Here is a 56,686-nt window from a genome sequence, read left to right as displayed (position 1 = left end):
ATGTCATGGATGTCCCTGATTGTGTCGATCATCGCCGCCAGGGAGACGATGCTGTCGGCGATTGCCGAGGCTATGTCCGGAGGCGCGTCTTCGCCGGCGAGGTGCGGGACCTCAAGCGGTTCGATGTGGGTCTTGACCTCGACATCGGACCCAAGTTCGTCCCGGATCGCCGCCTCGAACTTCGACGCGAAACCGTGGCCCGCTAGCAGCTCATACTGCCATCCAACTCGATGTCGAGCCCGATGGACATGCCAGACAGAGACTTCCAACTTCCCAAAGATCTCTGCGCCGCCTGACCGAAGCCGCAGTTGGTCGACGCGCACGACGCCCCGCCACCTTCAGCAATGCGCCGGCTGGCCTCGACCAGCACGAGCGTCGCCACGATGAACAGCACAACCATTTCGGCAAGCGCAGCCAGGCTTTCGAGCTTGCCGTGGCCGTATTGATGCTCAGCATCCGCGGGCTTGTGCGCAGCCCGGACAGCGAAGTAGGTGACAATGGTGACGCCGGTGTCGACAAACGGGTCACCCGCTTCTTGGCCGAGAAGGATTGCTGGTCTTGCGGACCGTTCCTCGCGGCTGCATTCCTCGCCTCGCCAAACGCCATCTGCCACTGCGCGGCGGTTGAGACCTCGCGGCGCGAACGCTATCCGGGCAAGATCACATCAAGCCCGATCGAGTTTGTTCGACGCGATGATGGTGCTCGAGCGCTCACGGCGATGAGCGCATGCAGATGGGTGCGTTTGCTTGCCTCATTGCACCTTGTTCAGCAGCAGCACGCGGCCATCCCAGTTCGAATACCCCGATGCATCGGAACGATGCACAAGATTGCTGGCCCGGAATTCGTCGGCCAGAGTGTCACGGGGCGCGTTGATATCGGGACGGACCCAGGTCACAGTGAAGAGCGAGAGCGGCCGACCAAGCTGCTCGTCTACGACTGAGCCGACCCACAGCGGCGAGGACTTTACGCCGTCAATCTGTAGGTCGGCCGGCCACAGCCGCAGCACGAGGCGCGACGCGCCCGGCGCGACACCGCTCTCTTGCACAAGGGTCAGGCTAGGCACGCGCCCGCTGGCGAGGCGTGGCACAACAGGTAGCTCCGCGGGAGGCGCACTGGTAGTGAGCCAGCCTAGCACGCTCCGCGAGACCCACGACATAGGAGGGCGCCAGCCCTTCGCCAACAGATCCCGCTCGATGGAAGATAGGTCACCGGCCCATTGGACGGTCAACGGCTCTTCGATCTCGCCCGTAAGATCAATGCGCTGAGAAGGAAGCTGCTGCCAGCCAGTCGACCGCCAGTCGTCGGCCGTCATCGTCGGAGTCGTGATTTTGCGGGCATAACGCTCAGTGTCCAGGGCGTGATGCCGAAAGACGTTCAAGCCTCCGCCGAGAGCAAGCGCCAGGCAGGCAACCACGGTCATTCCGGTGACCCCAATGGGCTGAACTTCCTCCCTGCGGAAGTAGAAGAAGGCGAGGATCGCCAGCCAGGCCGTGCCGAACGCGAATCCTCCCATCACGTCCGAAAACCAGTGAGCTCCGAGATAGAGGCGCGAAAACCCGATCAACAGCACGAAGGAAAGCGCGGTGAAGGCCGCTGGAAGGCGCCACTTCGGTCGGAGATTGAGTCCAGTCAAAAAGGCAAGAGAGCCGTAGAGAGCGAGATTGACCGTGCTGTGGCCGCTTGGAAAGGAGAAGGCGCTCCAGCCAGTGTAGAACAGCTCAGTCGGCCGGGCGCGATGGAGCGTGACCTTGATCACCGTGTTCAGCGCCGATGCCCCGCCAATCGCCACCAGCCAATAGGCAGCTGTGCGCCAGGCACGCTTCCAGACGAGCCACAGAAGCACGGCCGCGGTCACTGCAATCACGACGACGGTGTCGCCCAGTTCGGTGAGAACGAGCATCACGGCATCGCCCGGCCCGGTGCGAAGTTCTTCCAGCGCCTGGTAGATCGCGGTGTCCGCGCGCACCAGCGGATCGCCGCTCACGACATCTTCGAGAATCCCGAAGAATATCCAGGCGGAGCCGATCACCAGCAGGGCGAGTAGCGCCAGGCCCCTTGCGTCCGGCCGCGCCGGATCGAGAAGATCGAGCACGAAACGACTCCAGCGGGATTGGCTAGCCGCCGCCCGAGCCCGAAGCCATCCCGATACGCTCGACACCAGCGGCGGCCCCCGACGCAATGCGAACCGCACGAGATGGATCATCGCCCAGATCACGACGACGATAAGGACGACCAGAATGGCGAGCGGCTTGGCCGCCGCGCCGAAAATACCAAAGGCTGCGCCGACGAACACGGCGGGCAAGATGTGCGAGGGCGCCCACACAAGCGCGGACAGGATGTTGGCGGCATAGAACCGCCCCACAGGCATCTGCAACATGCCCGCAATCAAGGGAATGAAGGCCCGCACGCCCGGCGTGAAACGGGCGATGAAGACGCTTTTATCGCCATGGCGCTCGAAGAATGTCTCGCTGCGCGTGACGAGTTCCGCATGGCGATTGAGCGGCCATCGCTCGAGGAGTTCGCGGTGGTAGCGATGACCAACCCAGAACGAGAGGCCGTCCCCGATGATCGCGCCCGCGGCTGCCGCGCCAAGCAGCGGCCATAGCTTCACGACTCCGGTCGGGACAAGCGCGCTGATCGCCAGAATGGCGGCCGTGCCTGGAATGAAGACGCCGATGACCGGGATGGATTCCGACAGGGCAAGCAGGAGAACGACTGCATAGGAAAGATGTGGATGGGCTGCGATGAATGCCGTGACGGCAGTGAAGAAGGACGCCAACTCCACGGCCCTACAGGATGCCGATGATCAACTGATCGACGCGTGTCCCTTCCCGATAGAGCGGGCGGACTAGCATGGCTGCAACGATGCCCGTCATGGCTCCGCCGAGAACGTCGCTGACGTAATGCGTTCCGATATAGACCCGGGAAATCGCCACCAGCACTGCAGCGGCAAGGAACCAGAGCCCGAGCCGCCGCATGCCGTGCAGCAGAAACGCAGCCGCGATGGCGAAGGTCGCGGTCGCGTGATCGGACGGAAATGATGGATCGGCGCTGCGGGCGATCAAAAGATGGGTGACGCCAGCGTCGTACGGCCTCATCCGATGGACGAACAGCAGGACGATCTGGTTGATGGTGAGGCCAACGAGGAACGAGAGCCCCGCCGCGACGAGGACGTGTCGGCTGCGCGTTCTGCCCGAACCTCGCCACCACTGTCCCGCTACAGCGAGCACAAGTAACGGCACGCCGATTGCCGAGACCCAGACCATCATGAAGTCGATAGCAGCACTCGCGCCGGCAAGGCTGTTGATTGTTCGGGTTGCTGCGGCGTCAAGGTCGTATAGCTGCAACTCTGCATCCTCATCTCTTTGTCGGCACGGTTTCTGGACATGTTCTGGTGAGTTACTTGAAGAAGACCTGGGCCAGCAGCCCCTTGCCGTCTGGCCCGCTGCTCAGCACCAGGCGCGCGCCATGCTGTGCGGCGACGCGCTGGACGATCGACAGCCCCAGGCCGCTCCCCTGAACGTTCTGGTTACTGCCACGGTAGAACCGTTCCAGCACCTGCGCACGTTCCGCTTTCGGGATGCCGGGGCCGTTGTCAGAGACCTCCAACACAACTTCATTCCCCTTCCGCCGAACCGCCACGTCGATCGTGCCGTGCGCAGGGGTGTAGCGGATCGCGTTGTCGACCAGGTTGTTGAGCAGGATGCGCAGTGCCTCCGGGCCACCCTGTATTTCGGCCTTGTCCTGCGTGACGAGCCCGAGGTCTATTTGTTTGGCTTCGGCCAGCCGGATCTGGTCCAGGATCACCGATTTGCACAGCGCCGACAGCTCGACTGACTGCGGCACGTCGGCTTGCTCCTGCGGCTCGAGCCTTGCCAGCGTCAGCAATTGCTGCGCCAGGTGGGTGATCCGGCTGACGCCGCTTTCCAGCTGTGACAGCGCCTGTTCGCGTTCTTCTTCACTGGAAGCAGCTTTCGCCAATTGCGTCTGGAGACTGAGCGCCATCATCGGCGTGCGCAGCTCATGCGCCGCGTCGGCGATGAAGTGCTTTTGCATCGTGAACGCGCGATCCAGCCGACGCAGCAGGTCATTGAGGCCGTCGACCAAAGGCTTGACTTCGTTTGGCAACGGACCCGGCCCAATAGGTGCCAGGCTTTCGGCATCGCGCCGCCTCAACTCGGCGGCGATCTGGTACAGCGGCTTCAGCCCATAGCCGATGCCATACCACAGGAACAATGCGAGCAGCGGCAGCAGTGACAGGACAGGCCAGAACAGATGCACCGACAGCCCAGCCAGTGCCTCCCAACGTGCGTTCTGCGCTTGTCCGACACGGATCAGCCGGTCGCCCCGCTGATCAACGAAGGTGTGCCACGTCTGGCCATTGAACGAAACATCGCTTAGGCCGGGCCGTTGCGGCGGCGGCAACGCCAGCGCCGCGTCGGTGGTGAAATCCAGCTTGCCGCCGCGCCACACCTCCAACAGCACCTCGTCCGCCTTTTCGTCATCCTCCTGCCACTGGCGCTTGCCGTCGTTGGTTAGTGACACACGGTCGGCGTTGGAGATATCGACGTGCTGGGCGACATAGCGCATCTGGTCATTAAGGAGATCCCCCAGTTCGATGAAGGCGCCCCAGTAGGTGCCGATGCTCGCCAGGATTCCAGCCAGCAAGGTCGCCGGCAGCAGCCAAAGCAGAAGGCGGCGGCGCAAGGAGCCCATGAACCACAGGCGTAGGCGATGAAGCCCAAGGGTCATGCGTCCTCGCCAATGCGATAGCCGACGCCCCGTACGGTACGGATCACCTCGGTACCGAGCTTCTTGCGAAGGTTGTAGATGTGCACCTCGACAGCGTTGCTGCCCACTTCCTTATCCCAGCCGTACAAGGCATCCTCCAGTTGTTCGCGCGAGAGCACCGCACCGGGTTCGCGCATCAACGCATGGAGCAATGCGAACTCCTTGGCCGAGACGTCGGCCGGCTCATCGCACAGCCACAGCAAATGGCGGACCGGGTCGAGACGCAGCGGGCCGACGCGCAGCTCAACCTGCGCTCGTCCTGCCTGGCGGCGGCTCACCGCGTGAATGCGTGAGATGAGTTCCTCCAGCGCGAACGGCTTTATCAGATAGTCGTCGGCCCCACCGTCCAGTCCGGCCAGCCTGTCGGGCAACGCATCGCGCGCGGTGACTATGATAGTCGGCAGCGTTTCACCGCGCTGGCGCAATGCCTTCAGGACGTCCATCCCGTCCTTCTGCGGTAGACCCAGATCGAGCAGCAGCAACGCGTAGGGGGTGGTTTCCAATGCGAGCAGTGCAGACTTGCCGTCCTGCACCCAGTCGACGGTGAATCCCTTCTTCCGCAGCCCTTGCTGGAGGCCGCTGCCGATCATTGGGTCGTCTTCAGCCAGCAGCAAGCGCATCGATCTTTCGCCTCTTGGTGAGCGCACGCGGTCCGGATCGGGCCCGTCCCATGTTTTGTTTAAGCCTTGCGCCCCTATGCGCATCAATCTTGACCTTAGTGCGCCCTGCATCCGTTGGCTGGGAGTGGAGAGACAATACGCGGTCCAAGATGAAGCCTGGCTGAAATCGCGATACCGGTCATTGATCGTTTATCGCCGTCTCCTGAGGAAATTTCAGGTGGATTTAAGCGAGCGTTCGGTAGCCTCCGCCCATCTTTGGCCATCTGCCCTGCGCGCCGGGTAGCACCCCTCAAGAAGGAATCTCCCAGTCATGAGCAACCTCGGCAAACGCCTGCTCCTCGCGCTTGTGCCAATCGGGGCCGCCGCATTGGTGGCCTGGGGCTGGCTTTCGTACCAGCCAGCGCCGAGCGTAGCTGCCCCGGCCGCTGCCCCGGCCAGTCGGGTCAGCAACGAGGACGGGCTGACCATCGTGACACTGGACGAGGCGACACAGAAACGCAGCGGAATCGCGACCGACGCGCTAACGGCGACGAAGCGGCGGCTCGAACAGACTGCCTATGGCAGCGTGCTCGACCTTCAACAGTTGATCGACTTCCAGACTCGGTATCGCGCCGCTGCGGCCGACGTAGCTAGTGCGCGGGCGGCTCTCGACGCATCGAGCCAGGAAGCAGAGCGCAACCGCGTCCTGTTCCGGGACCATATGAATATATCGCAGAAGGCCCTGCAGGCGGCACAGGCGGCGTGGTCAGCCGATCAGGCCAAGCTCGAGTCGGCTGAAGCCAATCTGGAGGGGGTGCGGGCGAGCGCGCAGCAACAATTCGGTCCGCCACTCGGCTCGCTTATCGCAGGCAAGGATACGGCGCTCGCTGGTCTCCTGAACGGGCAGGACATGATGCTGCGGATCGTGTTGCCGATCGACAGCAGCAGGTCGGCACCGGACCAAATCACGTTCGACGATGGCGCGCGCGGTCGGGTCGCCGCTCGCCTGGTGTCTGCGTCGCCGCAAAGCGATCCGATCGCGGAGGGACCAACCTTCCTGTACCATGCACCTGCCAGCCTGCCAGTTGGCAGCAAGGTGATCGCTCGTTTGCCGATGGGCCAGCAACCAGCTCCGGGCGTCGTCATCCCCCGGACAGCGGTGCTGTGGTTCGGCGGGCAGCCCTGGGCTTACGTCCAGCAGGGCAAGGACCGCTTCGTACGTCGATTGGTCGACGACCAGTCGCCATACGACGGCGGTTACTTCGTCGACGGCGGCTTCGAGGCCGGCGAACGCGTGGTGACACGCGGCGCGCAGTTGCTGTTGTCGGAAGAGCAGCGCCCGCCGATCACAGCGGCCGCCGCCTGCAAAGACCCCGAATGTGACGACTAACCGGACCTGCGCGCCCCGATCATGTTGAACTCCATCATTCGCTTTGCCGTCCGCTTCCGCGGCGTGGTCATCGCGCTGGCCTGCCTGCTGGCTGGCTACGGCATCTATACGCTAACCAAGGCCCGCCAGGATGTCTTTCCCGAGTTCGCGCCGCCGTTGGCAGTGATCCAGACCGATGCGCCCGGCCTGACATCGGAGCAGGTCGAGGCGCTTGTCACCCAGCCTGTGGAGAACGCGATGGGCGGTACGCTCGGCCTCGACAGCATGCGCTCGAAGTCGCTGCAGGGGCTATCCATGGTGACGCTCACCTTCCAGGATGGCACCGATATCTACAGGGCGCGGCAGCTGGCGGTCGAACGGCTGAACGCACTAGTCGGCACGTTACCGCTCGGCGTCAAACCGCCATCCCTGCTGCCGCTTACGTCCTCGACCAACGTGACCCTGGTGGCTGGCCTGACTTCCGATCGGCTTTCGCTGATGGACCTTCGCACTCTGGCGGACTGGACGGTCAAGCCGCAGCTGCTGCGCGTGCCTGGAGTCGCCGACGTGATCGTCTTCGGCGGCGACATCAAGCAGTTCCAGGTCCAGGCGGACCCGCAGAAGCTGGTGCAGTACGGCGTGGCGTTGCAGGATCTGCTGACCGTCGCGCAGCGCGCGACGGTCAGCAGTCGTGGCGCCGGCTATGTCGAGAATGCCAACCAGCGCATCGTGCTGAGCACCGAAGGTCAGACCCTTACGCCGGAACAACTGGCGCAGGTGGTGCTCCGCTACCAGAACGGTGTCGCTCTGCGTTTGGGCGACGTCGCCAAGGTCGCTATCGGGCCAGCGCCGGCTGTCGGCGCGGCCTCCGTCGATGGCAAGCCTGCCGTCTCGCTGATGGTGGAGAGCCAGTACGGCGCCGACATGATGTCGGTGTCGCACAGCGTTGAACAGGTGCTGAGCGAGCTGCAGCCAGTGCTGGCAGGACAGCAGGTAACGCTGCACCCGGACATCTTTCGGCCGGCCCGTTTCATCGAAACCGCCATCGGCCATCTGCGCACCGCACTGATCCTCGGCGGCGTGCTGGTGATCGGCGTGCTGTTCCTGTTCCTCCTCAACGTGCGCACCGCAATCATCTCCGCCACCGCGATCCCGCTATCGCTGCTGACAGCCGTGATCCTGCTGGCCCACTTCGGTGTGAGCCTGAACACCATGACGCTTGGAGGGTTGGCGATCGCGCTCGGCGAGGTTGTCGACGACGCGGTCGTCGACGTCGAGAACATCTTCCGCCGCCTGCGCCAGAACCAACAGCTGGCCCATCCGCTGCCGCCGGCACAGGTCGTATTGCTCGCCTCGCTCGAGGTACGAAGCGCCGTGGTCTACGCGACGCTGGTCGTCGCGCTGGTGTTCCTGCCCGTAATGTCGCTGTCCGGCATCGCCGGGAAGCTGTTCGCGCCGTTGGGTGTCGCCTACATCCTGGCAATCCTGGCCTCGCTGGTCGTGGCGTTGACAGTGACGCCGGCGCTCGCATTCCTGCTGCTGACGGGCAAGCCTCTCAAGGAGCAGGAACCCAGGCTGGTGCAAGCGCTGAAGGCGCGTTACCTGGCAGTTCTTGCCGCTATCGAGTCGCGCTACCGACTGATCATTGCGACGATCGGAGTGCTTTGCGTCGCAGCACTCGGCGCGCTGCCGTTTTTCGGCGGCAATTTCATTCCGGACCTGAAGGAAGGCCACTACCTCGTGCATATGGCACTGGCCCCCGGCTCGTCGCTGGCCGAGTCCATGCGTGTCGGCAACGAGGTGACGGCGCAGCTGAGCCAGGTTCCCGGCGTGCGCCTGGTGGCGCAGCGTGCCGGCCGGGCCAACGAAGTGGTCGATCCCACGGGCGTCAATATCAGTGAGTTCGAGGTCGACTTGAAGCCACTGTCGCCGGCCGAACACCGGCGCGCGTTGGTCGATATTCAACAGACGTTGGCCAGCTTCCCCGGGCTCATCACATCGGTCAACACCTTCCTGGCCGAGCGCATCGACGAGAGCATTTCAGGCGTGACCGCGCCGGTGGTGATCAACGTCTTTGGCCAGAACCTGGATGTCATCGACAGCAAGGCCAGTGAGATCGCTCAAGTGGTCGGCACCATCCCAGGTGCGATCGGCGTGCGGGTCGAAGCGGCGCAGTACCTGCCGCAACTGACGATGCGACTCAAGCCGGAGCAGTTGACCCTCTGGGGCTTCACCCCGGTCGACGTGCTGGAGGCGATCCAGACTGCATATGAGGGGATAACCGCCAGCCAGGTCTACGTGGGCAACCAGGCCTACGACGTCAACGTGTCATTGACTCCCGCGGCACACCAGGACTTGGCGGCCGTAGGCTCGTTGTTGGTGCGCAGCCCGGCGGGCGTGACGGTGCCGCTCAGAGAGCTCGCCGATATCAGCCAGACCACCAGCCGCTACCAGATCCTGCATAGTGACGGCCAGCGTCTGCAAACGGTGACGTCAGGGGTGCACGGTCGCGCGGTAAGCGATTTCGTCAAGGAAGCGCAAGAGCGCATCGGTAGGGAAGTCAGCCTGCCCAAAGGCACCTACCTGATGTTTGCCGGCGAGGAGCAGGCGCGCGCGCAATCGCAGCAGGACCTGCTGATCTATACCGTGGCTGCCAATGTCGGCATCGTGCTGCTGTTATTCCTGGCGCTGAAGAGCACGAGGGCACTGCTTCTCGTGCTGGTCAACCTGCCATTCGCCCTGGTCGGCGGAGTGTTGACAGTGCTGGCCAGCGGCGGAGACCTGTCGCTCGGATCGCTGGTCGGCTTTGTCACGCTGTTCGGCATCACGCTGCGCAACTCGATCATGCTCATCTCGCACTATGAGCATCTCGTGAACGAGGAAGGATTGGAGTGGTGCCCGGAAGCCGCCCGCAGGGGCGCCGCCGAACGGCTTGTGCCGATTCTGATGACGGCTGTGGTTACAGCGCTCGGCCTGTTGCCTCTGGCCTGGGCCAGCGACGCGGCCGGAAACGAGATCGAGGGGCCAATGGCGATCGTGATCCTCGGCGGGTTGGTGACCTCTACCCTGCTTAACCTGTTGGTCCTGCCGACGATGGCCTTGCATTTCGGTCGCTTCCGCCAACGGGCTGAGGAGTTTGCCCGTGATGCGGAGCTAGTGGCGTAGCCGCCATCGGCCATGCCGAACCTGTCTGGGCGCACCTCACCAGCGGGCCAGGCCTTGCACCGAGCGAAAGATACGATGGAGTACGCAAAAACGGCAGCACTCCCGTCCCTGGGCTACGATCCCAAGCTAAGCTACGGGCTGTTTCTGGCTTTCTGTGTTTAGGTAAAGTTTTGTAAAGTCCGAACTGGGCCCGCTTTTTCTACCTACAAAAACCGAAGCGGTCTCTCATAACTTCGCCCTCAATGCCGACCCGACCGGAGGCCGCTTTGGACTACATCAACGCAATCGCCCTTGGCGTCATCGAGGGGATCACCGAGTTTCTACCGATCTCCAGCACCGGCCATCTTCTCATCGCCGAGCACTGGCTCGGAGAACGTTCGGATACCTTCAACATTGTTATCCAGGCAGGCGCGATTTTGGCGGTCACGATCATCTACTGGCCGCGACTCGTGTCGCTGGTGATCGGTTGGCGACAACCAGAAAACCGAGCATATGCCGGCAAACTTATTGTTGCTTTCCTGATTACCGCCGTTCTCGGCTTCATCGCCAAGAAACTCGGCTTCGCACTGCCGGACAATCTGGCGCCGATTGCCTGGGCGTTGATCATCGGCGGCTTCTGGATAATCGCCGCGGAGTGGATTGCGGCGCGGCAGCGCGACCGCACCAAAGTAAGCTGGACCGTCGCCATCGTGGTCGGATTGGCCCAGATCGTTGCTGGCATTTTTCCCGGTACCTCACGTTCGGCTGCATCCATCTTCGCCGCGATGCTGGCGGGCACCAGCAACCGCGCCGCAGCGACCGAATTCGCCTTTCTTGTTGGCATTCCGACCATGTACGCGGCCAGCGCCTACCAACTATACAGCGAGTTCAAGCGGGGTGCTGGGCATGAGGATTGGGGCGCTCTCGGGATCGCGTTTGTCGTTTCCACCGTGACGGCGTTCATCGCTGTCAAATGGCTCCTCGGCTATATCCAATCGCACCGGTTCACGGTGTTCGCAATCTACCGTATAATTTTTGGTGTGGCGTTGTTGGGAATGGCAGCTCTTGGCTGGGTTTCCTGATCGGGGAAAAGGGCTGTTCTGCCGCTCTGTCCGGCTTCAGGACTGCAAGTGTATTGGTGAGCGCCTGCGTTGGTTCCATTCAGCGCATTGCTCGCAAGCGAATCCGATAAAGAGCAGTCGAGCGCCGGCATCCATGTCGGGGCCGGGGAACGCGCGAAATCCTATTTTCCGAAACGGCGGCGGCGGCGCTGATAGGCGCGAACGGCGCGGAGAAAATCGAGTTTGCGGAACTCCGGCCAGTTCACGTCTGAAAAATAAAGCTCGCTGCTGGCGCTTTGCCAAAGGAGAAAGCCGGAAAGGCGGACCTCGCCGCTTGTGCGGATAATGAGATCGAGATCGGGCAGGCCGGCGGTATAAAGGTATTCGTCTATCGCCGCTGGGCTCAGCTCGTCGAGGATCGTATCGAGATCGACCCCCTGCTGGCGCTTTTGGCGGACGAGGTTGCGGACGGCATCGACGATTTCCTCGCGTCCACCATAAGCGATTGCGATCGTCACGGTGAGCGCCTCGTTCCCGGCGGTTCGTTCCGTCGCCTCACGGATCACGTCGGCTGTCGAAACCGGCAGAAGGTCGAGCCGGCCCGCGGCCCTGAGCCGGACTCCGCGGCTCAGGATCGAGGGATCCTCGGCCAGCGCGGCGATCTTCTTCTCGACGGCGGCCATGATGGCGGAGACCTCGGCCGGCGGCCGGCGCATATTGTCGATCGAAAATACCCAGAGCGTGACAGCGCGGATTTCAAGGTCGATGCACCAGGCAAGAACGTCGTCGAGCTTTTCAGCTCCTAGCTCGTATGCCGCGCGAGGGTCGCTGTAGCCACGTTCGCGGGCGAAGCGGCGATTACCGTCAAGAATGATGCCGACGTGATGCGGTGCGGGGTGCTGCCGGACCTGATGCCGCAGCAAGCGTTCGTAAAGCCAATAAAGAAGCCGCATCATGGGCTGGCCGGCTCGCCTTGGCGCACGAGCACTTCCCGGCGCTCTGCGCCATGTCTCGCCACAGATTTGGGAACACGTCAACCTTATCGGCACCTACAACTTGAATGGCAAGTCAAAGCTGCCGACAGGAACGTTCCGGCCATTGCGCATTCCTCGGTCCACTTTCCTTGCCGCATGACCCGAAGGTTTGCTGTTCGTTAACGGATTCCGGACCCCTACGCATTACTCAATGACCCCTCTGCCGACATAGAGTGTCGGTCCATTTGCTCGCCTACAGCCAGCAAAGGCGGCATGGTCAGCGCCTGCTCGTCAGATCGCGGCAGCGGACCTCATCAACTTGGGAGCGAGAACCCGCAACGACCGCGGCCGTATCCGATAATGCAACGGCGGTATTGCCTCGACGGTCTCGCCGTCTATCGCAATGCGCAGGTGTCGTCGGCGCGCTTTGACCTCCAGACTTTGAACTCGGAAGAGTTCGACATCGCGGACTGGGTCGATCAACCCGAGCGCGGCCTTGAACGGCAGCAGCGCAAGCCCCAGCCAGGACTGCTGCTTCACGACGTAGACGCATAGCTCTCCCGACGTAAGGTTGCCGCGGTGGCCGAGCGCGCGCAGATCGTAGAAATTGTTGCCGACGAACACGCAAAGCGTCTTCTGGCTTCGCTCGTTGCCAATAGAAATCCTCACCCTCTTCCACGATGAAGCCTTGAGCGTACGGATAAGCGCCGGGCCGAGCGCGGCAAGCTTTCCGATCCCCAGCCGCTTCTGCTCGGCGGTCCGTTCGGCGACAAGAAACGGATAGATGCCGATGGATGAGTTGTTGAGGAAGACCCGGCCGTTCACCTCCGCAACGTCGATCTGCTCGACATGGTCCGCGGCAATTACGTCCATGGCCACCTCCAGATCATTTGACAAGCCAAGATCCCTGGCGAAGTGATTGAGGGTACCAAGCGGCAGAACGCCCAGCACGACATCCGTTCCCGCGACGGCCGAGGCCACGGAACCGAGTGTGCCGTCGCCGCCGCCGACCACGAGGGTCTTTGGTTTATCGCCGGATGATTTCGTCATGACGAACCCGTGGGCCATCTCCACGATCTCCTGGCCCTCCGCAAGTCGCACCTCGGCTTCGATGCCACGCGCCTGAAACCCGTTTCGAACAAATGCTTCGACATCGTAGTTGGCGCGTTGAATTGTGCCGGCGCGTGCATTGAGGAGAACCAGAACTGTCATACATGCGCCATTTGTGGGAGTGAGAAGGTCCGCCAGACCAACCATGCGGCCAGCTGCCAAATCTCGACGAATCCGTCCGCAGAAATGTAAAGCCCTCGGTTCGGCTGGCGTGTTGCCCGCAGCGTTGGTGTGACGGCAATCGACATGCTAGCCTAAAGGTTCGCCGCAAACACCAAGTTGTTCCGGCGAATTGCAGGGGAGTGGCGGCTGGATGTGGCGCTTGGCGAGCTCACTGCTGCAGTCCATTGTCGAAGCCATACGGCGTAATCCGGAACTTGAGCGCCACATCGCATCCCACCCAAGGTTCTGGGGCTGGCTTGCCAGGCGGTTCAACCGTTCCGATCTATTGGGCCTGCGCCTGACGGTTGGCGCAGCGCTGGCATCGGTCTTCCTGTTCTTTTTCCTCTCGGTTGTTCAGGACTTGATCGCCAACGAGGCCGTCGTTCTCGCGGATTTGCGTCTGCTGTCCGTGGTTCAAATGTATCGCACGCCCGGCCTGAACAGACTGATGCTTTTCCTGACCTATTTGGGGAACTGGCAGATCGTCACGGCAGGCGCCGGCCTGTTGGTCCTATATCTTGCGCTCACGCGCCGACGGCTTTGGATCCTGGCGCTACTCATCTCGATCGGTGGCGGCGAGATTCTGGTCCAGTTGGGAAAGGTGGGTTTTGCCCGCCCCCGCCCAGATCTCATCAACGCGTTGATCCCGGCCAAAGGCGCGAGCTTTCCGAGCGGTCACGCCTTCGTGGCAATATGTTTCTATGGACTGGTCGGGTGGTTCGCGATCGATCGGGTGAAGACCTGGACAGCGAAGGCCGCAATCGCGGTCATGACGACAGCCATCGTGGCGGCCGTCGGGTTTTCCCGGATCTATCTCGGAGTCCACTGGCCATCCGACGTGATTGCGAGTTTTGGCCTCGGCGCGGCCTGGCTCACAGCAACAATCACCTTCTTCAGTGTTGCGAGGGCGTCCGCCGGAGACACGATTTCGAGCCCTACGCCTGCCTTGTCCAGAGCTGCGGCGGTGTGCCTCTTCGTAGCCTGGGCTGGCATCGTAGGCGCGTTCGACTACACACACCCGCTTGTCGACAAGCGGCGGCCCAGAAACGCGCCGGTCGACCTGGCGGAAAACAACTTCCCGACGTCGATGTTCGCCTTGGCGCCACGCTTCAGCGAGGACATAACCGGCAAGTCGATGGAGCCGATCAACGTCATCCTGATAGGAAGCGAGGTTGACTTGGCGAAAGCCTTTGCTCAGGCCGGATGGGAATCGACGGACAAGATTTCGTTCGCAAGCATCTGGCGCCTGCTAGGCGCGGAGTTACGCAACCAGCCTTCTCCACGCGCACCGGGGCTTCCAACGTTCTGGCACGGACAGCCCAACCAGCGGGGCTTCCAATATGTGGATCCCGGCGGCTCGGTGCGGGAGCGGCACCACATTCATGTTTGGGACACTGACTTTCGGGTTTCCGGTAGTCCGGTTTGGCTCGGCACCGTCCACTTCGACAAGGAAGCCAGGTCCGCAAGCGGGAGAGGCCTGCTGATCCATCAGGTGGACCCGGACATAGACAAGGAGCGGGAGGCATTGCGCGCTGTCCTCCTTCGGTCGAAATGCGTCGGGAAGATGGATGATGCAGTCGTGACCCAGCCGATGACGGGCAAGAATGAAATAGGCAATCCATTCTTTACCGACGGCAAGACCATCGTCGCTTTGCTGAATTGCGGCGCGCAGTGATCGCAAGGCAGCGCCCCAAGGCGCCGCTGGTGACCGATGGACCAGCTGGCCTTGGCCGGGTAGGCCCGCCGAATGGAAGAAGACCGGCGCGAGGTGCCGGTCTTGATTATCGTAGCGAGCAGAGAGGTGCTGACCTCCGGTCTCGGATTGCTTGAGCAATCAAGCGGCCTTGAGGTCCTTCAAAGCCTTCTCGAAGGCATCCTTGATCGGCTTGGATGCATCCTCGCCAGCTCTCAACATCACCCCCTGCAGGATCTTGGCCTGCTCGATGGAAACGTCAATCTGCTTGTTCACGAAAGCGGCCTGCAGTTCGAAGAACTCGGCCGGCGACTTCACGGCAACCAGCGCTTCGAGGTGCGCGAAGCCGGCTTCGGCATTGGCTCGCAGAGCGGCAATCGTCTTCAGTGACACCTCGTTGCGGGTGGTCTTGGCAATTTCAAGTGTCGACTCAAAAGCCTTTTGAGTGGTTTCGGAGTCCGATTGCAATTTGGAAAATGCTTCCTTCGCCTGCTCGACGCCCTGTTCGGCGACAGCGCGAACCTGCTCGGCAGCCTCGGACGGGTCGAAGGTAGCAGATTCGACGTTTTCGATCGTTTCGGTCTTGCCGGGGATCTTGGCCATTTTTCCATCCTTTTCCAAAAAGTAGTCTCGAAAACAAAGCCCCTCCTTCGTGTACGAAACCGTCGCAACGGATTTGTGAAGCCGACATGAATTTGCGGGAGCGGGCTGCGCGAATAGCGAGAGCATGACGGCGCTTCAGACGATCCCGGCGAGATGCAGGAAGGCGCCAGCTAAGACGGCGCGCCGCGAAGTACAGCGAATTGAGCCGATCTTCCGAGTAACCCAACCGTGACACTGCAACTGCCGGTCGCGCAGCACGCTGCGGCTTCACAAGTCGCACCCAAGGTCGGTTGTGGGTCTGTGCCGGATGGGTTAGGACTGGAATCGAACCGGCACAAATCCGTCACATGAGCGAAGTCGAGCTGAAATTCATCCTCGACGAAGCGTCGCCCAGCGAGTTCTGGGCGCGCGTCAAGGCGTCGAAGCTGGCTAAAGGCAGCCCAACGACGAAAACGCTGAGAAGCATCTATCTGGACACTCCCGAACACGCGCTGAAGAAGGCAGGGATAGCGTTGAGACTCAGGCGCGACGGGCGGCGCTGGGTCCAGACCGTCAAGACCAGGGCAGAACTGCACGGTGGCCTTTCGCAGGTCGGTGAGGTGGAAAACCCGGCACCGGGCGGTCGGGCGTGCCTTGAAGCAATTCCCGATGCCTCGGTGCGCGAGGAGGTCCTTCAATGCATCAACGGCGCTCCGCTTCAGCCCGTCTGTGAGACGGTGATCAAGCGTTCGGCCAGCGAACTGTCCCTTGCGGACGGCACCCGCGCGGAACTGGCCGTCGATGTCGGCCAGATTCTGGCCGGGGGGCGCTCGGCCGACCTGAGCGAAGTGGAGATCGAGCTCCTTGAAGGCAGCCCGGCAGGATTGTTCGAGATCGCGCATGTGCTGTTTCCCGATGGAGGACTGAGGTTCTCGCGGCTTTCCAAGGCGGCGCGTGGCTATCTTCTTGCGGAAGAGGGACGGGTCGACCCGCCCCTGGCGCCTCGAAATGCCGAGGATATTGCGATCGATACGGATGAGATCGCCGAGCATGCGGCGCGCGACATTCTGCGCGAGTGCCTGGATCAGATCGCCACGAATGTCGTGGTGGTCCGAAAGCTGGATGATTCCGAGGGACCGCATCAGTTGCGGATTGGCCTGCGCCGCCTACGCAGCGTGTTCTCCGTCTACGCTCCGGTGCTGGAGAGCCCGGAAATGGGACGGCTCAACGACGAAGCACGCTGGCTTGGCCAGGAGGTCGGCAGGCTCAGGGATCTCGATGTGGTGGCGAACGACATCGTGCAGAGGGAGGCCGGAGCCCATCCGGATGAACCAGGTCTTGCCGCGCTTTCCAGCACGCTCTCACGGCAGGCAACGCAAGTGCGTCAGCGCCTTCGCGAGCTGCTTGCCGGGGCGCGTGTGCAGGCGTTCCTCATCGATCTGACGCGATTCGTGGAGACACGCGGCTGGCTCGTTTCGCAGGATTTCGACCAGACCGCGCGGCTTGCAGAGCCGGTCACTCAGCTGGCCGGCCAGGCGCTCGGCAAGCGCTGGAAGCGGGTCCGCAAGCGCGCACGCGGGATTGAGACGCTTGACGCAGAGCAGCGCCACGAATTGCGCAAGGAGCTCAAGAAACTGCGCTATGCGGTCGAATTCTTCTCTTCGCTCTACCCGGCAAAGCGTGTCGCTCCGTTCCTGAAGCGCCTGAAGAAACTTCAGACGGTCCTTGGGGACTTGAACGATGCCGCGACAGTCAAAACAGTGCTGCCGGGAACGGATGCCGCGGCCGGCGATCCGGCCGCGCAGCGTGCCATTGGCTGGACGATCGGAGCGAGCCAGGCGCGCGCCGACCATGGCTGGGGCGGCGCAAAGGCCCTTTGGCGAAAGCTAGAAGAGACCCGCCCGTTCTGGAAGTGAGCGCGAGGAAGGCAAAGCGGCGCGATGCCAGGGTCCGCTTTTTGGCGCGTTGCTGACTGGCAGTTTGGGGGCCGTCAGCCGCAGCCCCAGCGCGACCAGTTCGCGCTTTCCCTTTATGATGGCATCACTCCATGGCAGGGCTTGCCGCAAAACATCTCGCGGTCACGGCTGTGCAGGTCGTTCGGATCGAAATACTTGTCGGCCCATTTGCCGTCGGTGCCAAGAAACCACTCGGCTTGGACGGCGGCCGTACGCTTGTCGGCGGGCGGCTCTTCGGCCTTGGCTTCCGCCCCTTTGCCTTTCCGCGCCCTAGCGGTCTGGTCCAGGAAATTGAAGTGGTCGATCAGCAGCACGGCCTCGATGGTAAAGGCGGTGACAATCTCGTCGTCGTGGATGCAGAGCAGATTATCACCGTTCACGTGCTCGGCGGCCAAGGCCAGGTTGGACGAGCCGCAATAGACCACGGGGTCGTCCCCGCCAAACCCGCACACCACGAACTTGTGGTGAATCTGATGGGCTTCCGCCGAGAGGATATTTGGGACCTGATCGAAGGGCGGCGGCAACTGGGTATATTTCGGTTTGCCCGTAACTAGCACCCCGTGCTTTTCGCCGACTGGATAGAACGTAATACCACTCGGATTATCGGAGATGCCGTAGCTAAAGAGCCGCGTGTCTTCGTGCAGGGCGGTAAGCTTCTCGTAGACGGGATTGGGCGACGTGCTCGTGGTCGTCATTACGGCGAAGAAAACGTTGCCGCCCTTCTCTGCTTCAGAATCGCATCGCTTGACGATCTCGTCGAGGCGCGCCGCAGCGGCGTCCTGTGGTCGGGGTGAAAACGTCAAGTCGAACGCCGGCACGCCGTCTTTTTTCGGGAATGAGAAGGTTCGCTTGGCGAAGTCGCTCGCAGTGAACTTCGGTGTTTTGACGTCGTCGTCCCACGCCTCCTGAAAGAGCCCGGCATAGAGCTGAGCGACGTCCGGGTTGTCAAAGACGACTACATGGTTGGCGTTCACATAGAGGCCGGTCACCGAGAAGTTGGTTGAGCCGGTGAGAACGCTCTGCGCCTTGTCGCCCTTGTAGACGACGAAGACCTTGTCATGGGCATAGCGGCCGAACCGGCCGCGCTTGATGGCGCCGCTTCCCGCTGCCTTGATGAAAAGTTGCTCGAATTCGTCTTCCGGTTTGGGGTCGGCAGCATCGTGATGTAGGTCCGCGTTGTCGAGGATAATCCGCACCTTGCCCGCCTCGCCGAGCTTGAGAAGCAAGCGGACCACGTCGGGCTCATTAAGGTCGTAGCAGAAAACATCGATCTTCGCATCGGCGGCCTTGTCGACGGAATTCAAGATATCGAAGACCCGGCTTCGCGCCGTGAAGCCCAGCCACCGGTATTGCTGCTCGTAGGTATAGGGTTTGCCTTGCGGGTCTTTGCCCGCCAGCTTGCCCGTGTCGTAGTCCAGCGGGCCGTTGCTGGGGCGGGTGGGAAGCTTCGGGCCGAAATGATGGACGAAGGCCTGGCTCTGCACGAAACCGCGCGTGAAGCCAAGCTTGACGGCGCCTTCATCGAACGGGCGGAGCGGTACGGTGACCTTGGCGCTTTGGGCCGGGTCCAGCGCGGTCATGTGCTGGTTGCCATCAAAATATCGCGGGGTCACCGTGTAGGTGTAATCGCCGTAAGGTGGCTCCAGCCCCTGATGATCGAGGCCGGGGACGTGGACCCAGCGGAACTTGTGGATCGGTGCATTTGCGGTGGAATAGGCTGGTTCGCCCTGCAGTTGCGCATGCGCGCTCGGGTCTTTGAACTGAAGGTCGTTCCAGAGGAAGTAGGGCTGCTTCCCCGGCGGTGTTACCTGAATAGTGAAGCCGGCGAGGTTGTCGGGCTTTGCCTTGAAGGTGAAGGCGAGCATGATCTTTGCGTCGCCCGGATAACCCACCAATGCAAATCCACCATTAACATCCTGGATCTTCGGCATAGTTCCCTCCCTGCTTCATCCGTCGTTTGTCAAATAGACATCGGCTTTGTGACATACGGGTGAAATACGCAGGAGTAGCAATCGTTTTGTTATGTGTGTGTAACGCAACTATCGCAGGTATAAGGCGTATTATGAGCGAACTACCGCCGATGATGCCACGATTTTGGCCGGAACCTATCCGCGGCCACGCCAATCGACAGCTCGGACGTCGTGACATAGCCATCGCCTCGCCGCCACGCAGCCTCCACTTTGGCAACGTCAACCCACACGACTATATCGGGCTCTGCACCTTCCCAGTCCTCACGGAAGCGCGATTGGTGCCATTGAACGATCACCGGGCTGCCGTTTCTATTCAGGAAAACATTTCCCGAAACCGGACAACGGCACGTCACTGCTTGCCCGCTTTTCCGGCAGTTCCTACACGCCCCCCGCTCAGGAGCAATTCCTTCGCCTCGGGCGACCAGCGGCTTCTCGCAAGGGTCAGTTGGAAGCTGCGGTTGTGGTCGACGATCGTCTGCGGCCCAAGATTGGCGGCGGCTTCGAGGAGCTCCGCGAACCTCTCCTGCGCATCGGCGACCGGCCAGGCGTTCGATTCGGTGCCCGCAGGCTTTGAGCCTCTCTTTTTTCCGGGACTTTTGCCCATGCCGAATCCTTTCTACGCACAGGGCGACTATGCTTAACGATTTGCCGGTGCCTCTCGCCTACGTTCGCGCCGCACGATCACACTGACACAGTAACAGGATGCCAGCGGTGAGCCCACTCCCGAGAATTTATGTCCTTGACACGAACGTAGTAAGCGAACTCATCAAAAAAAGACCACATCCCAGCGTTGTCCGCTGGATAGCGGAAACGGACACCTCGCTCGCAATCCCGTTTGGTTGCGTGATCGAGATTCAGCGAGGGATTACGATGCTTCAGGCACGGGACGTCGCCAGATCCCTTGAACTGCAGTCCTGGCTCGACCGCCTTCTGGTGTCGGACATGGCGTTCCTCCCCATGGATGCCGAGACCTCGAAGCTCTACGCCCGAATGACGCTCGTCCCCAGTCTAAAAGACCTCTGGACGAAATCGCCCCAAGCCAAGGACGCGAGAATGCACCAAGACCTGGCGATCGCGGCATCCGCCATCGTTCATCGTGGCGTCGTCGCCACGATGAACACCAAGGACTTTTTGCGGATCAACCGTCATTTCCCGCTGCCAGGACTTTTCGATCCCGCGTCACTCGAGTGGAGCGTCCTTCCAAAAAGCGGGCACCGTCGGCCACAACCGGTGCATCGTTTTGCGGCAACTGCCCGCCCCCGCCATAGGTCGAGCGCTTCGCTTTCACTCTGTCGAGATGCCTTTTGAGGGTTTTGCTCCGACGGCGAACTCGATCGCGGGAACGACGACCGTGACAAGCCAGGCGCCCAGGTCGTTGGCGTCGGGCCATTCCTCGCGCCCGCCAAGCTTGAAGAGAACCCGAGAAACCGCCTCCCACGGGCTTCCGTGCGGGAAGATCGCAGGATGCACTCTCCAGGTTTCGCTGCTTCGGGAGTTCGGCTCGACAAATAGCGCGAGGTTCTCCAGTTCGCTGCGCGCCCGGCGCGCCGGATGCTCCAATTTCGCGACCAGCGCGCCCTTGGCGACGTTCTTCCCTTCGAAGTGCGGCTGGAGGGCAGCCTGGATATCGCCAAGCATCCCCTTGAGCCTCTCCACAAGGATCGGCACCCCGTTCTGGGCCTTCGCCCGGGCCAGCGCTCTCAGCCCGTCGGCTCCGCCAATGTCGGCGGGGTCTGGTTGCGCAGTCTGAGTGTCACCGGAAACCAGAGCCCTGATTTCGCGAACGGTTGGCCGCTTGCCCGCCTTGAGGTCTGCGACTACGGATGCGACGGTTTCGGCCTCCGCTGTCGCCAGCACGTACATGGCGGCGGCAGGCATGCTGCAGTCGACCAGGACCTTCCGGTGGGCACGCAGGTTATTGTGAACGGCGATGTAGTTGCCGGCGCCTCGCCTGGTGAGCCGGCATGCCTGTTTAGACCAACGCTCGAAGACCTCCTGGCTGGGTGCCTTGCCGCGCACTTTCGCGAGCATCTCCCCGCAAGCGAACACCTCGTCGGTCCGCTTCCGGCCGAGCAAAGCGAACATCTCCCGCGCCTCCTCGAACGAGGGCACGGCGGCTTCCGGAATTCCGAGGCTGCCGTAGTCGATCGACTGCTCGTTCGTTTTCGCCGAGCCGGACTGACGCCCATTGCGGCGCCTCTGTCCGGACGCGGCGACGTGTCCTGGTGGCGCGACCTGGTCGATTTCCTGCGCAGTTTCGTTCAGGGCCTTCACACTATCCATCAAGATAACCTCTCCCAACATGCTTGTTGAAACTGCGGCCGGTCAGAACAGAATTGCCACCCCGGCCCGCGTACCAGGTACCGTGACTTACGGCATATTCGTTTAAGCATGCAGGAGAATGGCGGGAAATGTTTTCCCAGTTCCGCAACTATTTATAAGGCAATCCAACGACCACTGATCCCATTGGCTCACGGAACCACGGTACGTGGGGCGGCGTAAAGCTGCCGCGGTTCGAACTCCTTAAGGCAAGCGCTGTCTTTAGGGCAAGCGCTTGACCGCCAGAGCTATGTTCACTATACGTTCTCGCCCATGACCACGCACCAACACCTCGACCTCATACGCTGACCGCCCCTGCGGCCGCCCTTGCGACGGCCGACAACGCATGCGCATGAAACCGAGGACAGTGTCGTGATCCACACCTCCAGGAAATCCGAGACGACGACGAGGCAGGTCCGGCGCGCGCCCATACGCACGGCCATCGGCGTCTGAGCGCGCGCGTCTCTTCTTCAGTTTCCGATTTCTATCACCGTGCTGTGGCACGGTTGCGACCGAGGTGTCGACATGATCCGCTACAAGACCCTGAAGGGTGCCGGGAGCAGCAATGCCAGCACCTTCCGCAACAAGCTGCATCAATCCTTGCCGCGCTTCCTCGCTTACTGCGGGATCATGCGGGCCTTCCGCCCCATCCCACAGTTCCGGCAGCTCAAACCTGTGGTCGTCGGTTTGTTGCTCCCGGCGGGAGCAGATAAGGACATCTATGAAGAGGCCGTCCACTATGCCGCGCATGGCCCTTCCTTCATCTATGGCGGCCTCGACGGCACCGAGATCCTGACAAAGGGCGACCGTTGGACGAAGGTCAAGGAGGCGGAACTTTCCGCGGCGCTCTCGAAGCGGCGGCGCGTCGTCCTGGTAATGGAGAGCGGCGCGGAGATGCCGGATAACTTCCGCCTCGCCGCTGACGGGGTGGTCGAAGTGGGGCCGATCCTGCCGCGGCACGTCATCGCCGGGGCGAGGCTCTGCCTCAAGACGGAGATCATGCCCGAACAGGCCGAGTTCATCGCCATGATGCCCCTGTCCGTCATCGGTGCCACGCTACGCCCGGGCAGGTCCGTCGCTCACGCGATCAAGCTAATGGTGCAGGCCAGTGCGCCGACGGCGGCCAAAGACATTTCTGGCCCGACGCTTGACGACCTCCATGGCCTCGGCGAGGCGGGCGAATGGGGCCGCGAACTGGCGACTGACCTCGCCGACTGGCGGGCTGGAAGGATCGGCTGGGCGGACGTGGATCGCGGCATTCTGGTGTCCGGGCCTCCCGGAACGGGCAAGACCACGTTCGCGGGCGCTCTCGCCCGCACCTGCAACGTCCACCTGGTCCTTGGCTCCCTCGGCCGCTGGCAGGCGAAGGGCCACCTCGGTGACCTTCTGAAGGCCATGCGGGCGGCGTTCGACGACGCAAGAAAGAATGCGCCGTCGATCATCTTCATCGACGAGATCGATGCCGTCGGTGACCGCGAGAAGTTCAACGATCACAACCGACAGTACTGCACGGAGGTGGTGGCCGCGCTGCTCGAGTGCATCGACGGCGCGGAGGGCCGCGAGGGGGTCGTCGTGGTCGGAGCCTGCAACCATCCCCACAGGCTCGATGCCGCGATCGTCCGCGCCGGACGCCTCGACAGGCATGTCCGCATTCCCCTGCCGGACCAGAAGGGCCGCGAAGGAATCCTGCGCTGGCACCTGCAGGGATTGCTTGCCGATGCCGACCTGTCGGAAATCGCCGGGAGAACCGAAGGCTGGAATGGCGCCTCCCTCGAGCAGCTGGTCCGGCAGGCGAGACGGCGGGCAAGGCGGGCTCGCAGCGACATGACGCTCAAGGACCTTGTGTCCGAGCTTCCCGCTTTGGTTCCCATTCCGCCGGAAATGCGCCGCCGGGTGGCCGTCCATGAGACCGGACATGCCATCGTCGCGCTCACGCTCGCGTGCGGAGAACTCGTTTCGGTTTCGGTCGAGAGCACCATCGTCCGGAATCCCGAACTGTTCCAGAACGGCGGCGGGGCCCTTATCAGGGATAAGGGGATCAAGGAACGCACCCAAGCCCAGCTCCTCGACAGCATCGCCGTCAGGCTTGGAGGCATTGCGGCCGAGGAAGTGGTCTTCGGGGAGCGGTCGGCGGGCGGTGGCGGCGGAAGGGGTTCCGACCTCCACACGGCCACGCTTTCGGCGCTGGCGTTCGAGGCATCCTACGGCCTTGGCGAAGGCTTGGCGTACCTCGCACCTGACGACGAAGAGGAACTCTTCTCCGCATTACGGCTCGACCGCCTCCTGCACGTACGTGTCGACAAGACGCTGCTGGAGCAGTTCCAGCGGGCGAAGCGGATCATCGAACGCGAGCGGCTGGAGGTCGACCGCGTCGCCGAGGCCTTGCTCGCCAAGGGGACGCTCGATGCCAGCGAGGTGGTCGAGCTGATTGCACAGCAGCCGCGGCTCAAACTGGTCGACGGTGACGACAGGAAGACAGGATAGATGTTGCGCAGTATGGTCCGGCTTTATGTCGGGCCGCGGGCCATAGAGTGCGGCCTATGCTGCGCGAGCTTTCCTCGCGCCGAGGGTCGCTCGCTTGGGATGGGACGAGTGGCTCAGGTGGCGGCCGGATAAGGATCGAGGGCGGGGAATGGAAGGATATCATTGCACAGGTTCGCCGCACGTCGAAACTCGGCATCCTCGGTGAAGTCCTGGCTGCGGAGACCCTCGTCCGAAACGGGTTTCAGGGCGTTCGCAATCTGAACGACGACGAGCACAACCAGCCGTTTGCAGACCTCCTCGCCGAGAAGGGCGGCATCCGCTATTTCATCGGCGTGAAAGCCCGAAACGAGGAACGCGACGTGGGCGGGCTGAACGAGTCCTACAACTGCGTCCTCGTGCCCGATGCCATCAACAGGCGAATGAAGGACCAGGGCGCGACCGTCGACGACATAACTGCATTGGCGCTCCGCCAGGTTCACTTTCTCGCTGAGCGCTTCGCTGCCATCCCAGCTTGGGTCACGGTCCCGCTGCGCCCGATGCAAGGGACGTACGCCGCCTATTTTGGTCTCCTGAAGGAACTCGGCAACAAGCGCTCCATCCCGATGACGGGAGCGGCGCGAGCCAGCTACACGTGCTTAGTCGACTGGGCGGTGGACGCGCGGATTACGCCCGACCTGTGCAACGCCGTTGGTCGGCGCCCGTCCCGATCTGTCCCGCGACCTACGCTGTTCTGATCCCCAGGCGCTGATAGCCGCAATGAGAAGCTGCGATTGGTTCGAACCATGGCGCTGACATCGCATCAGAGGTTCGGCATCGTTAAACGGCTTTCGTGGGAGTCCGCTCGCTCTCACATTTCGGGGCGGAAGCTGGGACCTCACCAGTATTTCGGCTTGATCTCCAGCGCGTCGCCCGACGCTGTGCCGTCTGGTACATCGCTTGCGTCTCCGACCGCGATCCACTCCTGCTCTGAGTTTTCCACTCGCATCATGAAGTCAGGCGCTGCCACGCCCACCAGCTTGCCCGAATACGCTTGTCCTGCGGTGGTCGTAGCGATGTAGAGGTCGTTCCAAAGCACGGACTTCGAGCCTCGAAGGAAGTTTAAGCCTTTCCTGAGCGCAGCGGTGCGACGGTCGTCGGATATCTCCAGGAATAGCCTCTTCATCGGGGCGGCATCGCCGCGGGCACCAGAGATACTGGCAGCGACCACGCGCTCTCTTGTCACGACGTCCCAGGCGAGATCGTTTCCGCAGGCTCGCGCCAACAGCTTGAAAAAGAGACGTTGCGTCCGGCCGTTGCCTTCCCGGAACGGGTGGACATTGTTTAGCGTCACGAAGAACGGCGCCATCGAGGCGGCGAATTCGGCGTCAGACAGCGCGGATAACGTTTCGATCGAAGGCAGGGACCGGAAGAGCGCAGTCGCTTCAGCCTTGATCCTCAGAGGAGCCGTGAATGAGGTGACCCCAGCGGCGGACCCCTCATGCGCCTGCTTCGCCAGTCCGGCAATCCGAGTCTTTCCAGCCCAAGTGTACACGTCCCCGAAAAGCATCTCATGAAGCTTTTCGAGCTTCGCGAGGTCAAAGGGGCCATGCGGAGGATCGCCGAGAATCTTAACGTCACGGGCGGCGGCAATTCGCGCCTCGAACGCGGCCAACTCATTCTGATCAGTAAATCCGAGCTTGTTCTTCAGGACACCCTTGGCGTCGAGATAAGGATCACGCACTCGCGCCAGCTCTTCGCCCGGCGCGAGCTTGGTTCCTCTCGGTCGCCTGCCGGACCTGCTCCTCGACCCATTCATCTAGTTCTTGGGTCGTCAGCTCCTCGGCAGCCCACCTGCCCAGCACCGACCTGGCTTCTTCGTCGAGTTCCACGCCCTCTATACGAGCGGAAGCGATCGCGTGAACGACGGCCTCCTCACGGGTAAGCCGTGTATCGTGTCGTTTAGCGTTGGGCATGAATTACTCTCCATGGCTGCGTGATTCGATCATACCCGATGCAGGTGCAACGGAGAAGATTGGAACTCGTTCCAGGCGCAGCACAACCGACTACCCGGCGTCTTGCGTATTGGTCATCGGCTACGCCTTCCAGGCGCTCTTGACGCTTTTTTCGTGAGTGGAAGGACGTGCGAGGCGTTCGGCAATGTCGGCTTCTTTCCGCTGGTGCGGATCATGGCAAGCGAGTTCGGGTATAGTCATTTCGCTGACTCAGAGGCCTCGGAAAGGCCCTCCCCGCGTTCGTACCAGTCCTTGGAGCGGTTCACGACCCAGACGACGGACAGCATGACGGGAACCTCGACAAGGACGCCCACCACGGTGAACGAGGACCGCACGCACATGCCTGCGGGCAAGTTCTCGGCGATCATCCGCAAGGTCACCGAACACGTCGCCCTCGACATTTCGGCGAAGCTAACGTTCGAGGTCAGCGACGGCATCAGGCCGATGCAGCTCTATCGGGCCGCCCTGCCTCAGATCGTGGTAGACGAAATCCACGTCGAACTGCCGCCGCGTCCAGCGAGTTGCAAGCCACGCGACAGGTGGCTCGCAGAGCAATCAAAGCCGTCGGCGTGTTGCGGGACTTCGGGGCAGACACAGTCCTGTTGCAGATAGGGCAGCGGTTCTCCGCTCCTCCCTGCCGGAAGTCGTGATTTCACCCTGGTTCACGCAATTCGCGGGCACCCGCCACCAACCTGTGCAGCATTTGGATCGTCCTGAAGCGCTCGAGGCGCGAGAAGGCTTGGTCGACTTCTGCCACGCGATCTCGCGAAGCCTCTCTCCTCGAAATCGCATTGCCCTGGCGGCGTTCAAGTGGGCCGACCAATGTTGCCCCCTACTCCACCGACACATCCCGATCGAACTGCGATCGAAATAGTTCGGATCCGAGCAATTTGTATCACGCCGTTTACCTTTTCGAAGGATCCGCGCCCTATATGCCGCCTTCCCTGGCGCAAGCTGGGCAATTGAGGACAAACTGATGCTTGCAACACGCATATCGATAGCGACGCGGGACGGCCGCGAAGCACGAGGCTGAGGCCTCCGGTATGTTGTGCCGGAGAACCCTCGCTCCGGCTTCCTGACCCTCCCAGGAACTGTCGACCGCCACGGCGCCCGCCAGGGGAACGCTGTCGGCGCGCGCACAAAAGGAGGGCTCAACATGCGCAAGAAAATTGCAACCAACCGATTTATTCCGCGTGCTCCGCTGCGGGAGGAACTCAGGCCGGACTGGCTGTCCTCGGCTGCAGTGCTTCGCCCCAAGGAGGGTGACGACGCTGCCGCCGAAAGGAGCTTGCACATAGCGGGCTGACGCCGGCTGCGCGGTCGTGGACTCCTCCGGAGCCCACCCGCGCGTCGCGGAAGCTGTCGCGCCCCGCTGCTCAGAAAGGGGGATCGGTGGGGGGCGGGATGCCCTTGCGCTCCACCGCCTCCTATCGAGGAACCGTGGTCGACCATGCCCTGAACCGGGAGTTCGTCTACGAGAGCAAGCTCGAGCGCGGCTTCATCTACATCTCGCTGGCCAGTGGCCTGGTCGAGGACTACCTCGATCAGCCGCCTCCGGTCGAATACTCGGATGAAAACGGGAGGCTCGCCATGCACACCTTTGACGCTTTCGTGGACCTCGTCGACGGCACCCGCGCAGCCGTCGACGTGAAGCCGAAGGGCAAGGTCGTCAAATCGGGAATCGTTCAAGTCCAGCGGCTGATCGAGCAACAGCACGGGAAGTCGGTTGCTGACGTCTATCGGATCCGGACCGAGGATCACATCCACCCGGACGACGTGGCGGACGCGAAGCTCCTGCTTCGCGCTCGTCGGCTGCTTTGCGAGAAGGCCGACACGGTCGTCGCCGGACTTGCCGCTAGCTTGCACGGCTGGTGCCGCCTTCGCGACCTGGTGGCTGCTTCCGGCATCGGCGGCGACGCCTTCAACGCCATCGTCCGCCTAATCGGCATGGGCGGACTGGAGGTCTGGGACCACGCCCGGATTTCCTACGAATGCTTCGTCAGGCGCGCCCGCGCCTGACCTTTATCAGACAAGGAGAATTACTATGAACGTCTTCAACGGCAATGCCTTCCGCTCGTCCGCTCCGACAACCTACGGTTTCGAACCGGGCCACGTCTTCGCAATCAGGGAGGGATCCGACGAGCTTCTCTACAAGCACATCGGCCACGACAGGCACGTGCTGACGGCCAGTCCCTTGGCCAACCCCGAACTCCGCCAGGTTTTCCCCCAGGATGAGATCAGGGAGTTGGTCGAAGCGGGCAAGCTCGACCCCCTCATGGAAAGGAACAGTGAATCCCGGCAGGTCCTTCTCGCCAGGTTGCCGGACATCAAGTCCGCCCGCGACCTCGACTGCGAGGAACAGGACCAGCTGGCCTTCTACTGGAAGCTCTGCCGCCACGTTGTCCAGATGTACGACGACGGCTTGACCAGCCTGACGGACAAGGCGCTCAAGAGGACGATCGGCAAGGTCATGGCGCGTCTGGTCTACGGCGCGGACGACGACAGTGACGATGGTCGGCAAGTCAGGCGCGGCAAGCGTGACGCTGCTATCACGCGGGAAATCTCGGCCCGCAAGGCCAAGGACGCCTACCGGGCGCCCTCGCCTGCCACCGTGCGGAAATGGATTCGCGACCTGGTCCAGCACGAATGGGACCTTCTTGCGCTGCGCGACCACCGCAAGGGCCGCGTGGGCAGCCGCACGGCGAAAATCACGGACCCGCATTCCGTCGCGTTGATGGCGAAGTGGGTGCAGGCCTACCTTGACCGCAGCCGCCCGTCCGCGGCGACGCTGTACAAGCTGATGACGGGCTCGATCACGCTCGAAGAGGAGAACGCGCGGCGCGACCGGGAGGGCGCCCCTCGCCTTCGCGGTACGGAAGCGTTGTCCTTCGCTGCATCGAACCTTGCCCGAGCGGCTCAAGGCCTTCCCGCGCTCCCGGTCCCGTCGCTAAGCACCTTCGAGCGTGCGATCCGGAAGCTGGACAGCTACCAGGTGGCCCTCGCCCGGTACGGAGCAAGCCACGCGCGCCGGACGCACAAGGTGAGCGGCAGGCCGGAATCGGTTCTGTACCCTGGCGAGCGTGTCGCGCTCGATTGCTGGCGCGTCCAGCTGATGTCACTGAAGCTCCCGGAGCAATTCTGGGAAGGCATCCCCGAAGAACTCGTCGGGAAGATCGTCAAGCTCAGGCTTATGCTGTGCGTGGCGATCGACGAAGCCACCAAGGTCGTGCTTGGCGCGACGCTGTCCTGGACTGCGAACGCGGACACCTCAATTCGCACCTTGGAGATGGTCTGCCGCAACAAGGACGAGATCGCGCAGGCGGCCGGCTGCCGGTCCACCTGGCATCACGCATGCACGCCGTTGATGGTGGCAACGGACTCGGGATCCGAGTTCATTGACGCCGGGTTCCGTTGCGCGGTGACCGATATCGGCTCCGCGAACGAGATCGGTCCCGCATCGCACCCTGACGCGCGAGGCGTCGTCGAGCGCTTCTTCGAAACCACCGACTCCCAGCTGCTGCCGTTCTTCCAGGGCCGCACGTTCTCCAGCGTCGGCGACAAGGGCGAAGCCAACCCGGAAGCGCTGGCGAACGTGATCTCGGCTGTCCTCGGGCCCGCACTGGTTCGCTATTTCGTGGACGTCTACCACAACTCTCCCCATGCCGGCCTCGGCGGCCAGACACCGAACGACGCTTGGGAAGAGCGGGCCGCTCTGTTCAAGGTCGTGCCTCCGCCTGCGAACGAGGTCATGACGGTTGCGTTCGGCTTCTCGGACAACAGGCGCATCCAGAACCGTGGCATTCGATTCTACGGCCTGTATTTCCGCAATGAGGCGTCGGCAGAGCTTCGCCGCGAGGTGGGGCAAGCGGATGTCCGCATCAGGGCCAATCTCGAAGACCTCGAGATGATCTGGGTTTCCAAGAACGTGCCTGGAGCCAAGTGGTTTGCCGTTCCTTGCGACATGCCCATGAAAGGCGTTTCCGCAGCCCTGTGGGAGGAGACGGCGGCTGCGCTGCGGCGCAAGCACGCCGACGTAGCCAAACTCAGCGACCACGTCGTTCAAGCCGCTCTCCTCGACCTGCGCGAGACCGGCAGGCATTCGGCGTCGGTTGCCGGGATCGGCCCTTCGACGATCTCCAACGATGAGGTCCGCCGCCGAGAGGCGGAGATCGTGCGGCACTTCAACTACACCACGGTGGGCGACCGCGGCCAGACGTTCGACGACCTAGAGGGTGACGACCTCCAGAGCGACAACTTGCTGGCAGCTGCTGACGACTCCCAGGTTCCGGAAACCATGGACAGGGACGGTGACACGCCGGCTCCGGCCGCGCGGCGCCGCGGCCGTCTGAAGTCCGATTTTCTTAGGAAGGATTGATCGATGAACATGATGAACACCTCTGGTCCGGGCGGCAGGTCCGCCGCATTCCTCAACCGGATCGTGTCGAACCAGACCGACAAGCGCCGCACGGTGAATGAGGCGGTGGGCCGAGTCCTCTCGGCCTACCTGCCCACGGTGTATGACGAGCAGCTCCGCGAGCAGATCGACTGGCTCCTGGACTCCATGCTTCTGGAACTTGGCGAGCAGCCTGGCGTGGCCGGGGCGGAAGGCATGGTGCGCGGCGGCCGCGCGCTCGTCGTCACAGGACAGGCGGGAGCGGGCAAGAGCCGCGCGCTCGCCCACGCCTTCGCCAGCCGTCCGGAGTTCGAGGGCTTCGGGAAGCCTGGCGAGTGGTGCCCGCTGCTGTCCGTCGTGGCCCCCTCCCCGTTCACGCTGGGCGCGCTCGGCAACGAGATCGCCCGCAAGCTCGGCTACCACGGCCGCCGGGAAATCCAGCACAGCAAGGTCTGGCCCGTCGTGCGCGAGCTGATGGCCGAGTGCGGGGTGCGAATCCTCCATATCGACGAGGCGCAGCACGGGGACGAGATCAAGAGCGACACCATGGCCCAGGAGGTGGAGAACACGCTCAAGCGGATGATGCAGGAGGCGGACTGGCCGATCTGGCTGATCCTGTCCGGCCTGCCCGAGCTGTCGCGCTTCTGCCAGAACGACGCTTCCATGAAGAGGCGCGTCCGCGTGCTGCCCTTCGAGGCGCTGGCATTTCCGGACCATGCGGAGTCGGTGCGGCAGACAGTCCGGGACCTGGTGGCCATGTGCCCGTCCGTCGGCTGTCGCGAGCTTCAGGCGGACGCTTTCGCGCACCGCCTTCTCCACGCGGCCACCTACCAGTTTGGCATCGTCGTCGAATACGTACAGGACGCGATTGCGGAATGCTTGATGGTGGAAGGCGGCGGGGAACTCGGCTTCGGCCATTTCGCGGATGTCTACGCCATCCGCACGGGCGTGAGGGACGACGATCTCAATCCTTTCCTTGCTGATGACTGGACCGCGATCCCGGTCGAGGCAGCGCTCTACGAGGACGTTGTCGACGAGGTCGGTAAGCCTACTGGCGCACGCAAGCCGAAGGGGCGCAGCACGAAGGGAGTCAGGCAATGAGGCTTTCGCTTACCTTGGAGCTGGGAGACCGCGAGACCCCGCCGGATTTCGCCTCGCGGCTGTCGACGAGAGCCTGCCGGGATGACATGCGCGAGTTCTGCCGCGACTTCGGCATCGATCCGCAAGGGGTCATCAACGGGCAGCCGGACGGAGTCTTCGCTCTCGCCGACCTGGCGGGTGTGGACCGGGATCGGCTGCTGAGGGAATCGTTCACCCGTTTGGACGGCCCGAAGCGGCAGTTCCGGCACCGGGGCCAAGAGCTCCTGCAGTCCAGCCTCGTGCGCAACCGCGTGCGGATGTGCCCCGCCTGCATGGCCGAGGATATCGAGCGCCTCGACTGCCGCCTGGCTGCCAGGCCGCACCGCCGGAGCATGTGGCTGATCCGAGGAATGCGCACCTGCGACAGGCACGGAATGGCTCTCGCCGAGGTCGGGAAGCTCGACGGACCGCATGTCATTCACGATGCCTCGCGGGCGATCGCGGATGCCATCCCCCGCCTGCAATTCTTGGCCGACGCAGCGGTGCTCCGCTCGCCCTCGAAGCTCGAGCTCTATGTGGCCAGGCGGCTGCAGGGCACGGCTTCCGGATCCTGGCTCGACGGATTGCCCCTCTATGCGGCCCTGCACCTCCCGCTCGTCACCGGCGCGGTTGCGCTGCACGGGCCGAAGGTGGCGCTGGACGACCTCGATGGCGACGAAGCCTGGGAATGCGAGGCGGCCGGCTTCGAGATCGTGGACAAGGGCGCTGCTGGCATCAGGTCGTTCCTGGACGAGCTCCAGGGGCCATTCCGTTCCCGTCGTTCCAGCGCGGGTCCGAAGGTCATGTACGGGCGTCTTTACGACTGGCTGGCGCACGAAAGCGAGGACCGCGTCTACGATCCTGTCCGGGACATCATCCTTGAGCATGCAGTCGAGACGCTGCCCTTCGGTCCGGGCGACACGCTGTTCGGACGTGATGTGGGCGCTCGTCGGCTTCATTCAGTGCACACGGCCGCCCAGGAGTTCGCCGTGCACCCGAAACGCCTGCGGAAGGCGCTCAGGAAGGCGGGACTTGCCGGAAAGGACTCGGATTCACTGATCGACAACAGGGTGGTCGCCGATCCGGACCAGGTGACCGTCCTCGCAAGAGAACTGAAGGAGGCGATGAACATGACCGCGGCGCGAGCCTACCTGAATGTGCCGCGGCCTCACGACGAGGGCTTGGTCCAGACCGGATTAATCAAGCCGATGATCGAGAAGCCACGAAGCAGAGCCGGGATGCACTACACGTTCAGGAAGGCTGATCTCGACGAGTTCCTCGAGCGGTTGCTGCGCAAGGCCGACCCGGCCCTCGGTGACGATCCCGCCTTCGAAACTCTCCTGAAGGCGGCAAAGAGGTGCTGCTGCCCTGTTATGGACGTGGTCCGGCTTGTGTTGGACGGAAAGCTCGAACGGGTCGGACGCAGCCCCGCAGAGCGCGGATTTCTTTCGGTGCTAGTCGATGCCAGGGAAGTCAGGCCCCACGTGGTCGGGCCTGCATACGACGGCCTTTCGTTGCGCGAGGTGGAGAAGCGGCTGCCTGCCAAGAGCGCCGCCGTGAAGGCTCTGGTCGGGAAGGGACTTCTCGCCACCGTTACGGTGAAGAATCCAGTGACCGGGTGGATGCAGCCGATTGTCCGCGAGGAGGAACTGGAACGGTTCGAGCGGGAATATGTATCGCTCCACAAGCTGGCGCAGGAGCGAGTCGAGCATTTCGCGCGGGTGAAGAAGTCGCTCGTGGCGGCCGGTGTCGCCCCAGTCGGCGATCCCGACGAGCTGAAGCAGACGCTCTACCGCAGGTGCGACATCCCGCCCTCGTCGATGCCGAGTTGAAAGGTTGAAGGCATGAACCGGATGGTAACGAAAGTGAGCCAGATACCTCCAGCAGGCACTACGGAGCGTTAACCGTGAGAACTGACCGCCCTCAATCTCCCCATCTTCCGCAGCCACTTGGCGTATCAGACGAATTGGCCGAGATGCTTCATCCTGATCAGTCATGGTTGCGGACATCTAGGTTTCGAGGCGCCGAATACCGCCCGCTCGCCAACGGCTACTCGATGCTTGTCATGATTGATGACACCGGAAGAGATTGGTACCTGGTCTTCGACGACGGAGGGGTGTTGATCCCCGGAGTGTATGAAACACCAGGGGCTGCTATGAATGCGGCGAGGAAACACCGCGAGGAACGGCAAGCTACTAGTTTTAAACCGTGACTGGAGGACGGTTCCGGTTTTCGAACGCCTGTCGGTCTTCTGGCGTGAGCTTGATAAGTCCCAATTTCACCCACTCGACATTGACCGGGTGGTCCCATTTCATGAGTGAATGGCGACCGTGTTTCGCCTCGTATTCGAAAGATTTTGCTGATCTTACCTCCAGTTCGCCGTAAGCGGTTGCCACCTCCTTGTCTTGAGAATTCCGGAGCCTGCTTCCGAAGTCGGACATGAAGCCTTTCAGCACGGAATAGTCACCCCGGCCTTCGGCGTACAGCATAGCGCTCAGAACTGTTCCGTCGTCCTCTTCAGGTGACCGACCCCAGTGGATATCTGATTTAACGTTCATATCCGCTCTCCATCCGCACTCATGTCATCACGATGCCCGGCAGCGCTGTCGACGCAACCACAAACGACATCGCCTCAACCTTCCTTCAGGATGAGTGCCGGCGCTGCGGCGTCAAACCCGAAAATCAATTGAGATGCGCGGATTTCTGAGCAGCCTTCGTGCGAAGAGGCGATGAGGCAGCATGAAGCTAATGGAAAAAAGATGTAGCAATTCCAACCACTTACCTTCGGTGGTGAGCGAGAATTAGTGACGCATCAGGCGTCGGCTCACGGTTCGCGAGATCATTCGCTTGCTGGGGGCCGACGGCTGGTATCTGGTTGCAACAAAAGGCAGCCATCGCCAATATAAGCACAAGATCAAAGCCGGCCGCGTCACCGTGGCCGGTAAGCTGTCGGAAGAGGTTGCACCGGGAACGTTGAACAGCATCCTCAAGCAGTCCGGCCTGAAGGAATGAAAGCATGCGCTACGCAGTGGTGATTGAAAGAGCCGGGGACAATTTTTCCGCTTATGTGCCGGATCTTCCCGGCTGCATCGCGACAGGTGCGACGGTGCCTGAAGTCGAAAACGAAATCCGCGACGCGATACGTTTCCATATCGAGGGCTTGCGCGCTGACGGTTTGGAGGTTCCCAAAGCCGTCAGCTTGGCGGAATATGTAGAGGCATAGAGCCCTCCGGAACTGCAAGTCGGGCGGCCGGCAATGCCGCCGAGCACTGCGACGGTGTGAATGATCGATCACATCACCATCGAAGTCAGCGACCTCGAGAAGAGCAAGCTCTTCCACGAAAAGGCTTTTGCGCCCTTGGGGTATCGCCTCTCCTTCGGCAAGGAAGGCGTGTTCTGGGCTTTCGATGTCGGCAATGGCTGCCTGTTCGAGATCCAGCGCACGGGCGAGAAGCCGCCGCTCACCCGTCTGCATGTCGCCTTCCGGGTGAAGAGCAAGGCAGAGGTCGATGCGTTCTATCGCGCAGCACTCGAAGCGGGTGCTGCGGACAATGCCCGCCCGGGTTGCGTCCCCATTATGCGGAGAATTACTACGCCTGCTTCGTGCTCGATCCCGATGGCTACAACATCGAGGCGATGATCAACGAGGCGTAGCGCGCGCCCTCTCCTTCTCCCCTTGTGGGAGAAGGTGGATCGGCGCGAAGGCGCCGAGACGGATGAGGGGTGCTGGAAGGAATGAGACGCTGGCGATTCTGTCGCTGCGTCAACGCTGGCGAAGGTCTGCGCCACCGGCCGCTTCGCGGCCACCTTCTCCCACAAGGGGAGAAGGGAAGAAGCGTTCCGGCCGATTCTCATGGAACTCCTGACCGAAAACGCAGTTCACTAGTGTGATTTCGTAGGAACTTCAAATTCACCGCATCCGCAGGGAGCCGGAAACGAATGAACGCGGTGCCACCGAAGGAAATGGACGTCGTCCTGCAACAACTGCCGCTGAGGATCGGCGCCTATGTGCCCGACGATCTGCTGGAGGATTGGTTCGCGCCGGGAACGGGCATGCGGCCCGTCAGCAAGGCAGCGCTTGCTGCCGCCGCCAGCTACGGACGACGGTTCGAATGTGAATTCAAATACTATCCCGACAGGATGGAAGGCGTGTTCTGGAAATGGGTTCCAGCGATCTGATTTGGACATGTCTGCGGAGCAAAAACAATGATGGAAGAGAAGGTTCGCGAGGCAATGGCCCTAGAGCTTGAGCGTCAAACGGAATCCGATCCTTCGAAACTGCGGCTCGAATTGGACGGAGATCGCCTTACCGCAAACGGCGATATCGACCTGCTGGCACTCGCCCCGGCGATCGTCGGCGCCGTGGCGGGCGCGCCTTAAAGCATGTCTCCCGAAGGTGGGAACCGGTTTCGGGACAAAGACATGCGTCAAACCAGAAACCTAAAGCGCACGGAGCGAATCTGAAAGATCGCGACGCGCGTTACAGGCGACGCGCGAGGAACATCGATGAAGGTTGCTGTGTTCGGCGGGACCGGGTTCCTCGGCCGCAGGATCGTCGGGCGGCTCCTGGACAAGGGCTTTGAAGTGCTGGCGGTGTCCCGCCGAGCGCGGCGGGCAGCGGTTGGCTCGGAAGCGAAGGCGCCCGACCAAGTCAAAGCGGATATTCTTGACAGATCATCGATCGGCCCAGCAATTGCCGGATCAAATGCGGTGGTGAACGCGGTCAGCCTCTATGTCGAGCATGGCGGCTTGACGTTCGAAAGGATGCACGTGACGGCGGCAGCCGATTTGGCGAGCGCCGCGCGGCAAGCCGGGGTCGAGCGGCTTGTCCATATCTCCGGGATAGGCGCGGATCCGCGATCCGCATCGAGGTATATCAAGGCACGCGGGCGCGGAGAAGGCGCGGTCAGGAACTCGTTTCCCGACACGATTGTCCTGCGCTCGGCCGTCATGATCGGGCCGGACGATGCTTTTCTCACGACGCTTGTTCGACTGGTCCGACTGCTGCCCGTCTATCCGCTGTTCGGCCAGGGAGCGACGCGGCTTCAGCCCGTCTATGTCGGCGACGTCGCCGAAGCGGTGAGCCGGTTGCTCGCTGATCCTATCCACGATGTGTCTACGTTCGAGGTCGGCGGCCCGCGTATTTTGCGTTACAGGGAGTTGGTTCGCGAAATCGCCCGAACGTTCGGCGTTCATCCAATCCTAGTACCCATGCCGTTCGCCGCCTGGAGCACCCTGGCGCTAGCGGCGGAATTTCTCCCGACGCCGCCTTTCACGCGCAACCAGATCGATCTCATGCGACAGGACAACGTGACGACAGGCGGCATGCCGGGGCTGCCGGAACTCGGCATCGAGCCGCTGGACATCGAGCAGGTCATCCCGATGATCGAAGGAAGCGGCATTAAAACAAGGACTTAAGGCGCGTCGCCTGAATCCGTTCATCACGACGCGCCTCAATGCGACCGCCAGGTGTGGAAGTCTTCTGCCGTCGGCCTGGGAAATGTCGGCTCCTCCGGCGGGATCTCTGGTGGCGTGTCCGGCGGAATATCAGGAGGCCCCCTCCCCGGTCCCGGAATAGGATCGGGTGAAGGCGGAGGAACGCCTGGCGGTTCTCCGGGCGGGTTTTCCGGCGGAGCTGGAGGCCGGGATGGTTCGGGACCGGGATCGCCCGGCATCGGTTCGGGACTATTCGGGTCTGGATTGTTCATTGCGGGCTCCCGAGTGATGCGGCCGGCGCTGCCTGACGGGAAAAGCCTTCGCCACTCAGGCGGCATGTTCGTATGTGCCCACGAGTTCCGCCGCCTCGATCGCGTGGCGCCGGGCCTCCTTCCAGATTTCCTTGACGCCGGCCTGGCCGGGAATGCCGAGGCTCGGCACATCGAGAGCCGCCAGCCGGAAATGGTACTGGTGAACTCCGTGCCCTATCGGCGGGTCCGGGCCATCGTAAGAGGCGTTGCCGAAGTCGTTCTTCCCCTGTTGGAGCGCTTCGGTTCCCGGCTTCCCGTCCTCCCCTTCGGCAAGTTGCTCGACGTCGGGCGAAATATTGAAGACCGCCCAGTGGCCGAACGTCCCGCGTGGTGCATCGGGGTCGTCCACGACAAGAACCAGGCTCCTGGTCCCGTCAGGGATCCCCGACCACTTCAGAGGCGGGGAAACATTTTCACCATCGCGGGTGAAACGTTCGGGGATGGGATCGCCGTCGGCGAACGCTGGACTGGTCAGTGTCAATGGCATGTTGGTCACTTCCGCCTTTTGATGCCGCAAAGTCGATTCCAACGAATGCCCGGCCGGATCGTTTCGCGGCGCCAGCGAATTGCGGCGCGCATGCAAGTGTGTTCGTCCGGTCGGACATCGCGGCCAGGGCGCGTTGCCGCCCATGCGTTGATGCACGTCAAAGCAACGCTATCCACGATCCTTACCATGGCCACCGTCAGCAAAGACTTCGGAGGCGAAGATGGATCAGGAGCTCAAAGACAAGATTCAGACACTCTTGGATCAGCATCGGGTCATGACGGTTGCAACGCTCAGGCCGGACGGTTGGCCGCAGGCGACGACCGTGGGCTACGTCAACGAGGGCCTCACGCTCTACTTCCTCTGCGGCCTGGACAGCCAGAAGGCGGCGAATATCGCTCGGGACGATCGCGTATCCCTGACGATCGACCACGACGCGCCTCAGGTGATGGAGATTACGGGACTCTCGATGGCGGCGCGTGCACAACCGGTCACAGACAGGGCCGAGGCGGAAAAGGTTCTGAAGATGCTGCCGGATAAATATCCGCCGCAGGCTTCGCTGCCCGGCCCGATGCCGACCCCGGACCAGGTCCGCATTTTCCGCGTGATGCCAACAGTGATCTCCGTGCTCGATTACTCCAAGGGCTTTGGCCATACGGATCTCGTTACCTGCTGAGCGCGGATACGGCCGGCAAGCATTGGGCGGCAGCGAGCCGCAGTCATGTCGGTAGCCACGGTCCGCCAGCATCGCGTCTCGCGTCCGCAATCATGGCCGCGCACGCCTAAACGGCAAATCGCTTGACCCAAATCAAGGCGCCGCGACCCGTCCCGCTGTCTCCTTCACCATCTTTTCAAGGAGACTGGATGTGCCCACCGAGACCCTGATCGTCCTCGCCGTCGTTCTGGCCTACTTCGCGATCTTCATGGGCGTGCTCGCCTACGCAGCACTCGATGAATCGCGCCCGCGGCCATCCAGATAGCCGAGGCGATCCGACGGCGGATCAATCCGCGTCGGCCATCATCTGCCCGCCGCCGCCCAGCCAGTTGCGCCATTGCCGCTCGTCGCCACGGAAGACGTTGAGGTCGATGCGGCCCGTCACGCCATGCGACAGGCCGGAGCCCGAATATTGCCAGAACAGCCACTTGCGGCCCGGATAGACCTTTGTTGGGTGCGCCGCCACCGCGCGCAGCCAGAACGGATAGTCCGGGAAGGCGCCGCGCAGATTGTCGCGGTAGAAATCCGGGCTGGTGTAGATGATGGGCCGCTGGCCGTAATGGCGCTCCAGCTTGTCCATGAACACCTGCATCTTCTCCAGCACTTTTTCGCGCGATGGCCGTCGCTTGCAGGAAGAATCGCCGTTCCACTCGACATCGATCACAGGCGGCAGCGCGCCATCGACCTTCGGCACGTTGCGGATGAACCAGTCGGCCTGCTCGCCGGCGGTGCGGCACCAATAGAAGAAGTGGTAGGCGCCGCGCTTCAGCCCGGCGGCGTCCGCACCGCGCCAGTTCCTCATGAACATCGGGTCGACATGGTCGCCGCCGTCGGTCGCCTTGATATAGGCGAAGTTGGCGCCCTGGGCGCGCAGCTTTTCCCAGTTGATATTGCCCTGCCAGCGCGAGACGTCGACACCGTGCACGGCAAGGTGCCTGGGCGAGGAGCGGCCGAAATTGATCGGTTTGGCATCGCGGAAGGCATAGCGGGTGACAGGACCGGCCAGCATCGCCGGTGCGGCGCGCGACAGCCGCTTCGGCGGCGAGACGAGTGCTGCGGCCTCGACCGGCGGCTCGACGCTGTCCGGCAGGTCGGTCGCCGGGAACGCCACCGTCTCCTCCTCGGCAAGGCCGAAGGGACGCGAATTCTCGTCGTCGGGACGCTGATTGTCCTCAGGCAGCGGCGCCGGCGGCCTGATGCGCGCGGCGCCGGTCATCGACGCGGTCGCGACGGTTGTCTCGGTGTCGGCGGTCTTCACGGCTTTCGCCACCGGCGCGCTTGGCCTGACCACGGAGCTCGTCGTCTCGCTTGACGGCACCTGCAAGGCATCGACGCCCGACGTGGACGAGCAGCCGGCAAGGCAAAGCGCTGCGAGCACGAAACTGACGACGCTAGGAATCCGCATCTTGACCTGTACGCAAAACAAAACAGACCGAGGGCAGGACAGCGCCGCCGGAAGCCCCATTGCTAATGAGAAATTACCAACAAAGTTTGAATCAAAATTTACCTTTGGTCCGCCCGACCGATTCGCCCTTGGCCGCGCCGCTGTGAATCTGGAAGCCGCAAGGCCGTGATTGGATAGGCCATGTGCCTGCCGCAAGCGATGCCTTGAAAGACTGGGTCTAACCCTGCCCCAATTCGTACCCATATAGGGGGCGAGCTAGATGCGTTTGAAACGCTCCGATCTAAGGATTGTCACCAATGTCAGAATCACGGACGATCAAAGTCGCGTCGATCTTCCTGATCCTGCTGATGGCGCTTGCAAGCGTGTCCATCGGCCCGGCGGAGGCGCGCATGGGCGGCAGTTTCGGCAGCCGCGGCAGCAGGACCTTCCAGGCCCCGGCTCCGACGAAGACCGCGCCCTATACCGCGCCCGTAATGCGCTCGATGACGCCGAACACCACCCAGTCGATACCGCCGTCGCAGTCGTTTCCCGGCCAGGCACGTCCGGGATTCTGGAACGGCTTCGGTGGCGGTTTTGTCGGCGGACTGGTGGGCGGACTGCTCTTCAACGGCCTGTTCGGCATGATGCTCGGCCACGGATTTGGCGGCATCGGCGGCGGCTTCAGCTTCATTTTCCAGCTGCTGCTGATCGGCGGCCTCATAATGCTGGCGATGCGGTTTTTCAGCCGCGACAATGCCGCGCCGGCCAACATGAGAAGCTCCGGCTTGCCGTTCGGCCAGCAAGGCTGGGGAGGTGCGCAACCCAACTACTCATCCAGCGCTACGAGCCGCGGCGCGGCCGGCGCATCCGGCGTTGACGAAATCGGCATCACGGACACCGACCGGGATGCGTTCGAAAATATCCTCGGCGAAGTGCAGGCCGCCTTCAGCCGCGAGGACCACCAGGGACTGCGAAAGCTGACGACGCCCGAAATGGTTTCCTACCTTTCGGAAGAGCTGGCGGAGAACGCGACCCATGGCATCAGGAACGAGGTGACCAATCTTGAGCTGCTGGAAGGCGATATTGCGGAGGCGTGGCGAGAAGGCTCACGCGACTACGCCACGGCGGCAATGCGCTGGCACGCCATCGATGTCATGCGCAACCGCCAGACCGGCGCCGTCGAGAAGGGCGATCCGGACAATCCGGTCGAAGCGACCGAACTGTGGACCTTCACCCGCGAGGCTGGCGGGCCATGGCTGCTGTCCGCCATCCAGGACGCCTCCAACTAAAGCATGTCTCCCGAAAGTGGGAACCGGTTTCGGGATAAAGACATGCGTAAAATCAAAAACCTAAAGCGCATGGAGCGAATCTGAAAGATCGCGACGCGCTTTAGACGTGAAGGCACTGCGGTGCTATCCGCCGTGGTGCCTTCGCCTGTGCCGCTTTTGGCCGGTTGTCGACAGGTGGCGCCCTACCCGCCTCGCCTGAACACCCCGATCATCGGCCCGAGATTCCAGAAATCGTCGTTGCGGCCGATGGCCGGCGCATAGAGGCTCGAAATCGAACCGTCGAGGAAGAGCGCGTTCGGGCAGCCGAGCTCGTCGCGGAACAGGCGCGCGAATTCGTGGAAGGTCACAACATTGTTCGAGATCGCAAAGACGGCGACGCCGTCGGCGCGCACACCGACCCCGTCGCGAATCTTCCGCGAGGGGCTGCCGGCCTGGAATTTCGGGTGCAGCTTGCCGTCGATGACCAGCATCGGCCCGGACTGGGTCGCGTAGTCCACCCGCGGCGGATGCTTCAGATATTCCTTGGTCGCGCGAACGCCGGCCTCGCCGCCGCTGAGGTAGAAGATGCCGTTGGGCTGCATGGAGAAATTGCCGGTGCCCGCCCCGGTCTTCGCCGGCGTGAACTGCCTGCCCTGCTCGACATAGAGGCCGACCGGCGCGAGGTCCGGATGGTACATGCCGGCATTGATGCCGAAGAGCATGGTGCGCCCGGCGACCTCTTGGGCGCTGCGAAGATTGTGCAGCGAGCGGTAGAGCTCGCCGTCCTTGTTCTTCCAGAACAGCTCGATCGAAAATTGCTTCGGATCGGTCTCGCAGACGAGATAGGTCGCCGTCTCGAACGCGAGGTTGCGGCATGGCGGCAGCGCCGCCAGCCACTGGCCGAACCCCATGCCCGCGCCGACCGCCGCCGGCAGCGCCGATTTCACCAGCATTGCCAGCAAGGGCACCGATTTCAGCAGACTCGCAAGATCCATCAGATCACCCGAAGCGAAGCGTCAGGGTGTCGATATAGCCGATTTTGCGGCAGCCTCTAGCTCAGCCAGCCGACGGCAAGGCCGAGCAGCAGCACGACGCCGAGCAGGCCGCGATAGATGACGAAGGGCCAGGCAGAGAAGCGCTCCAGCACGCGCATCAGCCCCCATATGGCAAAGAAGGCCGAGATCGAGGCGACGATCAGCCCGACAGCCAGCACCGACCAGCCATAGGCGCCGAGATGCACCTTGTGCAGTTCCCACAGCTCCTTCAGGCCGGCGAGCGCGATGGCCGGCAGGCCGAGCAGGAAGGAAAAGCGCGCCGCTTCCGGCCGGGCGAAACCCAGCCCAAGTGCCGCCGTGAGCGTCGATCCCGAACGCGAGACGCCGGGGATCAAGGCACCGACCTGGGCGATGCCGACGAGCAGTGCGTCGAATATCGAAGCCTGGTTCAGCGTTAGCTTGTGCTTGGCGTAGATCTCGGAAAGCGCCAGCAGGATCGCCATGACGATGCAGGCCAAGCCGATGACGCTCAGGCTGCGCAGCGGCGAGTTGCAGGCGTTGAGAACGCCCGAAAGCGCAAGACCGGCGATGATGATCGGAATTGTCGCCAGCACGATGCTGATGGCCAGGCGAAAATATCGGTCGCCGAAATCGCGTCGGACGATCGCGGACAGCGAACCCACGGTGACATCCCTGACATCGCTCCAGAAATAGCTGACGACGGCGGCCAGTGCCGCCAATTGCATGGCGGCCGAGAAGGCAGAACCCGGATCCTGCCAGCCGAGCACGGCCGGCACGATCCGCATATGAGCGGTGGATGAGATCGGCAGCAGTTCAGTGATGCCTTGGACGATGCCGAGAAATGCCACCTTGGCGTAGCCCAGGCCGACAAAGCCGGTATCCAGTCCCTGCGTGCAGACGTCGGTCATCCCAGTCCTTTCTCTGAAACAAAGTGAATCGTCATTCGAAAGCCCCTCAAGGACAGGCTTAACCTCACGATCCCGTGAATCCAACTCACGGATTTGTAAGGTGCCGCTAATCCTGCTTGACTACTGGCATCTCCATATTATCATCCGCTAATCTTACGCTGTAAGGCATATCGGAGGAGGACCATGCAGACCGCCGCCCTCTCGGAACTACAGCCACCGCCGGAACCGCATGCGCCGGAGATTGCGATCGATGAGGTCTCGCGCGATCTGAGCCGCGCCCTCGAGCGTGCCGAGGTCAATGCATGGCTCGACCTCTATGACGCCGCACCCGCGGATTTCGCCACGCACCACGGTCTCTCGATCGCCCGCGACGGCGATCTCGTCTGGACCACCTGCACGAAGATCCCGTTTATCCATTTCAACTGCGTGAAGAATATCGGCGTCGACGGCCCGGCGACGGAGGAACAGGTCGATGCGCTGCTGGCGCACTACCGCGCGGCCGGCATCGTGAGGCCATGGTTTTACACCAGTCCGCATACCGAACCCTCGCGGCTGAGATGCTGGCTGGAAGCGCGCGGCCTGCAGCACCAGAGCGGCTGGGAACGAATCTTCCGCGACGCGACGCCGCTGGCGCCTGAACCGCTCTTCCCGGCCGCCGATATAGCGGTCGAGGAGGTCACGCCCGGAACGGCCGCGGAATGGGCTTCCTTCATCGACGCGAGGTACAGGCTGCCCACCTCGCCTTGGCTTGTCGCACTGGTCGGCCGCAAAGGCTGGCATCATTATATGCTGAAACGCGACGGCGCGGTGGCCGCAGTGCGCTCACTGTTCATCTCAGATGGCGCTGCCTGGAGCGGCATCGACGCGCCGGTGCCGGGTATCATGGCGCCGAGCTTCGATCTCGACGCCGTGATTGGCGAAAGGCTGGTGCGCGACGGCATCGCAGCCGGCGCGAAACTGTTCGTCGCTGACATCGAGGCGCCGCGCCCCGAACGCGATGGCCCGGCCTACCGCAACTATGCCCGGCTCGGTTTCAGGATCGCCTATTTCCGCAACCATTACAGCTACTTGCCGGCGAATTCGAGCTGATGGAAATGAGCGCACGGCGCTAGCGGTACAGCCATTGTTTCAGGCAGCTCCCGGCCACGACATGCGCCGGCGGCACCTCGGGCTGGTCGAGACGGGAATCGTCGGCGGCCCGGGCGCGAGCCTTTTCCAAGAGCATGCGAAGCTCGGCCGGGCGCACGTGATCGCGCTCCATAACGAGTTGGATCATCGGGTCGTTCAAAAGCTCGTCCAGGGTATTGATGCTCTCGCTCATCCGTCGCCTCCTCGATGCCTTCCCGCATGGCGCTTAGATAGGCAGCCAATGATGGCCCACCAATGACGCTTTGCCGGCTATCTCGTGAATCGAAGATGAAATTTTTGTGCAAGCTCTTCCTTCTCCCACAAAGGGGAGAAGGAAGAGTGCTACGCCGGCGGCGCACCCTCATATTGCGGGAGGCCGTCATCGAGCCGCACCCAGGGCTGCATGGAAGCGGTCCAGAAATGCATGTCGGGCTTGAACACGGACGGATCGTCGAGCGAGCCGGACGTGACGCCGAGGATGCCCCTGGAATCGCGACGCGAAAACAACGTCGTGCCGCAGGCTGAGCAAAAGCCGCGCTTGAGGTCCGGCGAGGAATTGACCGTCGCCACAGGCCCCTCAATCGTCACGTCGTCGATGCGGAACAGGAGCCGCGCGTTGAAGGCCGCGCCGATCGCCTTCTGGCATAGCCGGCAATGGCAGACGCGCTCGTTGATCGGCTCGACGTCGGCGCGATAGCGCACCGCGCCGCACAGGCATCCGCCCTGGTATTTCGTCATCGCCATCACCTGTTTTGTGGGAATGCAGGCACGGTAGTAGCGGCCGGCGCCGCAGGGTCAATTGAAAAGCATTGATGGGATGCGATCGGTTGCGGTGATGCGCCAGATCTCGGCGCCCTGGGGTCAGTGCCGCCGGGCCTGGACGAGATAGGCATCGATCTCGGTCTCACCGAGCCACTTGGCGGCTTCGAGCCGGTGCAGCCCTTCGACCAGGACATGGCGCTTGCCGTCGTGGCGCACCTGGATCGGCGTCTTCATGCCGTTCTCGAGGATGTCCTCGGCGAGATGGCGCACGGTCTCGGGATGCAGTGTCTTGCGGCGCGCCGTGGGCACGTAGATATCGTCGACCTTAACCTTTTGCACGCGCAGCATGTCGGCTCCTGGCGTTGAAACATCGCCTGAGGATGAAATAGTCCGTTTGCTGGATACCGCCAAGCGCTTGCTGGCCCGATCGTTTCCAATTGACGCTTGGCCGGCCATTGGTCTCAATGGCAGCCTCTTGGTTTCAGGTGTCCTTTGACGCAGCTTCCAACCGAATTCCCCGACTTCGGGCTGACGCCCGAGCAGCGCCGCGAGGCGGTGCGCGGCCACTATTACGAATGGCCGGGGATGGATGGCGAGCGCGGTGAGATCTGGTGCTACAGCGACCGATTTTCCTACCAGCCGGGCGACGCGGCGACGCTTTTCGTCAGCTCGACGGCGCCGCAATTCAACATCGCAATTACCCGCGACGGCGGCGTTGAAACCAAGGTCTTCGAGGGGGCGGGCCTGTCGGCGCGCTGGCAGGACACGCCCGGCCAATGCTCGGTCGACGGCTGCGGCTGGGAAGCGTCGTTCGAATTCCGCATCGGTGACGACTGGCCTTCCGGCGCCTATCGCGTCACGCTCTCAGCCGACGGTCGCAACGGCAAGCCGATTGAAAGCCACCATCTCTTCATCGTCGCGCCCTTACCCGGCCGCAAGCCCGGCCGCCTGCTGCAGGTCGCCGCGACCGGCACCTGGACGGCCTACAACACCTGGGGCGGCTCCAATCATTATCAGGGCATCACGGGTCCGAACCGCGACCAATACGCGACGACGGTGTCGACGCAGCGCCCCTGGTGCCGCGGCTTCGTCGTGCTGCCCAAGGAGGCACCGCGTGTGCCGCTGGAAGTCGCGATGCCGCCGAAGACCGCGCCGCGCTATCCGCATATGGAATGGGCCTTCGCCACGGGACATTCGAAGAAATACGCCTCTTCCGGCTGGGCGAGCTACGACAGCCATTTCTTCCGCTTCGCCGAGCGCGCCGGCTATCAGCTAGATCTCGTCAGCCAGCATGAGCTGCATTTCTCGCCCGATATCCTCGACGGCTACGACTGCGTCGTCTTCGTCGGCCATGACGAATACTGGACTTGGGAGATGCGCGACGCGGTCGACGCTTATGTCGAGCGCGGCGGCCATGCTGCCCGCTTTGCCGGCAATTTCATGTGGCAGACCAGACTGGAGGACGAAGGCCGCCGACAGGTCTGCTACAAATACCACGCCCGCGCCGAGGATCCTGCCTATCGCGGCGGCGATGTCACCCGCGCGACCAATTCCTGGGAAGCGCCGGAGATCGGCCGTCCGGGCAGCGCCACCTTCGGCCTCAACGCGACGAGGGGCGTCTACGCCGGCTGGGGCGGCTGCGCGCCGCGCGGCGTGCGCGGCTTCCCGGTCTACCGGCCGGAGCATTGGGCCTTTGCCGGCACCGGCATCTATTATGGCGACCTGCTCGGCGCCGATAGCCACGTCTATGGCTATGAGGTCGATGGGCTCGATTTCGAGATCCGTGGCGGACTGCCCTACCCGACCGCGACCAGCGGCGCGCCGGACGGCTTGCAGGTGCTTGCCGTCGGCATGGCGAGCCAGGTCGAGGAAAGTGCCGACATCCCGATCGAGGACCAGTTCCTGACCGACGAGGACGGCCGCTTCACCGCCGAGACTCTGTTCGGCGAGGCCAGCGACGCCAATCTCGACAAGGTCAAGCGCGGCAACGGCATGATCGTCAATTTCCAGCGCGGCAAGGGTGAAGTCTTCCACGCTGGAAGCTGCGAATGGGTCGCCGGCCTGCTGAGGCAGGACGCGATGGTCGAACGCGTGACCAAAAATGTTCTCGACCGCTATCTTGGAAAGTCCTGACATGCCGAAACCGGAAGTGCAGCCCTCGCCCGACACCGAAGCGCGGCCGCCGTCACATCTGTTCTATCTCTCCAGCCTGCGCCGGCCGCTCGTCGACCGCGCCGAAGGCATCTATTTCTGGACCAAGGATGGCCGCCGCTTCATCGATGGCTCAAGCGGGCCGATGGTCGCCAATATCGGCCATTCCAACCGCAATGTGCTCGACGCCATGAAGCGGCAGATGGACAAGACCACTTTCGCCTATCGGCTGCATTTCGAGAACGAGCCGGCGGAAGAGCTGGCGCGGGAGCTGGCGCGAAAACTGCCCGAAGGCATGGACCGCATCTTCTTCGTCTCCGGCGGCTCGGAAGCGACCGAGTCCTGCATCAAGCTCGCCCGGCAATGGGCGGTCGCCACCGGCCAACCCAAGCGCTGGAAGGTGATAGCCCGCTTCCCCTCCTATCACGGCGGCACGCTCGGCTCGCTTGCCGTCACCGGCGACGACGCGCTGGCCGAGACTTTCACGCCATTGATGCAGGTGATGCCGACGGTGCCGGCCCCCACCGCCTGGCGCGACCGGGACAATCTCTCGATGGAGCAGCGCGGCGTCCGCTACGCCGACATGCTGGAGGAAAAGATCCTCGCCGAGGGTCCGGAAAGCGTGCTCGCCTTCATCATGGAGCCGGTCGGCGGTGCTGCGACGGCAGCCCTTGTCGCGCCCGACAGCTACTATCCGCGCATCCGCGAGATCTGCGACCACTATGGCATCCTGCTCATCCATGACGAGGTGATGAGCGGTGCCGGCCGCACTGGCAAATTCCTCGGCGGCGACCATTGGAACTGCAAGCCGGACATCGTCGCGCTGTCGAAGGGGCTAGGCTCGGGCTACGCGCCGCTCGGCGCGCTGGCGGCGCCAATGCGACTTGTCGAGCCGCTGCTTGCCTCAGGCGGCTTTCAGCATGGTCACACCTATGCCGGCAATCCGCTCGCTTGTGCTGCCGGCCTCGCGGTGCTCGGCGAGATGGACCGGCTCGATCTCATCGCCAACGCCGCCGCGATGGGCGACGTGCTGGTCGGCGAATTGAAGGGGCTGGCGAAGCGTTTTCCGTTCATGGCCGACGTGCGCGGCAAGGGTCTGCTGCTTGGCGTGGAAATGGTCGCCGATCCGGAGACGCTGAAGCCCATCGACCCGGCCCGCAAGGCGACGCAGCGCCTGCTCGACCACGCCTATGCGCGCGGCCTGATCATCTATGGCCGCAAGGTCAAGGGCGGCATCGACGGCGACAATTTCATGGTGGCGCCGCCGATGATCATAACAGCTGAGCAGATCGGCGAGATGATCGCCATCATCGGCGACTCGCTGGAAGCGCTCGCCGCCGAGCTCGACCTGCCGGTCGAAGGCTGAGGGGCGAAAAATGGCGTCGAGGAAAGTCATCATCACCTGCGCCGTCACCGGTTCTGTGCACACGCCGTCCATGTCGCCGTATCTGCCGGTGACGCCCGACCAGATCGCGACCGATGCCATTGCCGCAGCGGAGGCCGGCGCCTCGATCCTGCATCTCCACGCCCGTGACCCGAAGGACGGCCGCCCGACGGCCGACCCGGACGTGTTCATGCAATTCCTGCCGCGCATCAAGCAGGCGACCGACGCGGTGATCAACATCACCACCGGAGGCTCGTCGCTGATGAGCCTCGACCAGCGGCTGGCGGCACCCTTGCGGGCGCAGCCTGAAATGTGCTCGCTCAACATGGGCTCGATGAATTTCGCGCTGTTCCCGATGCTGGAGCGGCCGCGCGAATGGCAGCACGAGTGGGAGCCGAAGCTGCTCGAGGCCACGCGCGACACGATCTTCAAGAACACGTTTGCCGATATGGAGTCGATCCTCGAAAAACTCGGCAAAGGCTGCGGCGCGCGCTTCGAATTTGAATGCTACGATGTCGGCCATCTCTATTCGTTGGCGCATTTGCGCGATCGCGGCCTGGTATCGGGTCCGCTGTTCCTCCAGTTCGTGCTCGGCATTCTCGGCGGCATCGGCGCCGATCCAGACAATCTCATCCACATGAAGCGCATCGCCGACAAGCTGTTCGGCGACAGCTACCGGTTCTCGGTGCTTGCCGCCGGCCGCAACCAGATGCCCTTGATCTCGATCGCCGCCGCGATGGGCGGCAATGTCCGCGTCGGGCTCGAGGACAGCCTCTATGACGGGCGTCAGCTGGCGAAATCGAATGCCGACCAAGTGCGCCGCATCCGCGGCATTCTCGACGGCCTGTCGCTGGAGGTCGCAACGCCAGCAGAAGCGCGCGAAATGCTGGCGCTGAAGGGCGGCGACCGGGTGGCGTTTTGAGACATCCTGAGATGTTTGCGTTCCGCCCCACCCCTCTCTGGCCTGCCGGCCATCTCCCCCGCAAGGGGGGAGATCGGATGTCGGATAGGCTTTCGCCAATCTCCAACCTTGCAAGGTGGGCGGCATGGCCGACGCTGCCAATCTCCCCCCTTGCGGGGGAGATGGCCGGCAGGCCAGAGGGGGGTGCCTGGGCGCCATCGTCTCAATGAGCAAGGCCGCAACCAAGCAAACCGTCACACTCCGCCCCGGCCGAATCGAGGACGTCGAGATCATCCACGCTGCGCTGCTCAAGCTCGGCGAACACATCGATGCCCATCAGGAAATCGAATCGACGCCAGAAGACCTCCGCCGTTACGGCTTCGGCGCAAACCCAGCCTTTTCGACCCTGATCGCCGAGGTCGACGGCGAGTTCGCCGGCCTCTGCCTGCATTTCCCGATCTTCTCGACCTGGATGGGCAGGCCTGGCGTCTACGTGCAGGACCTCTATGTCGAGGACCGTTTTCGCGGCCGGCGGATCGGCGAAAAGCTGCTGCGGCGGGTGGCCAGGGAGTGCCGCGCGGCAGGCGGCGTCTATCTCAGGCTCTCCGTCGATACCGACAACGAGACCGCCAAGGCCTTCTATGAAAGGCTGGGCATCGGTTGGTCGAGCTACGAGCAGGTGCAAAAGATCGTCGGTGAGGCCTTCTTCGCCTTTGCCGACCTGCCGGAGGAATGACAATGAAAGCCTTCTATGCCGAGGAACAGAAAAGCCACGACCCGAAGGCTTTCCTCTCCAGCGGCGCGCCTCAGCCCAACCCTGAGAAGCCTGAACGGGTCGAAAGATTGTTAGCTGGCGCAAGATCGGCCGGTTTGACGATCGAGAGGCCGAAGAATCATGGCCTTGGGCCGATCGCCGCCGTACACACGCCCGAATATCTCGACTTCCTCGAGCACATCTTCGCGCGCTGGCAGCGCATCGAGGGCGCCTCGGCAGAGGTTATCCCGAACATCCATCCGATCGCCCGCAACGGCTCTTACCCGGCCTCGGCGGTCGGCCAGGCTGGCTATCATATGGCCGACACTGCCTGCCCGATCTCGGCCGAGACCTGGAACAGCGCGCTCTGGAGTGCCTGGAGCGCGGTGGAGGCGGCCGAGGCCGTCATGGCCGGCGCGCCGTCGGCCTATGCGCTTTGCCGCCCGCCGGGGCATCACGCCTTCGCCGACGTCGCCGGCGGCTTCTGCTTCATCAACAATTCGGCGGTGGCGGCGCAGGTGCTGCGCAAGAATGCTTCGCGCGTCGCGATCCTCGATGTCGACCTGCATCACGGCAACGGCACGCAAGGCATTTTCTACGCCCGGCCCGACGTGCTGACGGTCTCGCTGCATGCCGATCCGGTGCGCTTCTACCCCTTCTTCTGGGGCCATGCCGACGAGCGCGGCGAAGGCGCTGGCCTCGGCTACAATCTCAACCTGCCGCTCGCGCGCAAATCCGGCGATGCGGCGTTTCTCGAAGCGCTGGCGACGGCCTTCTGGCGCATCCACGCCTTCGCGCCGGAGGCGCTGGTGGTGGCGCTTGGACTGGACGCCTTCGAAGGCGATCCGTTCGGCGGGCTGTCGGTGACGACGCCCGGCTTCTCGCGCATCGGCGAGGCGATTGCCGGGCTTGGCTTGCCGACGGTCATTGTTCAGGAAGGCGGCTATCTCTGCGATGCGCTCGGCGACAACCTCACCGCTTTCCTGACCGGCTTTGGCGGCAAGCAGCGATAGTTCCCTGGAGCAATTCCAGGAAAAGTGTGAGCGGTTTTCCGTCCGGAATTGCGTCAAAACAAGGAGATAGAGCGGTTCGCCGTTTCCGTGAAACGGTGAACCTGTCTAACGCTGCTGCCTCAGCATGGCAACCATGCGGTGCACGCTTTCCAGGGTCTCGCCGATCTCGGCGGCCGTGTTGTAGTGGGCGATGCCAATGCGCACAACGCCCTGCTCCGGCGGGATCCCGAGTTGGTGGACGATCTCCCATGCGTAGTTGTGGCCTGACCAGAGGAAGATGTTCTCGCCGTTCATTTGCCGCACGATCGTCTCCGGCGCGATGCCCTCGACCGTAAAGGACACCGTCGGCACGCGTTCGCCGAGGCGTTCCGGATCGGTGATACCGCGGATGGTCAGGCCTTCGATGTCCGACAGGCCTTCTATCAACTGCCGGGTCAGCGCATTTTCATAAGCGATCGACACTTCGAAAGCCTTGGCGATCCGTTGCCGCCGCGAGCCGCTTCCGCCGGCGGCCGCGCCGAGATCGGCGAAATAATCGATGGCAGCGGTCAGGCCGGCCATCAGCTCGATCTGTGGCGTGCCGAGCTCGAACCGCTCCGGCAGACCGTTGGACGAGCAGCGGCATTTGTAGGGTTTCAGCGCATCGATCAAGTCGCGGCGGCCCCACAAAATGCCCATATGCGGCCCGAAGAACTTGTAGGCCGAGCAGACCAGGAAATCGCAGCCGAGCGCCTCCACGTCGATCAACCCGTGCGGTGCGAACTGCACGGCATCGACATAGACCAGCGCGCCGGCCTGCTTGGCGATCGCCGTCAGCGCCTTCACGCGGTTGATCGAGCCGGTGAGGTTTGAAGCATAGTTCAGCGCCACGAGCCGCGTCTTTTCCGAAAGCAGCTTCTGCAGCACCGCTTCCTCGACTTGCCAGCTCCCTTCGTCGAACGGCACGAAGCGCACGACCAAGCCGAGATCCTCGGCAAGCTGCAGCCAGGGCGAGACGTTGCCCTCATGATCCATGCGCGTCAGGATGATCTCGTCGCCGGGCTTCATCGTGCGGCCGAGCGTGCGCGACATGTGGTAGGTCAGTGTCGTCATGTTGGCGCCGATGACGATCTCCTCGACGCTTGCGGCGCCGACGAAATCGGCCATCGCCGCATGCGCGTCGTCGGCCACGGTCTGCGCCGCGACCGTCGTCTCGAAGAAGCCGCCGAGATTGGCGTTGGTTGTGAGAAGGCAGCGCGACACCGCCTCGGCCACCGCCTGCGGCACCTGTGTGCCGGCGGGATTGTCGAGATAGATGCGGCGGCGGCCCTTGTCGGTCAGCGCAAGCGCCGGAAATTTGCCGCGCACGGCCTCGATCGGAAAATCTGCCATCGTCTCCACCCCTTTGTCTTTTCTCGCTGATTCCCGATCACGGACACGGATTGCCGACGCGCTGGTGGATAGCGTCGACCGCCTTCTGCATCTCCTCCGTCCACCTGACCTCGACCGAGGACAGCGCCGTGTCGAGTTGCGCGACGCTGGTGGCGCCGACGATGTTCGAGGTCACGAAGGGCCGGCTCGACACATAGGCGTTGGCAAAGAGCGCCGGCTCCATGCCGAAGGAGCGCGCCAGCTTATTGTATTCGAGCAGCACTTCGGCGGCATTCGGCGTCTCATAGCGCTGGCCGCGATTGAAGAGCTGCGAGCGCGAGCCGAGCGGCCGCGCGCCGTGATCGTATTTGCCGGTGAGGTAGCCCTGCGCCAGTGGCGAATAGGGCAGAAAGGCAACCTGCTCGCGCTCGCAGACCTCGGCCAGGTTCACCTCGAAGGTGCGGTTGACGAGATTGTAGGCGTTCTGCAGCGAGGCAACGCGCGGGCCGGTGCCCTTGTCGGACTCGACAAGGAAACGCATGACGCCCCAGGAACTCTCGTTCGACAGGCCCAGATGGCGGATCTTGCCGGCCTTCACAAAGTCCTCGAAGACGGCGAGCGTTTCGGCAATGGGCGTCTCGCCGGCCGGCGCGCCTTCGGTGTCGGCGCGACGCGGTACGGCACCAACCCGGGTCGGGTTTGAACCCCACGGCATGTCTCGCTCTGGCCAGTGGACCTGGTAGAGGTCGATATAGTCGGTACCGAGCTTCGTCAGCGACTTCTCGATCGCGTCGAAAATGTCGGCGCGGACCAGCTTGGAAGGACGGTCGCCGCGAAACCAGGTGTTGCCGGTGCGGCCGACCACTTTGGAGGCGATGATGACCTTGTCGCGGTTCCCCTTCGCCTTCATCCAGCTGCCGATAATTGTCTCGGTCCGTCCTTGCGTCTCCGCCTTGGGCGGAATCGGGTAAAGCTCGGCCGTGTCGATGAAATTGACCCCGCGCGAAAACGCCAGGTCCATCTGCGCATGGCCTTCGGCCTCGATGTTCTGCTGGCCCCAGGTCATCGAACCCAGGCAGATTTGCGAAACAAGGAGATCGGTCCGACCAAGGCGGCGTTTTTGCATGGAATGTCTCCGGCGGGAGGTATTGCGCGGGCTGCGCGGGGAGGAAATTTGAACATAGAGCAAAACGCTTGCGTTTGGCAAAGTCGCACAGCGTGGAGATTGGCCGAAGCGCCAGTCAGTTCGTCATCCTGGGGCGGAGCAAGGAGCGACGCGACACGGCGCAGACCCCAGGATCCACGCCGTGACTTCAAGGCGCTGCAACGGTGCAGAATTCTGCTCCGCTGCGCCCTTCGATCAAGGTAACGGCATGGATCCCAGGGTCTCCGCGACGGAGCTTACGCTCCTGCTTCGCCCTGGGATGACGAGGTTGGAAGCTTCAGCTAATCCCCAGCGCTTGTACCAATTTGACGGAAACGAACGGCGAGAATCTTCGCCCGCCGACAAGCATTGCAACCTATCAAAAACTCTGTGTCGAGGGAACTACCGCCTAGCTCCGGCCAGCGCGCGCCGCTTTGCCTCGTCGATCAGCATGTTGGCCACCTGCATGCGGATCATGGCGCGCTGGCGCAGATGCGGGGCGACCCGGTCCGGATGGTTGGCAAAGGCGAAGTTGCGGCGGATGCGGCCGAAATCGGCATTCTTGCCGGGACGGTCTAAACCGAGCTCGCCAGCAATCGATTCGGGGTCGATCGGCGGCAGCTTGTCCTCCGGCCCGCGCTCCTCGTCGGCGAGTGTCAGCTTTGCCTGGTCGAGAAGCGCGGCGAACTCGGCAGCAAGGTCGGCGCCCGCTTCGCGGTACTCGGCGGCGACGCTTTCGCCTGCGACCTTGATACGGCCGGAATGAAGCTCGTCCGCAACGGACAGATAGTCGAACGGAATGGAGCGCCGGGCGGCGATGATCAGGTCGTCGAGCAACGAAGCGAAATCGAGCTTGTTCCCGGTGCCGATCTCAGCCTCCCCTGTGTAACGACGGCATTCACTGTCACATCGACCTTAGATCGCGCGCGTTAAAAATGAATGCCGACGTCGCTGACAATTGGAGCCTTTTCTGCTCCCGGAACCTTGTTGCTGCGCCGAATCGAAAAAGCCGGACCGCATTTTCGTGCGGCCCGGCAACGTCGCCAGGAGTGGCGAGGAAAAAGCCGGCCACGGGCCAGCACCGGGCCTACGATCGAGACTCCGGAAAAGTTTCAGAAAGAATCGATTGTGGCGGAAAAAAATTCGCGCGACATGGCAGCTATGCAATTGCTGCACTGCACAATTGTAACAAATCACCTGTATCATGGGCGCGTGGAGGACAAACTAGGGGCCTGGGATATGGGGTTCTTCACCGAAATGTTCGCGCGGCCGCGGCCGCAGGAACAGCAGCGTTACCGTGCCGCACTCGCGCTTTTGAACGCGATGAGCAACGCCGATCGCGCCGATATAGGCATCAAGCCGGCCGACTTTCCGCGTATCGCCCGCGAGATGTCGATGCGCTGAAGCGGCGGCCGAGCAGCTCCAGGAAAAGCGTGCCGCACTTTTCCGCCCGGAGTTGCGAGAAGCAAAATAGAGAAGGTTTCCCGGCCGGGCCGGGAAACCCCGTGATTCAGCGTCCCAGGAAAATCGCCTTGCCCAGCGGCACGCCATTGTGCCGCAGGATGTCGTAGGCCGTGGTGACGTGGAAGTAGAAGTTCGGCATGGCGGCATGGAGCAGATACTGCAGGCCGCCCATCGACACCTCGCGTCCGGCAAGCCTGAGTTCGATCGTCCGCTCCTCCGAGCCCTCCAGGTCGGCGACCGAGAATGTCGCCAGATGATCGAGCGTCTTGGCGATTCGGGCGTGCAGCTCTTCGAAGCTCTGCTCTCTATCCTCGTATTTCGGCACTTCGCGCCCGGCGAGCCGCGACGGCGCGCCCTTGGCATGGTCGGTGGCGATCTGCACCTGCCGGGTCAGCGCAAACATGTCGGGCGCCAGCCTGGCGGTCAAAAACACCTGTGGGTCGATCTTGCGCTCGGCAGCGTTCTGTTCGGCCAGTGACAGCACGCTGGCCAGCGCCTTCAGCCGGGCCGAAAAGACGGCCACGGAAATATCGTACATGGATATGGTCACGTGAGTAATCTCCCCAGGCGGCCTCAGCGCCGCGGCTGGTGAGCTAGCGCCTCCGCCTTCGATTCTTCAAGCGGCCCTGCCCCCGCGTCACCGCCTCGCCGCAATCGCCGTGGTAGTATTTTCGCTATCGAGCGGAGATTCCCGATGAGACGTGTCCTTCTCGCAGCGAGTGCCTTGTTCTCCCTTGCCGGCATCGGCCAGTCGGCGCTCGCCGCCGAAGCGCCATATCTCGACGACAGATCGAGCGCCGAGGCGGTCGTCCGCTCGCTCTACAGCGCCATCAACCGGCACGAATTCGCCCGCGCCTGGGGTTACTATGGTGATACAAAGCCGGCAAAGGATTTCAATGCTTTCGTCAAAGGCTATGACGGCACCGACACGGTCGAGGTCAAGACCGGTGCAGTTTCGAACGAGGGTGCGGCCGGCAGCATCTATTACAGCGTTCCCGTCGCCATCCAGGCGACCGACAAGAAGGGCGAGGCCAAGGTCTTCGCCGGCTGCTACACACTTCGCCAGGTCAATGCGCAGGTCCAGGAGCCGCCGTTCCAGCCGATCTTCATCGACAAGGGTGCGCTGAAGCCGTCGACTTCGGATTTCCAGGATGCCGTGCCGGCCAGCTGCGGCGACGGCCCGCCGCCGCCGAAGAAGGACGAAGCGCTGGAGCAGGCCAAGAAGGCCTTTCTCGCCGCCTATGGCGAGCAGTGCGAAAAGGAAACGCCCGACGGCAAGCCGATCACGGAGCCGGACGCCTACTCCATCCACTACAAGGACAAGGACGCGGGAGCCGACGAGCCGGAGCGCGAGACGCGGCTCTTCCGCTTCTTCTGCTCGATGGCCGCCTACAATG

At 62.8% G+C, this 56,686-nt stretch carries 53 protein-coding genes and 3 pseudogenes (2 of these 56 running past the window's edge); 31 read left to right on the top strand and 25 right to left on the bottom strand.

The features are described from left to right. Positions 1-206, top strand: the 3' portion of a protein-coding gene (locus RFN28_RS10570) for a hypothetical protein (RefSeq protein WP_320287282.1). Its footprint begins 151 nt before the window's first position; 206 of the gene's 357 nt are visible here — the last part of the coding sequence; the start codon falls outside the window, past its left edge; its stop codon occupies positions 204-206. Here the strand turns inward: RFN28_RS10570 and RFN28_RS10565 are convergent. From RFN28_RS10565 to RFN28_RS10545, 5 genes are all read right to left on the bottom strand, one after another. Next, positions 203-613: a cation efflux transmembrane domain-containing protein gene (locus RFN28_RS10565; RefSeq protein ID WP_320287281.1), complete on the bottom strand. Its 411-nt coding sequence runs from the start codon at positions 611-613 to the stop codon at positions 203-205. The genes RFN28_RS10570 and RFN28_RS10565 overlap by 4 nt on opposite strands. A 138-nt stretch (positions 614-751) precedes the next feature. Next, the gene (locus RFN28_RS10560) at positions 752-2,779 is read right to left on the bottom strand and encodes a bifunctional DedA family/phosphatase PAP2 family protein (protein WP_320287280.1); all 2,028 of its coding nucleotides are present in this window, start codon (positions 2,777-2,779) and stop codon (positions 752-754) included. A gap of 10 nt (positions 2,780-2,789) precedes the next feature. Next, positions 2,790-3,347, bottom strand: coding sequence for a phosphatase PAP2 family protein (locus RFN28_RS10555; RefSeq protein ID WP_320287279.1), 558 nt, complete (start codon positions 3,345-3,347; stop codon positions 2,790-2,792). A 52-nt stretch (positions 3,348-3,399) separates the two neighbouring features. Continuing rightward, on the bottom strand, positions 3,400-4,752 hold the full coding sequence (locus RFN28_RS10550) for an ATP-binding protein (protein ID WP_320287278.1): 1,353 nt from the start codon (positions 4,750-4,752) through the stop codon (positions 3,400-3,402). Then, positions 4,749-5,411: a response regulator gene (locus RFN28_RS10545; protein ID WP_320287277.1), complete on the bottom strand. Its 663-nt coding sequence runs from the start codon at positions 5,409-5,411 to the stop codon at positions 4,749-4,751. The genes RFN28_RS10550 and RFN28_RS10545 overlap by 4 nt, the downstream gene beginning before the upstream one ends. 310 nt (positions 5,412-5,721) lie before the next feature. On the opposite strand from RFN28_RS10545, the gene RFN28_RS10540 reads away from it, so the two are divergent. The 3 genes from RFN28_RS10540 (at position 5,722) to RFN28_RS10530 (ending at position 10,985) form a co-directional block, all read left to right on the top strand. Continuing rightward, positions 5,722-6,780, top strand: coding sequence for an efflux RND transporter periplasmic adaptor subunit (locus RFN28_RS10540; RefSeq protein ID WP_320287276.1), 1,059 nt, complete (start codon positions 5,722-5,724; stop codon positions 6,778-6,780). A 21-nt stretch (positions 6,781-6,801) separates the two neighbouring features. Continuing rightward, complete coding sequence (locus tag RFN28_RS10535; protein WP_320287275.1) at positions 6,802-9,924, top strand: efflux RND transporter permease subunit; 3,123 nt, start codon at positions 6,802-6,804, stop codon at positions 9,922-9,924. A 266-nt stretch (positions 9,925-10,190) separates the two neighbouring features. Beyond that, a complete protein-coding gene (locus tag RFN28_RS10530; protein WP_320287274.1) occupies positions 10,191-10,985 on the top strand; it encodes an undecaprenyl-diphosphate phosphatase in 795 nt (264 codons plus the stop codon). A gap of 161 nt (positions 10,986-11,146) precedes the next feature. On the opposite strand, the gene uppS is transcribed toward RFN28_RS10530, so the two are convergent. Together uppS and RFN28_RS10520 are read right to left on the bottom strand one after the other, a co-directional pair. After that, positions 11,147-11,920 carry a polyprenyl diphosphate synthase gene (uppS, locus tag RFN28_RS10525; protein ID WP_320287273.1) on the bottom strand — a complete coding sequence of 258 codons (774 nt, stop codon included), beginning with the start codon at positions 11,918-11,920 and terminating at the stop codon, positions 11,147-11,149. 309 nt (positions 11,921-12,229) lie between these two features. Continuing rightward, positions 12,230-13,195: a diacylglycerol/lipid kinase family protein gene (locus RFN28_RS10520; protein ID WP_320287272.1), complete on the bottom strand. Its 966-nt coding sequence runs from the start codon at positions 13,193-13,195 to the stop codon at positions 12,230-12,232. Positions 13,196-13,370: 175 nt separating this feature from the next. Here RFN28_RS10520 and RFN28_RS10515 point away from each other — a divergent pair, with 175 nt between their 5' ends. Continuing rightward, positions 13,371-14,885 (top strand): LssY C-terminal domain-containing protein, encoded by a 1,515-nt coding sequence (locus tag RFN28_RS10515; RefSeq protein ID WP_320287271.1) that lies wholly within the window; start codon positions 13,371-13,373, stop codon positions 14,883-14,885. Positions 14,886-15,044: 159 nt separating this feature from the next. Here the strand turns inward: RFN28_RS10515 and RFN28_RS10510 are convergent, their stop codons facing one another. Then, on the bottom strand, positions 15,045-15,506 hold the full coding sequence (locus tag RFN28_RS10510) for a phasin (RefSeq protein ID WP_320287291.1): 462 nt from the start codon (positions 15,504-15,506) through the stop codon (positions 15,045-15,047). 347 nt (positions 15,507-15,853) lie between these two features. Between RFN28_RS10510 and RFN28_RS10505 the strand changes: the two genes are divergently transcribed. Further along, entirely contained in the window at positions 15,854-17,401 is a 1,548-nt protein-coding gene (locus tag RFN28_RS10505; protein ID WP_320287270.1) for a CYTH and CHAD domain-containing protein, read from the top strand. 113 nt (positions 17,402-17,514) lie between these two features. Here RFN28_RS10505 and RFN28_RS10500 read toward each other — a convergent pair whose 3' ends face one another. After that, entirely contained in the window at positions 17,515-19,371 is a 1,857-nt protein-coding gene (locus RFN28_RS10500; protein ID WP_320287269.1) for a phospholipase D-like domain-containing protein, read from the bottom strand. Positions 19,372-20,121: 750 nt separating this feature from the next. Here RFN28_RS10500 and RFN28_RS10495 point away from each other — a divergent pair. Then, positions 20,122-20,718 (top strand): PIN domain-containing protein, encoded by a 597-nt coding sequence (locus tag RFN28_RS10495; RefSeq protein ID WP_320287268.1) that lies wholly within the window; start codon positions 20,122-20,124, stop codon positions 20,716-20,718. Here the strand turns inward: RFN28_RS10495 and RFN28_RS10490 are convergent. Beyond that, the gene (locus tag RFN28_RS10490) at positions 20,695-21,693 is read right to left on the bottom strand and encodes a hypothetical protein (RefSeq protein WP_320287267.1); all 999 of its coding nucleotides are present in this window, start codon (positions 21,691-21,693) and stop codon (positions 20,695-20,697) included. The two genes, RFN28_RS10495 and RFN28_RS10490, sit on opposite strands and share 24 nt — an antisense overlap. A 561-nt stretch (positions 21,694-22,254) precedes the next feature. On the opposite strand from RFN28_RS10490, the gene RFN28_RS10485 reads away from it, so the two are divergent. Together RFN28_RS10485 and RFN28_RS10480 are read left to right on the top strand one after the other, a co-directional pair. Beyond that, a complete protein-coding gene (locus tag RFN28_RS10485; RefSeq protein WP_320287266.1) occupies positions 22,255-24,213 on the top strand; it encodes an AAA family ATPase in 1,959 nt (652 codons plus the stop codon). Positions 24,214-24,269: 56 nt separating this feature from the next. Beyond that, entirely contained in the window at positions 24,270-24,947 is a 678-nt protein-coding gene (locus RFN28_RS10480; protein WP_320287265.1) for a hypothetical protein, read from the top strand. A gap of 140 nt (positions 24,948-25,087) precedes the next feature. Here the strand turns inward: RFN28_RS10480 and RFN28_RS10475 are convergent, their stop codons facing one another. The 3 genes and pseudogenes from RFN28_RS10475 to RFN28_RS10470 all read right to left on the bottom strand — a co-directional run. Next, positions 25,088-25,933, bottom strand: coding sequence for a Fic/DOC family protein (locus tag RFN28_RS10475; protein ID WP_320287264.1), 846 nt, complete (start codon positions 25,931-25,933; stop codon positions 25,088-25,090). Beyond that, entirely contained in the window at positions 25,926-26,165 is a 240-nt protein-coding gene (locus RFN28_RS34835) for an antitoxin VbhA family protein (RefSeq protein ID WP_430677725.1), read from the bottom strand. The genes RFN28_RS10475 and RFN28_RS34835 overlap by 8 nt, the downstream gene beginning before the upstream one ends. Before the next feature lie 236 nt (positions 26,166-26,401). Beyond that, positions 26,402-26,524: pseudogene (locus RFN28_RS10470) on the bottom strand (arsenic resistance protein); the annotation flags it as partial. A 7-nt stretch (positions 26,525-26,531) separates the two neighbouring features. On the opposite strand from RFN28_RS10470, the pseudogene RFN28_RS10465 reads away from it, so the two are divergent. From RFN28_RS10465 to RFN28_RS10440, 6 genes and pseudogenes are all read left to right on the top strand, one after another. Continuing rightward, positions 26,532-26,816 (top strand): annotated as a pseudogene (locus tag RFN28_RS10465) (DUF6428 family protein); the annotation flags it as partial. A gap of 544 nt (positions 26,817-27,360) precedes the next feature. Continuing rightward, on the top strand, positions 27,361-27,510 hold the full coding sequence (locus RFN28_RS10460) for a hypothetical protein (RefSeq protein ID WP_320287263.1): 150 nt from the start codon (positions 27,361-27,363) through the stop codon (positions 27,508-27,510). 98 nt (positions 27,511-27,608) lie between these two features. After that, positions 27,609-28,223, top strand: a complete 615-nt coding sequence (locus RFN28_RS10455) for a hypothetical protein (RefSeq protein WP_320287262.1) — start codon at positions 27,609-27,611, stop codon at positions 28,221-28,223. 25 nt (positions 28,224-28,248) lie between these two features. Continuing rightward, positions 28,249-30,579: a TnsB C-terminal domain-containing protein gene (locus tag RFN28_RS10450; RefSeq protein ID WP_320287261.1), complete on the top strand. Its 2,331-nt coding sequence runs from the start codon at positions 28,249-28,251 to the stop codon at positions 30,577-30,579. Positions 30,580-30,582: 3 nt separating this feature from the next. Then, entirely contained in the window at positions 30,583-31,698 is a 1,116-nt protein-coding gene (locus tag RFN28_RS10445; protein WP_320287260.1) for an ATP-binding protein, read from the top strand. After that, positions 31,695-33,548, top strand: coding sequence for a TniQ family protein (locus tag RFN28_RS10440; protein ID WP_320287259.1), 1,854 nt, complete (start codon positions 31,695-31,697; stop codon positions 33,546-33,548). The genes RFN28_RS10445 and RFN28_RS10440 overlap by 4 nt, the downstream gene beginning before the upstream one ends. Positions 33,549-33,917: 369 nt before the next feature. Here the strand turns inward: RFN28_RS10440 and RFN28_RS10435 are convergent, their stop codons facing one another. Beyond that, a complete protein-coding gene (locus tag RFN28_RS10435) occupies positions 33,918-34,274 on the bottom strand; it encodes a hypothetical protein (RefSeq protein WP_320287258.1) in 357 nt (118 codons plus the stop codon). Positions 34,275-34,527: 253 nt separating this feature from the next. Here RFN28_RS10435 and RFN28_RS10430 point away from each other — a divergent pair, with 253 nt between their 5' ends. The 6 genes and pseudogenes from RFN28_RS10430 to RFN28_RS10405 all read left to right on the top strand — a co-directional run bounded on the left by RFN28_RS10430 (position 34,528) and on the right by RFN28_RS10405 (position 37,134). Further along, positions 34,528-34,728, top strand: coding sequence for a type II toxin-antitoxin system HicA family toxin (locus RFN28_RS10430; RefSeq protein WP_320287290.1), 201 nt, complete (start codon positions 34,528-34,530; stop codon positions 34,726-34,728). Between the two features lie 4 nt (positions 34,729-34,732). After that, a complete protein-coding gene (locus tag RFN28_RS10425) occupies positions 34,733-34,939 on the top strand; it encodes a type II toxin-antitoxin system HicB family antitoxin (RefSeq protein ID WP_320287257.1) in 207 nt (68 codons plus the stop codon). A 60-nt stretch (positions 34,940-34,999) separates the two neighbouring features. Beyond that, positions 35,000-35,370: pseudogene (locus tag RFN28_RS10420) on the top strand (VOC family protein). Between the two features lie 285 nt (positions 35,371-35,655). Continuing rightward, on the top strand, positions 35,656-35,895 hold the full coding sequence (locus tag RFN28_RS10415) for a hypothetical protein (RefSeq protein WP_430677721.1): 240 nt from the start codon (positions 35,656-35,658) through the stop codon (positions 35,893-35,895). 27 nt (positions 35,896-35,922) lie between these two features. Then, positions 35,923-36,096 carry a hypothetical protein gene (locus tag RFN28_RS10410; RefSeq protein WP_320287256.1) on the top strand — a complete coding sequence of 58 codons (174 nt, stop codon included), beginning with the start codon at positions 35,923-35,925 and terminating at the stop codon, positions 36,094-36,096. 126 nt (positions 36,097-36,222) lie between these two features. Beyond that, positions 36,223-37,134, top strand: coding sequence for a complex I NDUFA9 subunit family protein (locus RFN28_RS10405; protein ID WP_320287255.1), 912 nt, complete (start codon positions 36,223-36,225; stop codon positions 37,132-37,134). 345 nt (positions 37,135-37,479) lie between these two features. Here RFN28_RS10405 and RFN28_RS10400 read toward each other — a convergent pair whose 3' ends face one another. Next, positions 37,480-37,950: a YbhB/YbcL family Raf kinase inhibitor-like protein gene (locus RFN28_RS10400; protein ID WP_320287289.1), complete on the bottom strand. Its 471-nt coding sequence runs from the start codon at positions 37,948-37,950 to the stop codon at positions 37,480-37,482. 220 nt (positions 37,951-38,170) lie between these two features. Between RFN28_RS10400 and RFN28_RS10395 the strand changes: the two genes are divergently transcribed. After that, entirely contained in the window at positions 38,171-38,623 is a 453-nt protein-coding gene (locus tag RFN28_RS10395; RefSeq protein WP_320287254.1) for a pyridoxamine 5'-phosphate oxidase family protein, read from the top strand. Positions 38,624-38,948: 325 nt separating this feature from the next. On the opposite strand, the gene RFN28_RS10390 is transcribed toward RFN28_RS10395, so the two are convergent. Beyond that, positions 38,949-40,067 (bottom strand): glycoside hydrolase family 25 protein, encoded by a 1,119-nt coding sequence (locus RFN28_RS10390; RefSeq protein ID WP_320287253.1) that lies wholly within the window; start codon positions 40,065-40,067, stop codon positions 38,949-38,951. A 296-nt stretch (positions 40,068-40,363) separates the two neighbouring features. Between RFN28_RS10390 and RFN28_RS10385 the strand changes: the two genes are divergently transcribed. Beyond that, a complete protein-coding gene (locus RFN28_RS10385) occupies positions 40,364-41,335 on the top strand; it encodes a Tim44 domain-containing protein (protein ID WP_320287252.1) in 972 nt (323 codons plus the stop codon). A 182-nt stretch (positions 41,336-41,517) separates the two neighbouring features. Here the strand turns inward: RFN28_RS10385 and RFN28_RS10380 are convergent, their stop codons facing one another. Both RFN28_RS10380 and RFN28_RS10375 read right to left on the bottom strand, forming a co-directional pair. Continuing rightward, positions 41,518-42,309: a phosphodiester glycosidase family protein gene (locus RFN28_RS10380; protein WP_320287251.1), complete on the bottom strand. Its 792-nt coding sequence runs from the start codon at positions 42,307-42,309 to the stop codon at positions 41,518-41,520. 56 nt (positions 42,310-42,365) lie between these two features. After that, positions 42,366-43,238: an undecaprenyl-diphosphate phosphatase gene (locus RFN28_RS10375; RefSeq protein WP_320287250.1), complete on the bottom strand. Its 873-nt coding sequence runs from the start codon at positions 43,236-43,238 to the stop codon at positions 42,366-42,368. 183 nt (positions 43,239-43,421) lie between these two features. On the opposite strand from RFN28_RS10375, the gene RFN28_RS10370 reads away from it, so the two are divergent. Further along, positions 43,422-44,327 carry a hypothetical protein gene (locus tag RFN28_RS10370; RefSeq protein WP_320287249.1) on the top strand — a complete coding sequence of 302 codons (906 nt, stop codon included), beginning with the start codon at positions 43,422-43,424 and terminating at the stop codon, positions 44,325-44,327. 19 nt (positions 44,328-44,346) lie between these two features. On the opposite strand, the gene RFN28_RS10365 is transcribed toward RFN28_RS10370, so the two are convergent. From RFN28_RS10365 to RFN28_RS10355, 3 genes are all read right to left on the bottom strand, one after another. Beyond that, positions 44,347-44,559: a hypothetical protein gene (locus tag RFN28_RS10365; protein WP_320287248.1), complete on the bottom strand. Its 213-nt coding sequence runs from the start codon at positions 44,557-44,559 to the stop codon at positions 44,347-44,349. 149 nt (positions 44,560-44,708) lie between these two features. Beyond that, the gene (locus RFN28_RS10360; RefSeq protein WP_320287247.1) at positions 44,709-45,104 is read right to left on the bottom strand and encodes a GFA family protein; all 396 of its coding nucleotides are present in this window, start codon (positions 45,102-45,104) and stop codon (positions 44,709-44,711) included. 123 nt (positions 45,105-45,227) lie between these two features. After that, the gene (locus RFN28_RS10355; protein WP_059189249.1) at positions 45,228-45,476 is read right to left on the bottom strand and encodes a ParB N-terminal domain-containing protein; all 249 of its coding nucleotides are present in this window, start codon (positions 45,474-45,476) and stop codon (positions 45,228-45,230) included. 144 nt (positions 45,477-45,620) lie between these two features. Here RFN28_RS10355 and RFN28_RS10350 point away from each other — a divergent pair, with 144 nt between their 5' ends. From RFN28_RS10350 to RFN28_RS10330, 5 genes are all read left to right on the top strand, one after another. Next, the gene (locus RFN28_RS10350; RefSeq protein WP_320287246.1) at positions 45,621-47,261 is read left to right on the top strand and encodes a N,N-dimethylformamidase beta subunit family domain-containing protein; all 1,641 of its coding nucleotides are present in this window, start codon (positions 45,621-45,623) and stop codon (positions 47,259-47,261) included. A 1-nt stretch (position 47,262) separates the two neighbouring features. After that, on the top strand, positions 47,263-48,645 hold the full coding sequence (locus tag RFN28_RS10345; protein ID WP_320287245.1) for an aminotransferase family protein: 1,383 nt from the start codon (positions 47,263-47,265) through the stop codon (positions 48,643-48,645). Positions 48,646-48,655: 10 nt separating this feature from the next. Continuing rightward, positions 48,656-49,585 carry a 3,5-dioxohexanoate:acetyl-CoA acetone transferase gene (gene kce, locus RFN28_RS10340; protein ID WP_320287244.1) on the top strand — a complete coding sequence of 310 codons (930 nt, stop codon included), beginning with the start codon at positions 48,656-48,658 and terminating at the stop codon, positions 49,583-49,585. A gap of 205 nt (positions 49,586-49,790) precedes the next feature. Next, positions 49,791-50,300, top strand: coding sequence for a GNAT family N-acetyltransferase (locus RFN28_RS10335; protein WP_320287243.1), 510 nt, complete (start codon positions 49,791-49,793; stop codon positions 50,298-50,300). Positions 50,301-50,302: 2 nt separating this feature from the next. Then, entirely contained in the window at positions 50,303-51,331 is a 1,029-nt protein-coding gene (locus tag RFN28_RS10330) for a histone deacetylase family protein (protein WP_320287242.1), read from the top strand. A 105-nt stretch (positions 51,332-51,436) separates the two neighbouring features. Here the strand turns inward: RFN28_RS10330 and RFN28_RS10325 are convergent, their stop codons facing one another. From RFN28_RS10325 to RFN28_RS10315, 3 genes are all read right to left on the bottom strand, one after another. Further along, positions 51,437-52,702, bottom strand: coding sequence for a cysteine desulfurase-like protein (locus RFN28_RS10325; protein WP_320287241.1), 1,266 nt, complete (start codon positions 52,700-52,702; stop codon positions 51,437-51,439). A 37-nt stretch (positions 52,703-52,739) separates the two neighbouring features. Continuing rightward, positions 52,740-53,807: an aldo/keto reductase gene (locus tag RFN28_RS10320; protein WP_320287240.1), complete on the bottom strand. Its 1,068-nt coding sequence runs from the start codon at positions 53,805-53,807 to the stop codon at positions 52,740-52,742. Positions 53,808-54,227: 420 nt separating this feature from the next. Continuing rightward, positions 54,228-54,662, bottom strand: a complete 435-nt coding sequence (locus tag RFN28_RS10315) for a hypothetical protein (RefSeq protein ID WP_320287239.1) — start codon at positions 54,660-54,662, stop codon at positions 54,228-54,230. 102 nt (positions 54,663-54,764) lie between these two features. Here RFN28_RS10315 and RFN28_RS10310 point away from each other — a divergent pair, with 102 nt between their 5' ends. After that, positions 54,765-55,229: a hypothetical protein gene (locus tag RFN28_RS10310; RefSeq protein ID WP_320287292.1), complete on the top strand. Its 465-nt coding sequence runs from the start codon at positions 54,765-54,767 to the stop codon at positions 55,227-55,229. A 106-nt stretch (positions 55,230-55,335) separates the two neighbouring features. Here the strand turns inward: RFN28_RS10310 and RFN28_RS10305 are convergent, their stop codons facing one another. Beyond that, a complete protein-coding gene (locus RFN28_RS10305) occupies positions 55,336-55,839 on the bottom strand; it encodes a DUF1993 domain-containing protein (protein ID WP_320287238.1) in 504 nt (167 codons plus the stop codon). 144 nt (positions 55,840-55,983) lie between these two features. On the opposite strand from RFN28_RS10305, the gene RFN28_RS10300 reads away from it, so the two are divergent. Continuing rightward, a protein-coding gene (locus RFN28_RS10300) for a DUF1176 domain-containing protein (protein ID WP_320287237.1) crosses the window boundary here: on the top strand, positions 55,984-56,686 show its 5' portion. It continues 347 nt past the right edge of the window; the window shows 703 of its 1,050 coding nt (coding positions 1-703); its start codon is at positions 55,984-55,986; its stop codon lies off the right edge, out of view.

Origin of the sequence: Mesorhizobium album (assembly GCF_033977205.1) — a bacterium.
Classification (GTDB): domain Bacteria; phylum Pseudomonadota; class Alphaproteobacteria; order Rhizobiales; family Rhizobiaceae; genus Mesorhizobium; species Mesorhizobium album.
The sequence above is the reverse complement of the archived record's forward strand: the minus strand, read 5'-3'. Positions and strand labels throughout refer to the sequence as shown.

Coding starts and splice junctions, on each gene's coding strand:
- RFN28_RS10510 (WP_320287291.1), bottom strand. CDS start 15,506: ATGGCCAAGATCCCCGGCAAGACCGAAACGATCGAAAACGTCGAATCT.
- RFN28_RS10455 (WP_320287262.1), top strand. CDS start 27,609: ATGCCCTTGCGCTCCACCGCCTCCTATCGAGGAACCGTGGTCGACCAT.
- RFN28_RS10480 (WP_320287265.1), top strand. CDS start 24,270: ATGCTGCGCGAGCTTTCCTCGCGCCGAGGGTCGCTCGCTTGGGATGGG.
- RFN28_RS10545 (WP_320287277.1), bottom strand. CDS start 5,411: ATGCGCTTGCTGCTGGCTGAAGACGACCCAATGATCGGCAGCGGCCTC.
- RFN28_RS10500 (WP_320287269.1), bottom strand. CDS start 19,371: ATGCCGAAGATCCAGGATGTTAATGGTGGATTTGCATTGGTGGGTTAT.
- RFN28_RS10320 (WP_320287240.1), bottom strand. CDS start 53,807: ATGCAAAAACGCCGCCTTGGTCGGACCGATCTCCTTGTTTCGCAAATC.
- RFN28_RS10440 (WP_320287259.1), top strand. CDS start 31,695: ATGAGGCTTTCGCTTACCTTGGAGCTGGGAGACCGCGAGACCCCGCCG.
- RFN28_RS10490 (WP_320287267.1), bottom strand. CDS start 21,693: ATGGATAGTGTGAAGGCCCTGAACGAAACTGCGCAGGAAATCGACCAG.
- RFN28_RS10460 (WP_320287263.1), top strand. CDS start 27,361: ATGCGCAAGAAAATTGCAACCAACCGATTTATTCCGCGTGCTCCGCTG.
- RFN28_RS10335 (WP_320287243.1), top strand. CDS start 49,791: ATGAGCAAGGCCGCAACCAAGCAAACCGTCACACTCCGCCCCGGCCGA.
- RFN28_RS10505 (WP_320287270.1), top strand. CDS start 15,854: ATGAGCGAAGTCGAGCTGAAATTCATCCTCGACGAAGCGTCGCCCAGC.
- RFN28_RS10370 (WP_320287249.1), top strand. CDS start 43,422: ATGCAGACCGCCGCCCTCTCGGAACTACAGCCACCGCCGGAACCGCAT.
- RFN28_RS10390 (WP_320287253.1), bottom strand. CDS start 40,067: ATGCGGATTCCTAGCGTCGTCAGTTTCGTGCTCGCAGCGCTTTGCCTT.
- RFN28_RS10385 (WP_320287252.1), top strand. CDS start 40,364: ATGTCAGAATCACGGACGATCAAAGTCGCGTCGATCTTCCTGATCCTG.
- RFN28_RS10535 (WP_320287275.1), top strand. CDS start 6,802: ATGTTGAACTCCATCATTCGCTTTGCCGTCCGCTTCCGCGGCGTGGTC.
- RFN28_RS10375 (WP_320287250.1), bottom strand. CDS start 43,238: ATGACCGACGTCTGCACGCAGGGACTGGATACCGGCTTTGTCGGCCTG.
- RFN28_RS10450 (WP_320287261.1), top strand. CDS start 28,249: ATGAACGTCTTCAACGGCAATGCCTTCCGCTCGTCCGCTCCGACAACC.
- RFN28_RS10360 (WP_320287247.1), bottom strand. CDS start 45,104: ATGACGAAATACCAGGGCGGATGCCTGTGCGGCGCGGTGCGCTATCGC.
- RFN28_RS10345 (WP_320287245.1), top strand. CDS start 47,263: ATGCCGAAACCGGAAGTGCAGCCCTCGCCCGACACCGAAGCGCGGCCG.
- RFN28_RS10400 (WP_320287289.1), bottom strand. CDS start 37,950: ATGCCATTGACACTGACCAGTCCAGCGTTCGCCGACGGCGATCCCATC.
- RFN28_RS10395 (WP_320287254.1), top strand. CDS start 38,171: ATGGATCAGGAGCTCAAAGACAAGATTCAGACACTCTTGGATCAGCAT.
- RFN28_RS10435 (WP_320287258.1), bottom strand. CDS start 34,274: ATGAACGTTAAATCAGATATCCACTGGGGTCGGTCACCTGAAGAGGAC.
- RFN28_RS34835 (WP_430677725.1), bottom strand. CDS start 26,165: ATGCCCAACGCTAAACGACACGATACACGGCTTACCCGTGAGGAGGCC.
- RFN28_RS10325 (WP_320287241.1), bottom strand. CDS start 52,702: ATGGCAGATTTTCCGATCGAGGCCGTGCGCGGCAAATTTCCGGCGCTT.
- RFN28_RS10310 (WP_320287292.1), top strand. CDS start 54,765: ATGCCGACGTCGCTGACAATTGGAGCCTTTTCTGCTCCCGGAACCTTG.
- RFN28_RS10415 (WP_430677721.1), top strand. CDS start 35,656: ATGAACGCGGTGCCACCGAAGGAAATGGACGTCGTCCTGCAACAACTG.
- RFN28_RS10365 (WP_320287248.1), bottom strand. CDS start 44,559: ATGAGCGAGAGCATCAATACCCTGGACGAGCTTTTGAACGACCCGATG.
- RFN28_RS10540 (WP_320287276.1), top strand. CDS start 5,722: ATGAGCAACCTCGGCAAACGCCTGCTCCTCGCGCTTGTGCCAATCGGG.
- RFN28_RS10425 (WP_320287257.1), top strand. CDS start 34,733: ATGCGCTACGCAGTGGTGATTGAAAGAGCCGGGGACAATTTTTCCGCT.
- RFN28_RS10485 (WP_320287266.1), top strand. CDS start 22,255: ATGATCCGCTACAAGACCCTGAAGGGTGCCGGGAGCAGCAATGCCAGC.
- uppS (WP_320287273.1), bottom strand. CDS start 11,920: ATGATGCGGCTTCTTTATTGGCTTTACGAACGCTTGCTGCGGCATCAG.
- RFN28_RS10410 (WP_320287256.1), top strand. CDS start 35,923: ATGATGGAAGAGAAGGTTCGCGAGGCAATGGCCCTAGAGCTTGAGCGT.
- kce (WP_320287244.1), top strand. CDS start 48,656: ATGGCGTCGAGGAAAGTCATCATCACCTGCGCCGTCACCGGTTCTGTG.
- RFN28_RS10355 (WP_059189249.1), bottom strand. CDS start 45,476: ATGCTGCGCGTGCAAAAGGTTAAGGTCGACGATATCTACGTGCCCACG.
- RFN28_RS10520 (WP_320287272.1), bottom strand. CDS start 13,195: ATGGTTGGTCTGGCGGACCTTCTCACTCCCACAAATGGCGCATGTATG.
- RFN28_RS10330 (WP_320287242.1), top strand. CDS start 50,303: ATGAAAGCCTTCTATGCCGAGGAACAGAAAAGCCACGACCCGAAGGCT.
- RFN28_RS10445 (WP_320287260.1), top strand. CDS start 30,583: ATGAACATGATGAACACCTCTGGTCCGGGCGGCAGGTCCGCCGCATTC.
- RFN28_RS10380 (WP_320287251.1), bottom strand. CDS start 42,309: ATGGATCTTGCGAGTCTGCTGAAATCGGTGCCCTTGCTGGCAATGCTG.
- RFN28_RS10550 (WP_320287278.1), bottom strand. CDS start 4,752: ATGACCCTTGGGCTTCATCGCCTACGCCTGTGGTTCATGGGCTCCTTG.
- RFN28_RS10405 (WP_320287255.1), top strand. CDS start 36,223: ATGAAGGTTGCTGTGTTCGGCGGGACCGGGTTCCTCGGCCGCAGGATC.